The organism is Flavobacterium cupriresistens, assembly GCF_020911925.1.
Classification (GTDB): Bacteria; Bacteroidota; Bacteroidia; order Flavobacteriales; family Flavobacteriaceae; genus Flavobacterium; species Flavobacterium cupriresistens.
Genome location: NZ_CP087134.1, coordinates 5,304,618 through 5,362,288, shown reverse-complemented (window position 1 = coordinate 5,362,288; position 57,671 = coordinate 5,304,618). Strand labels below are relative to the sequence as shown.

Annotated in this window: 50 protein-coding genes and 3 pseudogenes (2 of these 53 cut by a window edge); 16 read left to right on the top strand and 37 right to left on the bottom strand. The window is 35.4% G+C overall.

The features are described 5' to 3' along the window. From LNP23_RS21320 to LNP23_RS21270, 11 genes and pseudogenes are all read right to left on the bottom strand, one after another. A protein-coding gene (locus tag LNP23_RS21320; RefSeq protein ID WP_230002797.1) for a ribonuclease E inhibitor RraB crosses the window boundary here: on the bottom strand, positions 1–171 show its 5' end (the start). Its footprint begins 174 nt before the window's first position; 171 of the gene's 345 nt are visible here — the first part of the coding sequence; its start codon is at positions 169–171; its stop codon lies off the left edge, out of view. 183 nt (positions 172–354) lie between these two features. Continuing rightward, positions 355–792, bottom strand: a complete 438-nt coding sequence (locus LNP23_RS21315) for a DUF4265 domain-containing protein (RefSeq protein WP_230002796.1) — start codon at positions 790–792, stop codon at positions 355–357. Positions 793–956: 164 nt separating this feature from the next. Next, entirely contained in the window at positions 957–1,472 is a 516-nt protein-coding gene (locus LNP23_RS21310; RefSeq protein ID WP_230002795.1) for a hypothetical protein, read from the bottom strand. 287 nt (positions 1,473–1,759) lie between these two features. Next, positions 1,760–2,143: a hypothetical protein gene (locus LNP23_RS21305; protein WP_230002794.1), complete on the bottom strand. Its 384-nt coding sequence runs from the start codon at positions 2,141–2,143 to the stop codon at positions 1,760–1,762. Between the two features lie 114 nt (positions 2,144–2,257). Further along, positions 2,258–2,857, bottom strand: a complete 600-nt coding sequence (locus LNP23_RS21300; RefSeq protein WP_230002793.1) for an imm11 family protein — start codon at positions 2,855–2,857, stop codon at positions 2,258–2,260. Further along, positions 2,857–3,552, bottom strand: a complete 696-nt coding sequence (locus tag LNP23_RS22910; protein WP_346432765.1) for an AHH domain-containing protein — start codon at positions 3,550–3,552, stop codon at positions 2,857–2,859. Before LNP23_RS22910 ends, LNP23_RS21300 begins: the two co-directional genes overlap by 1 nt. Positions 3,553–3,585: 33 nt before the next feature. Beyond that, positions 3,586–3,759: pseudogene (locus tag LNP23_RS22860) on the bottom strand (RHS repeat-associated core domain-containing protein); the annotation flags it as partial. A gap of 127 nt (positions 3,760–3,886) precedes the next feature. Beyond that, positions 3,887–4,090: a hypothetical protein gene (locus tag LNP23_RS21285; RefSeq protein ID WP_230002792.1), complete on the bottom strand. Its 204-nt coding sequence runs from the start codon at positions 4,088–4,090 to the stop codon at positions 3,887–3,889. A gap of 262 nt (positions 4,091–4,352) precedes the next feature. After that, the gene (locus LNP23_RS21280) at positions 4,353–5,213 is read right to left on the bottom strand and encodes a tyrosine-type recombinase/integrase (RefSeq protein WP_230002791.1); all 861 of its coding nucleotides are present in this window, start codon (positions 5,211–5,213) and stop codon (positions 4,353–4,355) included. After that, on the bottom strand, positions 5,210–6,040 hold the full coding sequence (locus LNP23_RS21275; protein WP_230002790.1) for a tyrosine-type recombinase/integrase: 831 nt from the start codon (positions 6,038–6,040) through the stop codon (positions 5,210–5,212). The genes LNP23_RS21280 and LNP23_RS21275 overlap by 4 nt, the downstream gene beginning before the upstream one ends. A 128-nt stretch (positions 6,041–6,168) precedes the next feature. Further along, a complete protein-coding gene (locus LNP23_RS21270; RefSeq protein WP_230002789.1) occupies positions 6,169–8,400 on the bottom strand; it encodes a CHC2 zinc finger domain-containing protein in 2,232 nt (743 codons plus the stop codon). A 138-nt stretch (positions 8,401–8,538) separates the two neighbouring features. On the opposite strand from LNP23_RS21270, the gene LNP23_RS21265 reads away from it, so the two are divergent. Further along, positions 8,539–8,907, top strand: a complete 369-nt coding sequence (locus LNP23_RS21265) for a helix-turn-helix domain-containing protein (protein ID WP_230002788.1) — start codon at positions 8,539–8,541, stop codon at positions 8,905–8,907. Positions 8,908–8,989: 82 nt separating this feature from the next. On the opposite strand, the gene LNP23_RS21260 is transcribed toward LNP23_RS21265, so the two are convergent. From LNP23_RS21260 to LNP23_RS21235, 6 genes and pseudogenes are all read right to left on the bottom strand, one after another. Next, positions 8,990–9,697 (bottom strand): DUF4262 domain-containing protein, encoded by a 708-nt coding sequence (locus LNP23_RS21260; RefSeq protein ID WP_230002787.1) that lies wholly within the window; start codon positions 9,695–9,697, stop codon positions 8,990–8,992. Between the two features lie 588 nt (positions 9,698–10,285). After that, positions 10,286–10,477, bottom strand: a pseudogene (locus LNP23_RS23030) (RHS repeat domain-containing protein); the annotation flags it as partial. A gap of 121 nt (positions 10,478–10,598) precedes the next feature. Further along, positions 10,599–10,802, bottom strand: coding sequence for a hypothetical protein (locus LNP23_RS21250; protein WP_230002792.1), 204 nt, complete (start codon positions 10,800–10,802; stop codon positions 10,599–10,601). Positions 10,803–11,064: 262 nt separating this feature from the next. Then, positions 11,065–11,925: a tyrosine-type recombinase/integrase gene (locus LNP23_RS21245; RefSeq protein ID WP_230002791.1), complete on the bottom strand. Its 861-nt coding sequence runs from the start codon at positions 11,923–11,925 to the stop codon at positions 11,065–11,067. Then, positions 11,922–12,752 carry a tyrosine-type recombinase/integrase gene (locus tag LNP23_RS21240; RefSeq protein ID WP_230002790.1) on the bottom strand — a complete coding sequence of 277 codons (831 nt, stop codon included), beginning with the start codon at positions 12,750–12,752 and terminating at the stop codon, positions 11,922–11,924. The genes LNP23_RS21245 and LNP23_RS21240 overlap by 4 nt, the downstream gene beginning before the upstream one ends. A gap of 128 nt (positions 12,753–12,880) precedes the next feature. Then, complete coding sequence (locus LNP23_RS21235; RefSeq protein WP_230002789.1) at positions 12,881–15,112, bottom strand: CHC2 zinc finger domain-containing protein; 2,232 nt, start codon at positions 15,110–15,112, stop codon at positions 12,881–12,883. A 138-nt stretch (positions 15,113–15,250) separates the two neighbouring features. Between LNP23_RS21235 and LNP23_RS21230 the strand changes: the two genes are divergently transcribed. Then, positions 15,251–15,619 carry a helix-turn-helix domain-containing protein gene (locus LNP23_RS21230; protein WP_230002788.1) on the top strand — a complete coding sequence of 123 codons (369 nt, stop codon included), beginning with the start codon at positions 15,251–15,253 and terminating at the stop codon, positions 15,617–15,619. Positions 15,620–15,701: 82 nt separating this feature from the next. On the opposite strand, the gene LNP23_RS21225 is transcribed toward LNP23_RS21230, so the two are convergent. The 3 genes and pseudogenes from LNP23_RS21225 to LNP23_RS23020 form a co-directional block, all read right to left on the bottom strand. Further along, positions 15,702–16,409 carry a DUF4262 domain-containing protein gene (locus LNP23_RS21225; RefSeq protein WP_230002787.1) on the bottom strand — a complete coding sequence of 236 codons (708 nt, stop codon included), beginning with the start codon at positions 16,407–16,409 and terminating at the stop codon, positions 15,702–15,704. A 588-nt stretch (positions 16,410–16,997) separates the two neighbouring features. Continuing rightward, positions 16,998–17,192: pseudogene (locus LNP23_RS23025) on the bottom strand (RHS repeat domain-containing protein); the annotation flags it as partial. A 196-nt stretch (positions 17,193–17,388) separates the two neighbouring features. After that, complete coding sequence (locus LNP23_RS23020) at positions 17,389–17,610, bottom strand: helix-turn-helix domain-containing protein (RefSeq protein ID WP_319624861.1); 222 nt, start codon at positions 17,608–17,610, stop codon at positions 17,389–17,391. A 192-nt stretch (positions 17,611–17,802) separates the two neighbouring features. Between LNP23_RS23020 and LNP23_RS21215 the strand changes: the two genes are divergently transcribed. After that, positions 17,803–18,087 (top strand): hypothetical protein, encoded by a 285-nt coding sequence (locus LNP23_RS21215; RefSeq protein ID WP_230002785.1) that lies wholly within the window; start codon positions 17,803–17,805, stop codon positions 18,085–18,087. A 46-nt stretch (positions 18,088–18,133) separates the two neighbouring features. Here LNP23_RS21215 and LNP23_RS21210 read toward each other — a convergent pair whose 3' ends face one another. The 10 genes from LNP23_RS21210 to LNP23_RS21165 all read right to left on the bottom strand — a co-directional run bounded on the left by LNP23_RS21210 (position 18,134) and on the right by LNP23_RS21165 (position 34,618). After that, on the bottom strand, positions 18,134–19,000 hold the full coding sequence (locus tag LNP23_RS21210) for a tyrosine-type recombinase/integrase (protein ID WP_230002784.1): 867 nt from the start codon (positions 18,998–19,000) through the stop codon (positions 18,134–18,136). An 11-nt stretch (positions 19,001–19,011) separates the two neighbouring features. Further along, entirely contained in the window at positions 19,012–19,929 is a 918-nt protein-coding gene (locus tag LNP23_RS21205) for a tyrosine-type recombinase/integrase (protein ID WP_230002783.1), read from the bottom strand. 110 nt (positions 19,930–20,039) lie between these two features. Continuing rightward, entirely contained in the window at positions 20,040–21,722 is a 1,683-nt protein-coding gene (locus LNP23_RS21200) for a hypothetical protein (RefSeq protein WP_230002782.1), read from the bottom strand. Positions 21,723–21,726: 4 nt separating this feature from the next. Continuing rightward, positions 21,727–22,293, bottom strand: coding sequence for a hypothetical protein (locus tag LNP23_RS21195; protein WP_230002781.1), 567 nt, complete (start codon positions 22,291–22,293; stop codon positions 21,727–21,729). Between the two features lie 476 nt (positions 22,294–22,769). Then, positions 22,770–23,345 carry a tyrosine-type recombinase/integrase gene (locus tag LNP23_RS21190; RefSeq protein ID WP_230002780.1) on the bottom strand — a complete coding sequence of 192 codons (576 nt, stop codon included), beginning with the start codon at positions 23,343–23,345 and terminating at the stop codon, positions 22,770–22,772. Between the two features lie 363 nt (positions 23,346–23,708). Beyond that, positions 23,709–24,353, bottom strand: a complete 645-nt coding sequence (locus tag LNP23_RS21185) for a hypothetical protein (RefSeq protein ID WP_230002779.1) — start codon at positions 24,351–24,353, stop codon at positions 23,709–23,711. A 478-nt stretch (positions 24,354–24,831) separates the two neighbouring features. Then, positions 24,832–25,467 carry a hypothetical protein gene (locus LNP23_RS21180; protein ID WP_230002778.1) on the bottom strand — a complete coding sequence of 212 codons (636 nt, stop codon included), beginning with the start codon at positions 25,465–25,467 and terminating at the stop codon, positions 24,832–24,834. 6 nt (positions 25,468–25,473) lie between these two features. Then, positions 25,474–29,661, bottom strand: coding sequence for a DUF6443 domain-containing protein (locus LNP23_RS21175; RefSeq protein WP_230002777.1), 4,188 nt, complete (start codon positions 29,659–29,661; stop codon positions 25,474–25,476). Positions 29,662–29,673: 12 nt separating this feature from the next. After that, complete coding sequence (locus LNP23_RS21170; protein WP_230002776.1) at positions 29,674–32,946, bottom strand: hypothetical protein; 3,273 nt, start codon at positions 32,944–32,946, stop codon at positions 29,674–29,676. 7 nt (positions 32,947–32,953) lie between these two features. Next, positions 32,954–34,618 (bottom strand): T9SS type A sorting domain-containing protein, encoded by a 1,665-nt coding sequence (locus LNP23_RS21165; protein WP_230002775.1) that lies wholly within the window; start codon positions 34,616–34,618, stop codon positions 32,954–32,956. A 734-nt stretch (positions 34,619–35,352) separates the two neighbouring features. On the opposite strand from LNP23_RS21165, the gene LNP23_RS21160 reads away from it, so the two are divergent. After that, the gene (locus tag LNP23_RS21160) at positions 35,353–35,586 is read left to right on the top strand and encodes a hypothetical protein (protein ID WP_230002774.1); all 234 of its coding nucleotides are present in this window, start codon (positions 35,353–35,355) and stop codon (positions 35,584–35,586) included. Between the two features lie 64 nt (positions 35,587–35,650). Here the strand turns inward: LNP23_RS21160 and LNP23_RS21155 are convergent, their stop codons facing one another. The 3 genes from LNP23_RS21155 to LNP23_RS21145 are packed head-to-tail and all read right to left on the bottom strand — an operon-like array spanning position 35,651 to position 38,838. Next, positions 35,651–36,739, bottom strand: a complete 1,089-nt coding sequence (locus tag LNP23_RS21155) for a hypothetical protein (protein ID WP_230002773.1) — start codon at positions 36,737–36,739, stop codon at positions 35,651–35,653. An 11-nt stretch (positions 36,740–36,750) separates the two neighbouring features. After that, positions 36,751–37,167: a hypothetical protein gene (locus LNP23_RS21150; protein ID WP_230002772.1), complete on the bottom strand. Its 417-nt coding sequence runs from the start codon at positions 37,165–37,167 to the stop codon at positions 36,751–36,753. A gap of 9 nt (positions 37,168–37,176) precedes the next feature. Then, positions 37,177–38,838 (bottom strand): hypothetical protein, encoded by a 1,662-nt coding sequence (locus LNP23_RS21145; RefSeq protein WP_230002771.1) that lies wholly within the window; start codon positions 38,836–38,838, stop codon positions 37,177–37,179. A 1,130-nt stretch (positions 38,839–39,968) separates the two neighbouring features. Between LNP23_RS21145 and LNP23_RS21140 the strand changes: the two genes are divergently transcribed. Next, entirely contained in the window at positions 39,969–41,867 is a 1,899-nt protein-coding gene (locus tag LNP23_RS21140; RefSeq protein ID WP_230002770.1) for an HsdM family class I SAM-dependent methyltransferase, read from the top strand. Positions 41,868–41,880: 13 nt separating this feature from the next. Continuing rightward, a complete protein-coding gene (locus LNP23_RS21135; protein ID WP_230002769.1) occupies positions 41,881–42,930 on the top strand; it encodes a restriction endonuclease subunit S in 1,050 nt (349 codons plus the stop codon). Between the two features lie 238 nt (positions 42,931–43,168). Here LNP23_RS21135 and LNP23_RS21130 read toward each other — a convergent pair whose 3' ends face one another. Next, positions 43,169–44,920: a UvrD-helicase domain-containing protein gene (locus LNP23_RS21130; RefSeq protein ID WP_230002768.1), complete on the bottom strand. Its 1,752-nt coding sequence runs from the start codon at positions 44,918–44,920 to the stop codon at positions 43,169–43,171. Positions 44,921–44,925: 5 nt separating this feature from the next. Continuing rightward, on the bottom strand, positions 44,926–47,196 hold the full coding sequence (locus LNP23_RS21125) for an ATP-dependent nuclease (RefSeq protein ID WP_230002767.1): 2,271 nt from the start codon (positions 47,194–47,196) through the stop codon (positions 44,926–44,928). A 571-nt stretch (positions 47,197–47,767) separates the two neighbouring features. On the opposite strand from LNP23_RS21125, the gene LNP23_RS21120 reads away from it, so the two are divergent. From LNP23_RS21120 to LNP23_RS21075, 10 genes are all read left to right on the top strand, one after another. Further along, the gene (locus tag LNP23_RS21120; protein WP_230002766.1) at positions 47,768–48,145 is read left to right on the top strand and encodes a single-stranded DNA-binding protein; all 378 of its coding nucleotides are present in this window, start codon (positions 47,768–47,770) and stop codon (positions 48,143–48,145) included. Between the two features lie 35 nt (positions 48,146–48,180). Beyond that, positions 48,181–49,254: a DUF932 domain-containing protein gene (locus LNP23_RS21115; RefSeq protein ID WP_230002765.1), complete on the top strand. Its 1,074-nt coding sequence runs from the start codon at positions 48,181–48,183 to the stop codon at positions 49,252–49,254. A 94-nt stretch (positions 49,255–49,348) separates the two neighbouring features. After that, positions 49,349–49,888: a PRTRC system protein E gene (locus LNP23_RS21110; RefSeq protein ID WP_230002764.1), complete on the top strand. Its 540-nt coding sequence runs from the start codon at positions 49,349–49,351 to the stop codon at positions 49,886–49,888. A 17-nt stretch (positions 49,889–49,905) separates the two neighbouring features. Continuing rightward, complete coding sequence (locus LNP23_RS21105) at positions 49,906–50,124, top strand: PRTRC system protein C (protein ID WP_230002763.1); 219 nt, start codon at positions 49,906–49,908, stop codon at positions 50,122–50,124. Between the two features lie 17 nt (positions 50,125–50,141). After that, on the top strand, positions 50,142–51,314 hold the full coding sequence (locus tag LNP23_RS21100) for a hypothetical protein (RefSeq protein WP_230002762.1): 1,173 nt from the start codon (positions 50,142–50,144) through the stop codon (positions 51,312–51,314). After that, complete coding sequence (locus tag LNP23_RS21095; protein ID WP_230002761.1) at positions 51,311–52,036, top strand: PRTRC system protein B; 726 nt, start codon at positions 51,311–51,313, stop codon at positions 52,034–52,036. The genes LNP23_RS21100 and LNP23_RS21095 overlap by 4 nt, the downstream gene beginning before the upstream one ends. Further along, positions 52,036–52,842 carry a PRTRC system ThiF family protein gene (locus LNP23_RS21090; protein ID WP_230002760.1) on the top strand — a complete coding sequence of 269 codons (807 nt, stop codon included), beginning with the start codon at positions 52,036–52,038 and terminating at the stop codon, positions 52,840–52,842. The genes LNP23_RS21095 and LNP23_RS21090 overlap by 1 nt, the downstream gene beginning before the upstream one ends. A gap of 509 nt (positions 52,843–53,351) precedes the next feature. Further along, the gene (locus LNP23_RS21085; protein WP_230002759.1) at positions 53,352–55,049 is read left to right on the top strand and encodes a hypothetical protein; all 1,698 of its coding nucleotides are present in this window, start codon (positions 53,352–53,354) and stop codon (positions 55,047–55,049) included. Between the two features lie 145 nt (positions 55,050–55,194). Continuing rightward, positions 55,195–56,187 (top strand): hypothetical protein, encoded by a 993-nt coding sequence (locus tag LNP23_RS21080; protein ID WP_230002758.1) that lies wholly within the window; start codon positions 55,195–55,197, stop codon positions 56,185–56,187. Positions 56,188–56,382: 195 nt separating this feature from the next. Beyond that, positions 56,383–56,775, top strand: a complete 393-nt coding sequence (locus LNP23_RS21075; protein WP_230002757.1) for a hypothetical protein — start codon at positions 56,383–56,385, stop codon at positions 56,773–56,775. Between the two features lie 180 nt (positions 56,776–56,955). Here LNP23_RS21075 and LNP23_RS21070 read toward each other — a convergent pair whose 3' ends face one another. Then, positions 56,956–57,417 carry a DUF3872 domain-containing protein gene (locus tag LNP23_RS21070; protein ID WP_230002756.1) on the bottom strand — a complete coding sequence of 154 codons (462 nt, stop codon included), beginning with the start codon at positions 57,415–57,417 and terminating at the stop codon, positions 56,956–56,958. A gap of 11 nt (positions 57,418–57,428) precedes the next feature. After that, a protein-coding gene (locus tag LNP23_RS21065; RefSeq protein WP_230005170.1) for a conjugal transfer protein TraO crosses the window boundary here: on the bottom strand, positions 57,429–57,671 show its 3' portion. 297 nt of this gene lie beyond the right edge of the window; only the last 243 of its 540 coding nucleotides appear in the window; the start codon falls outside the window, past its right edge; its stop codon occupies positions 57,429–57,431.

Sequence of the window (57,671 nt, the reverse complement as noted above, 5' to 3'; positions counted from 1 at the left end):
AATACTGTCAAATTTATATCCAAGTTTTTCAAGTTTAAGCGTAAAATCATCTAACTTTCTTTTGTTTTTATCCAAAAAAAAGTAAGTCCATAATAATTTTTCATTTGTATTGAAATCATTTCCCTCTTTTAAATCTTCAAAAAAATCTATAATTGTTTCCCTATTTATCATATCAATATTTTTTATGTTCCATTTGGTTTTGGTCTTACTTGACCTGCGGGGACGATTATAGCTATGATGTAGCTGGAAATATGAAGATTTACTTAAACAGTAAAATTGACGCTACATATATTGAATTAACTACCAATGCATCTATGTATATTAGTATTAGTGGCTGGAATTCTTTCTTATGCTTTAATACTCATGTTCTAAACAAGATTCTTCGTAAACCCAATTTCCCTTTTTTTCACCTTCTTCTAGAAAGTCTCTAATAACAGGATAATACACTTTTTGGGGTATATTAACAGCAACAATACTTCTCACGAGTAAAACTTCTGATTCACAATCGTTTTTGTTCAACCATTCTCTTGTTGATTCAATTTTATTATCATCATAGAGAAAGATCCTTATAGTACTATTCCCTGAAATTTTAACAAAATCATCAAAATAATACATTTTATCATCCTCATCATATTCAGCTTTAATTGTATCTCCCAATGAAATTCTTTTTGCGACAAAAGGAATATTATCAACTACAAAATTTTCCCCATTTCTTTCACACCAAATAGTTTCTGTTTCAAACTCAGCTTCATTTATTTTTTGTACGAAAGCTACTTTTATATTATTATTCATATTATTCATCCTCCTTTTTCAGATTACAATAAGAACATAAAATATATTCCTTATCTGGTGTTCACTACCGTGATCTCTTTTTCTTTTAACATGGTCAACGTTCGTTTCACTTGTAGATGAAGTTAACCCTTTTTTAGATTGTCTAGTTGCAGTTTATTTTTTCACTAACCTAATTTTATTGCGTTGTTATTTTGTGTCCATTCGACAAGTTTTTTCTTAAATAAATTATTTATATCTTCTGTAAAAAACCAATTTTCACTATATTCCGTTTTCTTCAAAAAATCTTTTTTAAAATCTTTTAAAAGATTATTAGCTTCGTTTACAAAATGATCACTTTTTAAAGTTTGTTTGCCGTCTTCATAATATTTGGGAGTATAATATAGACGGCCAGCTTCTATTTTATTACCTTCTGAAGGAGTACATACTAAAAATTCTATTGCATAAGATTTTTCAGGATTGAATAAATAATATCTTTGTTTTTCGATAAATTTATATTCAATTTGATTTGAATCATAGATAATTTCTATCTTACTTTGTTTGTTCAATTTTTCTTCCTGTTTTATTTCATCCAGATGATTTACTAAATAAGGATATAGCGCAAAACCTTTCTTTCTAAAGTAAGTAATAAATTTCTCAATATCATTATTTGAGTGAAAAAAATTAAGTTGTTTTGAAATCATAATTTAAAATTAATTATATGGAACAAATATTATTCTGTTACTATTTGTGCCCTATGCTTCCAACTTGAAAAATAGTATTTACTCATTTTTACCAACCTGTTTTTCTTAATAAATTTGGACTTTTAATTAAGGGCTGTTGAAATATTCATCAAATAACTTTAAAAATTTTGCTTTGTCATTTCCTGCTTCTAAACTTGCTTTTCGCATATTTAAAAGTACAGTTTTTATTATTTCTGCTCCTCTTTTTAATGATTAGTATTGTACAGGATTTGTTTTAGGGTGTCAGATTATTTCCAAATACATTCACCTTCGATAATTAAATAAGGAAAATATTCCTCACTCCAGTTTTCTCCATCTTTAGATATTTTGAGGCAAAGTGCATCTCTTTTTTCAGATATTCCATCTCCATTTTTAAAATTAGCTATTACATCAAAAGCAACAGCACCAGCTTCAATTAGATTTGCTTTAATCTTTTTTGAAAGTTGTTGTTGAAGTATTTCTATTGCATTATTTGAATCCACTATTTCTTCATCACTATAATATCCAAGAGGTGTTATTTCATTATTAAGAATTGTAGAACCGAAGGGAGCAAATTCTCTAAGAGTTTCTATGTATATTTTTGCTTGATTAAAAATATCCACTTTTAAGTTGTGTAATTGAATATCCGTCATGTATCAGAATTTATTGACTTATAGTTTTCTGCTGTAATAAAAAAGTTTAACTGTTTTGGACTACTCATTATTTAAAATTTAAAAGAAATTAATAAAAGAAACAAATTCGAGCATTTAAATTACTGTCACTTTTCCAAATTCAATTCCAGTTAATTTGCCCTTTTGTATATCTTTTTTTAGCTTTTCAGAAATAATTATAAAAATATTTATTTGCCATAAATTATCTGATAATTCTTCATGAAATACATTATAAAAGTTGACTTTTAATAAAGAATAACATGGTTTTAAAATTCTATTTGAATTTGGAATATACTTTGTGTTTTCGATGTCGAGAACATCTAATTTTCTATTAAATCTCAGTATGTAATAAATTTTAAATGTTGCATTCGCCCAGACTTTACAATTTATCCAATCGATATCTTCTTGCCCTGTTAAATGTAGATCGACAATTGCTTTTAATCTATCTGACATTAATGCAAAACCAATATTATTAGGAAGATAATCCTCCCATATTGTATTTAAATCGGATAAATCGTCACTTTCTTCTACACTGTCTTTTAATTGACTAACTTTTTTAATTATTAAGTCAAAAGGTAATTTATTACATCCGACTAATTCTTCTGTCAATTCAAAATTTAGTTTAGAGTTTTCTGGACCAAATGCAACTGGCCCCACTGGGTTATCAACCCAACTTATCGAAAAATATTTACTCATTACTGCCAACCGGATTTGCGTAATAAACCTGGATTTTGAAGAACAGGTTGTGTTACAGATTCATTAAATAATTTTATAAATTGTTCTTTATTATTGCCGGCCTTAGCTGATGCTTCTTGCATTGCTTTATAAACAAATTTGTGATAGTCATTTGGATGTCTCCCTAAATGAGGCATCAAAGCTTTATTCCAGGACCCATTTAAAGATAAACCATATTTTTGCGCAATTTTATTCATCAATGGAGTCCAGTTTTTATTTTTGTTTGTTGCGAAATGATGCATTTGCTTAGGCAAATTTTCAAGAAGTATTATTGCGTTTTTAGGTTTAACTTTTCCTTTTGTAATAACCGCTAAAGCTATACTTGCTTGAGGAGAATCATCCCCCATTTCAGTAAACAATTGAGTGAAAAAAGCTTCCCAAAAACCAGTTACATCATATGGACCACCTATAGCTGTCGTTGCACCATTAGCTTTATTAAAGCTATCAAAATCTGGAACATTTAGCTCTCCATTTTCATCAAATTGATATACTAAACCAGGAACATAAACCATTCCCGGTTTTTCCTTACCAACGTTTGGTAAACCTTTTTTAGAGCCTCCTTTTACCCAATCATCTCCAACCAAATAAACACTATCGTCTCCATCATCTCTATGTTCGACAACTTTTCCACCTCCGTTAACGAAAGTTGATGATATAAAGGTTGATGCATCGGGTGATAGCCCACTCGGATCAGAAAATAAGACCGGATTATTAAATGAAAAATTATAAGGAGAGTGCTCGTAAAAATTTTCTGAAAGCTCATCTATATTGCCCCAACGACCAATATCGGGCATATAATTTCGGGCTTCCATATCATAAACATTAAGCTGTAACTCGTCTTGTAGTTCTTTTCCACTAAACTTATACTTGTTATTTCCTGTGCAATATTTGCCTCACGCGAGAGACTACCTTTTTGTAAGAACGTCTTATTTTTTCAAAAATAGCGTAATTTTTTCTTTCAATTGAAAAAAAATAATCACTAAAATTTCTTTAATCCTTTATTCCCGCTTCTTTACGGATTTGTGCTATCAGTTTTTTTATTCTTTGCTTGGCTCTATAGCGTGTATTTGGGATTTTTATCTCCGCTTCTATATCTTCATAAATTTTACTACTCCAAGTACCTTGTTCCAATAATCTTTTCAGGCAGATTTTCAATAAAATATCAACTGGCTTTAATTCTGTTTTTTGTTTCATTTTTCTTATAAATTAACGATGTGCAAATATGCGCATAAATTAATAAATTTGCTAATTGAGTCCCGACTATCATTAGTCGGGATTTTAACATTTGCTTAAAATCGTGTTTTTGGGTGTTTTTTAAGGTAAAAAAGAAACGGGTAAGAGATAAAAAAAAACATCTTTCGGAGTTAAAATGGCGTACCAAAACCGTATTATTATCAAGGGGCTTTTTTGGGGTATGCCTACGGCAGTTAACGAATTAATAATTTGTAAGAATAATTTAGCGCAATGGATGATGTTTATCAATGGCGCTCTGCAGGGCTTTTATTCCTGTCTGTTTGTATTTTTCGGTAGTATCCAAGTGTTTGTGTCCTGCAAAGGTCTGAACCATCCGTAAATCGTTTCCTTTACTTAAAAGATTCGTTATTACACTTTGGCGGATTGTGGTTGAAGTTAGTTTTTTAGTGTACCTCTTTTGATAGGTACTGATTAAATAAATAATATCCTCTATTTGGATTGGTGTTCCAAGCTTTCCCAGTAACAGCATATTTTTATCTTCTCGATGTGTTTTAAGGGCGTTTCTGTCCGTATTGATGTATTTGTATAACAAAAGGATTTGTTCGGCTTTTAAAGGCAATATTCGGTTATTGGTTAAAGCAGTTGGTTTTATTTCTATGGTTGCCTTTTCTAAATCAATGGCATTTACTTCTAATTCTGTGAGTTCTCCCGATGTTGGGGCTTGATAAACAAGTAAACTTATAATTATTCTGTTTCTTAAAGTCAAAAAAGGATACCGTTCTTTTCTTGGTTCTAAAAGCTCTTGCAGTTCTTTATCAGTAAATAAATCCTGATGTTGTATTGGTGTTTCTTTAGCATCCCTAAACTTGATGCTTTGAGTAGGATTGTCTTTTCTGATACCCGTTTCAATTAAGTACTCATAGTATTTCTTTAAGGCAAAAAGGATACCTCTGAGCGTATTGGCAGGGTAGTTTTTACGTAATTCCTCTATGTACTGCATTACTTTTTTATAACTGTAATGCTCTGTATTTCGGTTTTGAAGCCTAAATTTATTGATGTGGTAATAATAACTTTTAGCCGTTGATTCCTGCAGGTGGCTTTTGAGATAGATTTCTAAATTCATTTCATTTTTAAGTTGTTTATTTTAGTATAAATTTGAGTTGTAGAGAGCCTCGAGTGTCCTAAAAAGTCCCGTACCATTTCAATACTCATATCATTTTCCAGTAAGTGTGTGGCTATACTATGGCGCAGATGATGCAGGCTTATGTCTTTTATTTTTGCCTTTTTAAGCAGCGCTTTAAAGATCAGGTGCATTGTATTTCCTGACATTCTTTTATACTGTTTATTGGTCAAAAAGGCTATTTCCTGCGTATTTATTTGATACCCTAAAAAGAGTTTAAAATCGGCTGTAAGGGTTTTATTTAGGGGGATTACCCGACGCTTTTTACCTTTTCCCTGACGAACAAAAAGCAGTTTCTTTTCGATATGGATATCTTTTTTATTGAGGTTTACCGCTTCGCTTCTCCTGAGTCCGCAACCGTAACAAAGGTGCAGGATCATTTTTTCTTCCCCAGTTTTGCAATGCTCATAAAGTATTTTTATTTGTTCTTGGGTGAGTACCTCTCTTACTTCGTTTCTAGGATTTTTAAGCTTTAAGGTAAAAGGATTTCGCTTGATTTTATGGATTCTTTCCAAATATTCAAAATACATTTTAATCCCCAATAATTGGCTGTAAATATGGCTCTCACTCAGCTTTTCACCACTGGTTTTACTTGTTTTTTGCTGTAAATACTTTTGATATGATTTGATGTGGCTGTCGTCTATTTCAGCGTCCGTTTCTTGGAAAAAAACTAAAAAATGACTGGCATATTTGGGGTAATTGCTGATTATGGTTTGGCAGTACCCTAAGGTCTGCAGTTCTTGTCTAAAGGCATAAATCTTATCTTTCATATACCTATGCTGTTTTTATGGTTGTACTTTTTAGGAACTTGGGACACTAATGCAATTATTAATTGTAAATTGTTAATTATAAATTATTTAGCTTTTATTCTAGCGTCCCAGTAGTGGTTCTTAGTGGTTCAGACAGTTTCCTTTAAGGCTTTAATTTGTAATAGGAGTTTGTCTTTTATCTTAATTCTGAGTTTGGCATAATCATCCCAGTAATCGATTTTATATTTTAATCCTTTATTGGCATACCCGCCAATTTGTTTGATGTATTCCAGTTCCAGTAAAGCTTGCAAATAGCGGTGTATTTGGCTTTTGCTCATATTAAAAGCCTGCCTTATTTCTCTTTGGGTAAAATCCTTGTCTTGGGTTTTAAGGTATTTCTTTACCCGCTCAAAAAACTGCCTTAAACTCCCATCAAGTTCATCCACTTTTAAGATGATACTTTCAAAAAGCACTTCGGTAGCCTGCTCCAAGTCTTCGATCTGAGTGATTAATTTATCGTTTTTAAGTTCTCTATGATGTTGGTTTAAAAGCGTTATCTGCCTTACGATGCTTTGGAACATTTCATTCAATCGTCTTATCTTATGTACTTCCTCAGGAAGCTCTAAGCGGGTAGCAAACGGATTGATCACTTCATAATTTGTTAAAGTCCGGATAATTTGCTGTAATTGTATTTTGGTTTTCTCCTGGTCTTTTGGTTCTATCTCTCCGGCATATTTGCGGTTTTGATAATGGATGATTCTTTGGCTTTGTTCCCCGCTTTCATCCACGGCAAGCAAAAAACTCCGGCTCATATTATCTTCGTACAGTTCGCCTTTAGTGGTGGCTGACAAACTGCTAAAAACGCCTCTTACTTCCTTTTTAGCGGATTTGATATTTCCTTTTTTATCCTTGATACTCACAGAGCTTGAGAGCCTTTGATTGCTGATTAGCTCCCGCATGGCAAACATGGCTTCTTCTTTGAGTCCGTCCAGATCTTCTATAATCAACAGCTTTCCCACTAAATCATATTCGCCCCAGTTGTACAGAGAACTCTCTGTAATTCTTGTAAACCGTAAAACATCTTCAGGAGGGATTAAATCGGCTATCTTACTGATTAAATGCGTTTTTCCGCTTCCTGAGCTTCCCTGTACTATGGCATGAAGGGGGCTTTTGGTTTTGTATGAACTTGCAATGATAAAAAGAAGTAAACGACTGTTTTCTTCTCCGATTATTCCGCTTTTCTCGATCAGTACATTTAATTCCTGCAGTAAATTATTCTGCTTTAAAAAATCAATATTTGTTTTGGGTTTGGTAGTAGTTTTTTCTTCAATTGAAAAAAAAATAAGTTCCTTTCTTTGGTTTAACAGCTCAATGATGATTTCATCTTCATGCAATTGCAGGGTTTCGTTGATGTCTTTATTGGGCAGTTCTATGGTGGATATTTTGTATTGTTTAAGTTGTGAAGCATATTTTTTTACGGCTTCTTCTCCTGCATTATCATTGTCAAAACAAAAAATAATTTCTTCAAGTTCCGTAAGCTCTGCAATGGCTTTTTCTATTTCTTGGCCGAGTCCGTTTGTGCCATAACAAGCCAACAGGCTGTAATTTTGAGCAATTTCACCGATCTGCAGTAAACTGGCACAGTCAATAATACTTTCGGTTAAAATCAGTTTTTTAGTGTTTTTATCGGGGTAATTGGGATAAAGTCCTGTTCTGTTTTTTAAATAGAAGTGTTTGGCTTCTTTTTGGTTTAATATTGATCTAAAATACAGGCTAACGATTTGATTTTCTTTGTTCTTTAATGGAAAAACAATGCATTTGCTTCCAAAAACATTATAGGCTTTTTCGCCTGTTTTACTGATGATATTTCGATCTAAAAGAAGTCCAACAGCCAAACAATTATTAATCAGGGTTTCGTCTCTTCTTGTGCCGTGGTGGAATTGCCCGCCATTAAAACCAACTTGTAGCGTTTCGATATTTAGATTTCTTTCTCTGCAGTAGTCCTTTGCAGGATTGCTGTTAAAAATACCTTTTCTAAAACTTTGGAACATTTTCTCTAAAAAAATACTTTTATTTTCTGTGATTATTTCCGTTTTTTGACTTTGAGATTTAGGCATTGGATTAATTCCTATCAGGGCTACACATTTTAAAATCGCTTCCCGTTTGGTGAGTTTTTCGTAATCCTGAACAAACTGGATAACATCCCCTTTTTTATCGCAAGCATGGCATTTGTAACGGTTTTGTATTGGATTAACTTGCAGACTCGCTGTGTTATCTTCATGGAACGGACAACAAAGCATATTGTTTTTATCAGGTTTTATACTGTAATGATTGAGGATTGTGGCAAGAGTTAAACTTTGTTTGATGTCTTGGATTTCCATACTGAATAACATTTGTGTTAATTTGATACGTAGCAAATGTAAAATATATGTATCAATAAAACAACTTAAGATTTATCAAAAAGATACATATTGCATTATTTGTGCTTTTTAGATAACTTTGACCTAAATAACAACAGTATGCAACACATTGGTAAAAACATAAAAAGAATAAGAGAAGAAAAAGGATTAACACAGCAATCTATAGCTGATCTTATTGCTATGCATCGCTCTAATTATTCAAGGGTAGAAACAGGAGACAGAGAATTATCTCTTGAAGCTGTGGGCAAAATCGCCAAATATTTTAATATGACTATTGACCAACTGGTAAATTTAGAAGGTGAGATTCCGCAGGAAATTACAATTGAAGATAAAACACTAGTAGAACAAATCAAATTAATTCAAGAACTTGAACCCGAGGAAAAAAATATAATCTTTAAAATGGTCGATACTTTTTTAACCCAAAAGAAATTTAAAGATTTCTTCGCTAAAAATGTAGCTTCTCTATAAAACATAAAAAAACCTCGCAATTCGCGAGGTTTTACTTTTATATACTTTGTCGATTCGGGCTTTTATTCTACATTAAATGTTACTATTCCCAATCATTCCATTCTGAATCTTTATTTTCCCGCCACAAACCTTTCCCAACAGCCAAATTTACAGTTGGCTGCAGTGTATCATCAATTCCTAATATTGTACCTAATGGAACTATCCTTATATCTTCTTCTTTAAAATCTGGTCCTGGTCCTGAAAACATTTCCCATACATGATCTTCCCATCTCATCAGTTCGACTATTGTTTTACCTTTTAGAGAATCAATATCGGTTATAACATAAGAATTTTTAGGAACATTCATATTCCAATCCATGTCAAGCCATTTCCAAATAGGATCATTTGCAATAATTGGCTGTGACATTAAAGGTGTATCTAATGTTCTATTCTCTGGAATAATTTGATAAGCAGTAATCTTATCAACATTATAATAATCATAAACACCAAGCATTAACTTTTCACACCATGATGAATCTACTTTATTTAAATAAAATGTATTTTCAGAGAATATAAACTTTGAATCTGCAGTTGATTCAGATTGCAATTGTTGATACACATATCTAAATATTGATTCGTTTTCCTTAATAGAAATGAATCCCCCTGCAATTACTAATTCAAAACCAAATTTTTCAGTTAATCCAATAGAATAAGAATATTCAGGATTTTGACCACCATTTACTAGTGTAAGATGGTAGTCATTATTATTAATACTCGTTTTTATAATCTCTAAAAATTCGCTATTTGTCATTATTGTTTATTTTTTTTTACTGTGTAAATATGTATGACATTCTTTGCAAACTGGAACAGTTTCTGTTCCTCCGTCTGCATGTCGAGTAGGATAATGATGTGATCTAGTATCCTCTGCTTTTGTTTCATTACCACAATTCGTACAATTGTTATCGTTTGCTTCTCTTTCCTCAGCTTTTTGTTTAGCTGTTGGAACTCTTTGTGCAGCCCTCTCAGAAGCAGGTACCGATCCTTTCCCTGTTGGGGATTTTTCAAGTTTCCCTTTCGTACCTCTTTCTGTTGTACTAGGTTCGGAAGTGGTTGATTTCTCTTTAGCATTATTATTAGTTGATTTCTCGCTACCTGAAGCCGTACCAGCAGTTGCATTAGTCGCTGAACTTGAAGAATCATTACCACCTGTCATAGCATCCCAAATCATCACTCCTCCACCAATTATAAGAGAACCAATAGCAACCACACCTGCAGCTGGCTCTAAAACAATTCCTTGCGGTCCAGCACCAGCTATTGATATTGCAGCTGCACCACCTAAACCTGCAGCAATAATTGCAGCACCACGACTTTTTGGTACTGGATCAATACTCTCAGGAGCCATTCCATCGGGATCAATAAAATATACAGGATTATTAAATGCATAATTATAAGGCGAGTGCCTTCTCATTTGTTCCGCCAATGGGTCAATGTTCATCCATCTTCCAAGAGTAGGGTCGTAATTCCTTGCCCCATAGTCATACATGTTAAGTCCCAGCTCATCTTGCAGTTCCTTTCCATTGTACTTATACTTGTTATTTCCTGTGCAATATTTGCCTCACGCGAGAGACTACCTTTTTGTAAGAACGTCTTATTTTTTCAAAAATAGCGTAATTTTTTCTTTCAATTGAAAAAAAATAATCACTAAAATTTCTTTAATCCTTTATTCCCGCTTCTTTACGGATTTGTGCTATCAGTTTTTTTATTCTTTGCTTGGCTCTATAGCGTGTATTTGGGATTTTTATCTCCGCTTCTATATCTTCATAAATTTTACTACTCCAAGTACCTTGTTCCAATAATCTTTTCAGGCAGATTTTCAATAAAATATCAACTGGCTTTAATTCTGTTTTTTGTTTCATTTTTCTTATAAATTAACGATGTGCAAATATGCGCATAAATTAATAAATTTGCTAATTGAGTCCCGACTATCATTAGTCGGGATTTTAACATTTGCTTAAAATCGTGTTTTTGGGTGTTTTTTAAGGTAAAAAAGAAACGGGTAAGAGATAAAAAAAAACATCTTTCGGAGTTAAAATGGCGTACCAAAACCGTATTATTATCAAGGGGCTTTTTTGGGGTATGCCTACGGCAGTTAACGAATTAATAATTTGTAAGAATAATTTAGCGCAATGGATGATGTTTATCAATGGCGCTCTGCAGGGCTTTTATTCCTGTCTGTTTGTATTTTTCGGTAGTATCCAAGTGTTTGTGTCCTGCAAAGGTCTGAACCATCCGTAAATCGTTTCCTTTACTTAAAAGATTCGTTATTACACTTTGGCGGATTGTGGTTGAAGTTAGTTTTTTAGTGTACCTCTTTTGATAGGTACTGATTAAATAAATAATATCCTCTATTTGGATTGGTGTTCCAAGCTTTCCCAGTAACAGCATATTTTTATCTTCTCGATGTGTTTTAAGGGCGTTTCTGTCCGTATTGATGTATTTGTATAACAAAAGGATTTGTTCGGCTTTTAAAGGCAATATTCGGTTATTGGTTAAAGCAGTTGGTTTTATTTCTATGGTTGCCTTTTCTAAATCAATGGCATTTACTTCTAATTCTGTGAGTTCTCCCGATGTTGGGGCTTGATAAACAAGTAAACTTATAATTATTCTGTTTCTTAAAGTCAAAAAAGGATACCGTTCTTTTCTTGGTTCTAAAAGCTCTTGCAGTTCTTTATCAGTAAATAAATCCTGATGTTGTATTGGTGTTTCTTTAGCATCCCTAAACTTGATGCTTTGAGTAGGATTGTCTTTTCTGATACCCGTTTCAATTAAGTACTCATAGTATTTCTTTAAGGCAAAAAGGATACCTCTGAGCGTATTGGCAGGGTAGTTTTTACGTAATTCCTCTATGTACTGCATTACTTTTTTATAACTGTAATGCTCTGTATTTCGGTTTTGAAGCCTAAATTTATTGATGTGGTAATAATAACTTTTAGCCGTTGATTCCTGCAGGTGGCTTTTGAGATAGATTTCTAAATTCATTTCATTTTTAAGTTGTTTATTTTAGTATAAATTTGAGTTGTAGAGAGCCTCGAGTGTCCTAAAAAGTCCCGTACCATTTCAATACTCATATCATTTTCCAGTAAGTGTGTGGCTATACTATGGCGCAGATGATGCAGGCTTATGTCTTTTATTTTTGCCTTTTTAAGCAGCGCTTTAAAGATCAGGTGCATTGTATTTCCTGACATTCTTTTATACTGTTTATTGGTCAAAAAGGCTATTTCCTGCGTATTTATTTGATACCCTAAAAAGAGTTTAAAATCGGCTGTAAGGGTTTTATTTAGGGGGATTACCCGACGCTTTTTACCTTTTCCCTGACGAACAAAAAGCAGTTTCTTTTCGATATGGATATCTTTTTTATTGAGGTTTACCGCTTCGCTTCTCCTGAGTCCGCAACCGTAACAAAGGTGCAGGATCATTTTTTCTTCCCCAGTTTTGCAATGCTCATAAAGTATTTTTATTTGTTCTTGGGTGAGTACCTCTCTTACTTCGTTTCTAGGATTTTTAAGCTTTAAGGTAAAAGGATTTCGCTTGATTTTATGGATTCTTTCCAAATATTCAAAATACATTTTAATCCCCAATAATTGGCTGTAAATATGGCTCTCACTCAGCTTTTCACCACTGGTTTTACTTGTTTTTTGCTGTAAATACTTTTGATATGATTTGATGTGGCTGTCGTCTATTTCAGCGTCCGTTTCTTGGAAAAAAACTAAAAAATGACTGGCATATTTGGGGTAATTGCTGATTATGGTTTGGCAGTACCCTAAGGTCTGCAGTTCTTGTCTAAAGGCATAAATCTTATCTTTCATATACCTATGCTGTTTTTATGGTTGTACTTTTTAGGAACTTGGGACACTAATGCAATTATTAATTGTAAATTGTTAATTATAAATTATTTAGCTTTTATTCTAGCGTCCCAGTAGTGGTTCTTAGTGGTTCAGACAGTTTCCTTTAAGGCTTTAATTTGTAATAGGAGTTTGTCTTTTATCTTAATTCTGAGTTTGGCATAATCATCCCAGTAATCGATTTTATATTTTAATCCTTTATTGGCATACCCGCCAATTTGTTTGATGTATTCCAGTTCCAGTAAAGCTTGCAAATAGCGGTGTATTTGGCTTTTGCTCATATTAAAAGCCTGCCTTATTTCTCTTTGGGTAAAATCCTTGTCTTGGGTTTTAAGGTATTTCTTTACCCGCTCAAAAAACTGCCTTAAACTCCCATCAAGTTCATCCACTTTTAAGATGATACTTTCAAAAAGCACTTCGGTAGCCTGCTCCAAGTCTTCGATCTGAGTGATTAATTTATCGTTTTTAAGTTCTCTATGATGTTGGTTTAAAAGCGTTATCTGCCTTACGATGCTTTGGAACATTTCATTCAATCGTCTTATCTTATGTACTTCCTCAGGAAGCTCTAAGCGGGTAGCAAACGGATTGATCACTTCATAATTTGTTAAAGTCCGGATAATTTGCTGTAATTGTATTTTGGTTTTCTCCTGGTCTTTTGGTTCTATCTCTCCGGCATATTTGCGGTTTTGATAATGGATGATTCTTTGGCTTTGTTCCCCGCTTTCATCCACGGCAAGCAAAAAACTCCGGCTCATATTATCTTCGTACAGTTCGCCTTTAGTGGTGGCTGACAAACTGCTAAAAACGCCTCTTACTTCCTTTTTAGCGGATTTGATATTTCCTTTTTTATCCTTGATACTCACAGAGCTTGAGAGCCTTTGATTGCTGATTAGCTCCCGCATGGCAAACATGGCTTCTTCTTTGAGTCCGTCCAGATCTTCTATAATCAACAGCTTTCCCACTAAATCATATTCGCCCCAGTTGTACAGAGAACTCTCTGTAATTCTTGTAAACCGTAAAACATCTTCAGGAGGGATTAAATCGGCTATCTTACTGATTAAATGCGTTTTTCCGCTTCCTGAGCTTCCCTGTACTATGGCATGAAGGGGGCTTTTGGTTTTGTATGAACTTGCAATGATAAAAAGAAGTAAACGACTGTTTTCTTCTCCGATTATTCCGCTTTTCTCGATCAGTACATTTAATTCCTGCAGTAAATTATTCTGCTTTAAAAAATCAATATTTGTTTTGGGTTTGGTAGTAGTTTTTTCTTCAATTGAAAAAAAAATAAGTTCCTTTCTTTGGTTTAACAGCTCAATGATGATTTCATCTTCATGCAATTGCAGGGTTTCGTTGATGTCTTTATTGGGCAGTTCTATGGTGGATATTTTGTATTGTTTAAGTTGTGAAGCATATTTTTTTACGGCTTCTTCTCCTGCATTATCATTGTCAAAACAAAAAATAATTTCTTCAAGTTCCGTAAGCTCTGCAATGGCTTTTTCTATTTCTTGGCCGAGTCCGTTTGTGCCATAACAAGCCAACAGGCTGTAATTTTGAGCAATTTCACCGATCTGCAGTAAACTGGCACAGTCAATAATACTTTCGGTTAAAATCAGTTTTTTAGTGTTTTTATCGGGGTAATTGGGATAAAGTCCTGTTCTGTTTTTTAAATAGAAGTGTTTGGCTTCTTTTTGGTTTAATATTGATCTAAAATACAGGCTAACGATTTGATTTTCTTTGTTCTTTAATGGAAAAACAATGCATTTGCTTCCAAAAACATTATAGGCTTTTTCGCCTGTTTTACTGATGATATTTCGATCTAAAAGAAGTCCAACAGCCAAACAATTATTAATCAGGGTTTCGTCTCTTCTTGTGCCGTGGTGGAATTGCCCGCCATTAAAACCAACTTGTAGCGTTTCGATATTTAGATTTCTTTCTCTGCAGTAGTCCTTTGCAGGATTGCTGTTAAAAATACCTTTTCTAAAACTTTGGAACATTTTCTCTAAAAAAATACTTTTATTTTCTGTGATTATTTCCGTTTTTTGACTTTGAGATTTAGGCATTGGATTAATTCCTATCAGGGCTACACATTTTAAAATCGCTTCCCGTTTGGTGAGTTTTTCGTAATCCTGAACAAACTGGATAACATCCCCTTTTTTATCGCAAGCATGGCATTTGTAACGGTTTTGTATTGGATTAACTTGCAGACTCGCTGTGTTATCTTCATGGAACGGACAACAAAGCATATTGTTTTTATCAGGTTTTATACTGTAATGATTGAGGATTGTGGCAAGAGTTAAACTTTGTTTGATGTCTTGGATTTCCATACTGAATAACATTTGTGTTAATTTGATACGTAGCAAATGTAAAATATATGTATCAATAAAACAACTTAAGATTTATCAAAAAGATACATATTGCATTATTTGTGCTTTTTAGATAACTTTGACCTAAATAACAACAGTATGCAACACATTGGTAAAAACATAAAAAGAATAAGAGAAGAAAAAGGATTAACACAGCAATCTATAGCTGATCTTATTGCTATGCATCGCTCTAATTATTCAAGGGTAGAAACAGGAGACAGAGAATTATCTCTTGAAGCTGTGGGCAAAATCGCCAAATATTTTAATATGACTATTGACCAACTGGTAAATTTAGAAGGTGAGATTCCGCAGGAAATTACAATTGAAGATAAAACACTAGTAGAACAAATCAAATTAATTCAAGAACTTGAACCCGAGGAAAAAAATATAATCTTTAAAATGGTCGATACTTTTTTAACCCAAAAGAAATTTAAAGATTTCTTCGCTAAAAATGTAGCTTCTCTATAAAACATAAAAAAACCTCGCAATTCGCGAGGTTTTACTTTTATATACTTTGTCGATTCGGGCTTTTATTCTACATTAAATGTTACTATTCCCAATCATTCCATTCTGAATCTTTATTTTCCCGCCACAAACCTTTCCCAACAGCCAAATTTACAGTTGGCTGCAGTGTATCATCAATTCCTAATATTGTACCTAATGGAACTATCCTTATATCTTCTTCTTTAAAATCTGGTCCTGGTCCTGAAAACATTTCCCATACATGATCTTCCCATCTCATCAGTTCGACTATTGTTTTACCTTTTAGAGAATCAATATCGGTTATAACATAAGAATTTTTAGGAACATTCATATTCCAATCCATGTCAAGCCATTTCCAAATAGGATCATTTGCAATAATTGGCTGTGACATTAAAGGTGTATCTAATGTTCTATTCTCTGGAATAATTTGATAAGCAGTAATCTTATCAACATTATAATAATCATAAACACCAAGCATTAACTTTTCACACCATGATGAATCTACTTTATTTAAATAAAATGTATTTTCAGAGAATATAAACTTTGAATCTGCAGTTGATTCAGATTGCAATTGTTGATACACATATCTAAATATTGATTCGTTTTCCTTAATAGAAATGAATCCCCCTGCAATTACTAATTCAAAACCAAATTTTTCAGTTAATCCAATAGAATAAGAATATTCAGGATTTTGACCACCATTTACTAGTGTAAGATGGTAGTCATTATTATTAATACTCGTTTTTATAATCTCTAAAAATTCGCTATTTGTCATTATTGTTTATTTTTTTTTACTGTGTAAATATGTATGACATTCTTTGCAAACTGGAACAGTTTCTGTTCCTCCGTCTGCATGTCGAGTAGGATAATGATGTGATCTAGTATCCTCTGCTTTTGTTTCATTACCACAATTCGTACAATTGTTATCGTTTGCTTCTCTTTCCTCAGCTTTTTGTTTAGCTGTTGGAACTCTTTGTGCAGCCCTCTCAGAAGCAGGTACCGATCCTTTCCCTGTTGGGGATTTTTCAAGTTTCCCTTTCGTACCTCTTTCTGTTGTACTAGGTTCGGAAGTGGTTGATTTCTCTTTAGCATTATTATTAGTTGATTTCTCGCTACCTGAAGCCGTACCAGCAGTTGCATTAGTCGCTGAACTTGAAGAATCATTACCACCTGTCATAGCATCCCAAATCATCACTCCTCCACCAATTATAAGAGAACCAATAGCAACCACACCTGCAGCTGGCTCTAAAACAATTCCTTGCGGTCCAGCACCAGCTATTGATATTGCAGCTGCACCACCTAAACCTGCAGCAATAATTGCAGCACCACGACTTTTTGGTACTGGATCAATACTCTCAGGAGCCATTCCATCGGGATCAATAAAATATACAGGATTATTAAATGCATAATTATAAGGCGAGTGCCTTCTCATTTGTTCCGCCAATGGGTCAATGTTCATCCATCTTCCAAGAGTAGGGTCGTAATTCCTTGCCCCATAGTCATACATGTTAAGTCCCAGCTCATCTTGCAGTTCCTTTCCATTGTACTTATACTTATAAGGATTTACAAACCTGCTATTGTCTGATAAGAACGTTCATTTCTCTATATCCTAGCGGTTCAAATGTAATCTTTTTCATTTAAAAAAAGACGTTATATTTTATTTCGATACTTCTAAAACTGAAAAAACACTAACTCAAATACTTATGAATTAGTGTTTTGTTATTGAGAATTAATATTGAAAATAAATGTAAGTCCTACAGGTTTTGTTCTGAAAGAAGTTCAGACATTTTAATGTCAAGAGCGGTGCAGATTCTTAAAAAGATTTTAATCGAAAAGTTCTGTTTTCCTTTCAATATGCGTCTGATGCTTGCTTCATCAATTTCACACGCAGATGCAAACTCCAAATTAGTTTTGAACTTAGCTTTGGCTCTGGCATTTATGTTATCGCCTAACTTTATTAAAAATTCTTCTGACATTATCCAAAAGTCGAATAATGCCGTTTTAAATCATCGGCATATTTGCCGAATTAGATTTTTAATGCTAAGTTTGCCTGAATTTTAACACATCTTAAAAACCAAAAAATGAACAATCCATTAAAAATTATCGTGAGGGGTGCCGTTCTTGTATTTGCACTTATTTGCTTTGGGGGCTACATGTTCAGTCTTCGTATGAACAATGAATACAGACAAGAGCATCCAAAAACAAAAAACTTAGAGGAACTTAAAGCATGGGCACAGACACAAATCATTCAAGACTATTGCGGAAGATACGCTTATGTAAAAACCATTAACAACGAAACTAGCCAGCAACGAGAACTAAGCCGTGTCAATAACAGCAGATATTTGTATGTTCCGCAAATGGTTCGAAATGTCATTGAGGATAATGACTTGCCTGACAGTTACGCTGACGAATTATTTCACTACGTCAACAACGAAATAGATAAATGCCAATAATCTAGTCATTAAAATAAAGGAGTCTTACTATAGGCTCCTTTATTTTTTAAAGAGGAAAAAACCTATTAATCAGTTCCCGCTGTTGCAGGCTGTCCGCTTTAAAATACTTCTCTGTAGTACCAGGCCACTTATGACCCGCAAGCTCCTGAACATGTTCCAGAGCTAGTTTCTCTTCATTCAGCCAATTGCAGATAACGCTCATGCGGATGGTCTTCGGGTTGAGATTCTTGTCTGGAAACAACGGTTTTAACGGCTCAATCATGGCGTGGATGCTGTTCACTGCGATGGATTTTCCAAGCTTTGTAATAATCAGCTTATCGGTTGCGCTTCTGAGCATTCTGGGTCTGACTTCATTGATGTACTTGGAGAACAGCAGTATCTGCTTTGCCAGCAGTTGCAGTCTTCTGTTGTTGAGGTTGCTGGATGCTTTGATGTAGATAGTTCCTGCATCCAAATCAATATCCTGAACATTGAGCCGTATAATCTCATCGCTGGTTAAACCTTGATAAATCAGCAGATTCAAAAGAACGCTGTTTCGTGTATCCAGATTCTCATATCTGTTCTCACGGGTCATTAGCAGTTGAAGTTCTTCTGAGCTGAACAAATCCTGAACCTGCACAGCCTGATTGCTGTTGACCTTGATATTGAGCTTCCTGCAGGGATGGTCTTCTCTGTAACCGCTCATAATCAGAAAATCGTAGTATTTCTTGATAGCTGAAAGGATAACGACCCGATATTTGGCATTTGTCTGTTGCTTTCCGATTTCTTCCATGTATTCAACGATATTCCTGTATTTGTATCGTTTGGCTTTGGGGTTCATCACTAAAAAGTGATTAATGGCAAACATGTAGCTCTTTACGGTCTGCTCGCTGTAGTTCTGGAGCAGGAAATCTTCAATTTTGAGTTTAGTCATAGGCTTGTTGGTTAAAAGGTTGTAACTGGTTTTCTTCTTTTGTTTTTAACGGCATAGATGTATGTAGTGTTGATTTGTGAGTGACCTAAAAAAACACGTATAAAATCAATACCTGCGTTCTTTTCCATCAAATGGCTGGCAATGCTGTGTCTGAGGCAGTGAAGCGTGATGTCTTTCTGGATTAGCTCATAACTGCTGGTCTGCTCCGTCATTTTCTTTAAGGTGTCGTTGAGATATTCGCCATTCATTCTTTTACCGCTGTCATGGATAAAAAATGCATCTTCAATCTGGTTACTGCCTTTCAGCTTCTCATAACGTTCCTCAGCTATGTATCTTTTGATGTGACCTGCAACCATATCACTCATGGGAACTTCACGTCTTTTGCTTCCTTTACCGTCTCGGACAATGAGCATACCTTTTGAGAGCTGAACATCCCGTGTGTTCAAAGCCACCAATTCCGACCTTCGAAGTCCGCAACCGTATGCCACTGATAATAAAGCCCGTTGTAAATCATTTTCGCAATGCTGGTAGAGCAGTTTTATTTCTTCAACGCTCAGGGCGTTTCTGGAACTTCCGCTGTCTCCTGAATAGCTTGGAATGTAGAAAGCTTTTTCAATCTGCTTATTCTCCAAAAGGTTGAACACAAAGAGTCCTAACGCAAACAGATGGAATTTGATAGTTTTTCCTGAGAGCGTTCCGCTTCCTCTGTGTTTGGGTCTGCTGGTTAAATGCTCGTAATAGCTTACCGATTCTTTGCCTGTAACGCTTTTTATCATAGTGATTCCAGATTCTTCCAGCCAGATAAGAAACTCCAATACAGCATTCTGGTACATTGTGCCTTTTCCCTGCTTGTAGTTCTTCACTTTTACATAGCTGTCAAAATCACTCAGAAGATTCTGAAATGCTGTATTTTTTATCGTTTTTGTCATTGGTTTGTTGTTTTTTTTATCATCATTTGAAAACTTTCCTTATGCGCATTTTCGAGTTTTAGGAACACCAGCGTTATATTCCCAGTAATTACAAGTACTGGCGTGTTCTTTTAGGTGGTTTTCAGCTGGTCTAACTGTCTGCTCATATCTTCCTTAATTTTAGCTTTCAGCTTTTCCAGATTGTCCCAATAGCTGATTACATACTTGAATCCTTTGTTGGGCGAGCCTTCAACTGCCTGAATGTACTCGAGTTCCTGCAATGTCTGCATGTACTTAAAGGCTGAGGTCTTGCTGATATTGAGTTCCTGCCTGATTTCTCTGGTCGTGAATCGGTGCGTTGTTCCGTTGGTCTGATTTTTCAAATATCCTTTCAATTTTTCAAAGAACTGTCTGGTGCTCTTGTCTAGTTCGTCTACTTTGATAATGATGGAGCTGAAAAAAATCTCAACAGCTTTTCTCACATCTTCTTCGGTGGCTATCAGTCTTCCTTTATCATCGAATTTTCTCTGATATTGATTCAGGATTGTAATCTGGGAGACAAAGCTCTGAAAATGTGCGTTGAGCCTTCTGAGCATCTTGGCTTCCAGCGGGAGCATTAGCTTATCGGCAAACGGATTCACTACTTCATAGCACTTTAGAACACGCATACAGTTTCTCAGGAGCTGTCTGGCTTCATGTTCACGCTCTGCATTGCTGATGCCAGCATTTTTCTGATTCTGCACTTTTATGATTCTCAGGGTCTGTTCCAGACTTTCATCCACTCCCAAGACTACTGAACGGCTCATATTGTCATAGTAGACCTCTGCTTTGGTCGTGGCGGTCAGGCTTGCAAAATGGGCTTCAACCTTTTTCATCTTTGCTCTGTTATTTCCCAGCGGGTCTTTCACTACCGTTGAACTGTTCAGAAATCCAGCAGACTGCATTTCCCTGAACGCAAACTGTGCATCTTCATCCAGTCCGTCAAAATCCTGTATAAGTATCAGCTTGTTGATGAGCTCTTTCTCTCTGTAGTGGTACAGGGATTTGCTGGTAATTCTAGTCATGTTAAGAACGTCTTCCTGAGGCATGCACTGCGCAATTCCGTTGATGAGGTGTGATTTGCCTTCTCCAGAACTTCCCTGTATGAGCCCGTGCAGGGTATTTGGCATTTTGTAGCTTGAAGCGAGCGTGAACAGCAGAATCCTGTTTTCTTCTTCTCCTACGATTCCGCTCTGTCCGAGCAGTTTGTCGATATTCTCAAAAAGCTTCGGTTTGGAGAGGAACTGCACTGCTTTTTCACTGGCTTGGGGTGTGAGTTCCTTTTCGAAATACTGGTCGGTTACAGGATTCATTTCAGCGTTGAAGAGGTTTTCTCTGTAGTCTTCCAAAAGGTCAGTGAACTGCAGAAGGTCAGCTTCCAAAAGTGTGCTGTCAAATCCGTGCTTCTCGCTCAGTTCTCTGCACTGGCTCTCAACGCTGGTAAAGTCAAACAAATCAATCTTCACACGCAGTCTTTTCTGGCTGTCGGTTGGAATTATCTGAATTGTCAGTCTTAGATTTCCTAAATCCATCGGCAGGCTTCCAATCACATAGAAAGTTCCCGTTTTTCCTTTGAAGCTGATTTTGTAGTCGCTTAAAATCTCCAGTGCTGTGATTCTCTTTTCTTTTACTGGATTCTGCAATAGGTCAGCAATTCCGTTTGTTCCGTAATTCAGCCACATATCGTTCATGCTGTGTCCGTCTGGGAGCTGAATCATGTTTACTGGCAGTTCTGGTCTGATGTTCTGTATCTGGGTTTGTATGTTGTTTTGCATTTTCTTAGTTTTTTATGATTATGATTTCTTCAAGTTCGTACAGTGATTTTAAGGCTTCCATGTGCTGTGTTAGAAGCTCTCCGTTGTGCATCGCCATGACAGCATCCCGATTCTCCAGTGCTTTGGACTGCAAAAGGCTGGCGCAGTCAATAACTGTTGGAGCGAGATAGAGACGTTTGGTGTTTGCACTCGGATAAGCTGGATAAATGCCTTCATTGTTGAGATATTCTTCCTTTGGCGTTTCGAGGTTGAAGCGTACGGCAAAGTAGTTTACGATTGTGTTTTCCTTGTCCAATAGCGGAAAAATCAGTCCGTATCTTCCAAATGCTGTGTAAGCTGTCAGGTCTTCTTTTCGCACGCCTGCATCGCTCTTTTTAAGCATTCCTAACGCTTCAAATTCATCTTTGGACTCTTGGCTTTCTCTATGGTGGAATTGCCCTGAATTGAAGCCGATTCTAAGCTCTGCATAATCAAGTCCTATATTTTTTAGATAGTCTTTCGGTTTTATCGCTTTCGAACTTCTGATGCCAGTTTCAAATGACTGGAAAAGTGTTTCTAATGTATTTTTCATAAGTTTAGTTTTTTTTAGGTTTTGGCAGGTAACGTATAGACATAGGTATCCTGCTTCGATTATTAGGTCGAATATTCAATTGAAACATGTTTGTGATTTTTAGAGCTTGCTGTTCAGCTTTACAGCTTGCTCTTATTCCATTCTTTAGCTGTCAGAATGGCGAAAAGACTCTTGCAATAATCTTTTCCTTTTGTTTGACAAAGGTAAGTGATATTTTTGAGATTTTTTTCTTACCTAACTCAATTACGTTATGTAAACGGCTTAACGTGAATAACTTAAGTCTTTCAAATAAAATAAAGCATTGATTTTAAAGAAATTGATTTTTTATCATTTTTTTATTTGTTAAAACAACTTAAAAAATTTTAACATATTTTAACAAATAATTAACTTAATTAAATCTTATAACTTTCAATTTAATTACGTATATACATAACTCAATTTAGTTATGTAGAATTAAAGAAATCCATTTCTTACATTTAAACACTCAAATACAAGTTACTGATTTCCTGTTCTCTAATTCCAAGATAGATTTTAGTGGTCGAAACATTCGAATGGTTGAATAATTGAGATAGCAACAGCAAAGCTTGGTCACTATACTTATTAACCTCCCAGACTCTTCTGCCTAAGGTTTTTCTCATAAAATGGCTTGAATACTGACCACGCACTTTGTATTTGGCAAAAATATCTTTCAGCTTGCTGTTCACATACTGGATGCTGAACGCCTTGTCTCCAGAGCGGTTTGCGAACATCAAATCGCTTTCGCTTGCTTTGAGCTGAACAAACAGACGGCTCAGGATGCTCTGCAGTTCTGGGTTGATGGTCACTTTTCTGGTCTTTTGGGTCTTCTTCTCCGTTATGGTGAAGTAATCCTGATTCAAAACCTGATTCCATCTTAGTTGAAGCAGGTCAGAAATTCTAAGACCAATATAAGAACCCGTTGCAATGAGTAGCGCAAATTTCAGGTCATTGTCCCGCTCCAGTTTCAAAACGATGGTCTGCATCTTCTCCCACTCTAAAAAATCACTTGTTGTCTTTTGTCCTTTTAATGCCATAATTCTTGATTTTAGTTTCACTTTTCTACCTTAATATATGTATCTGAAAGCGGTCGATTCCTCATGCTCTGTAAACCATTGATTTCATTGGATTTACGTAGTTGCTTTCACTTCTTCTGAAAAGTGAAACAAATGTCCAGGTCTATTTTGGATTAAGCAAGAAAAATCCTGGATTTCCTGGGCTCACGGATTTTTGGGTCATTCCAGAGCACAAAAAAACGAGGTGGTTAACCTCGTTCTTTGGATTGTATAAATCGTGTAAATTCTGAAAACTCTTTATCGGAAAAATTTTCTCTTTTAAAACTAATAGGCAGTTTGAGCGGTTGTGACTGCAATACCTGTTTGAGCTGAGAAAATTTAAGCTTAATTCTCATCGTCTGTAGTGTTTGTGGTGTTACTGATAAAATCCCAATCTTCTCCGCTCAGACCGTCTTTGGACATGTAGAACAATCCAGCTTTGTATCGGTCATAAATGCTTACATCGGTTCTGTCGTAGTTGAAGTAGTCCTGAATATCCGTTACAATCTGCTCATGAAGTTTCTTATCAGAAGTGTAGACCACAAAATGATTGTGACAGCCTTTTCGGTTTGGGAACGGCTCGGTAGTAAAAAACAGTCGGATTTCTGTTGATGCTCCGTATTTTTGGTTCAGATAATCATAGAGTCCGTGCATCTGCTTAAAACAGCTGGTCTTGTTGCGGTCTGCTTTGTAGGCTACGGTAAAAAAGAAACTCCAGTCCATCTGCCAGAAAGTATGTTGTAGGCTCTCTTTATCAGCCAGACAGTCTATGAGGTTTCTCATAGATTGGTTTTCCTGTCTCAGGGCTTTGTTCTCATCGAACATGATTTCGCTATCAAAGTATCTTGCATGGTCAACAGGGAAAAGTCTTTCTCTGTTTGGTTTTTTAGTTTCTAAAAATAAGTCTTCATTCTTTTTGTAAAATCGGTAGATGGTGCTTTTACTTGATTTTGTGCTTTTTATAAATTTCTTTAAATCTTCATATTTCATTTCTTAGTTGGTTAGTATCTCGTTATTGGTTAGATGCAGGAAGTCCATACAAGGAGGTTAGTCAAGCATCTTTACAATAAATACTAACGAATCTCGAAAAGTGTAGCTTTTTGGCACTTTTTTTTCAAAAATATTTTTTTGGATGGGAAAATATGTGTTCCAAAATGAGACACTGGTCAGGGAAGTTTCAAAAATTAGAAAATTTTCGCTTAGAGCATCGATGGTATCGATTGGAACAGGTACACAATTTTACAGTATGGGGAGGTAACTTGGCACTAAAATATCAGCTTTTGGTATCGAAACCGCCGATACAGGGAGGGAGGATGCTCTGAGTGCTATTTTTCAAATTTATTGAGATTGTCTAGCAATTGCAGGCTAACATGAATTCTATTTTAACAGTTTGGTACGCTTTAAAGTGCTATAAAATCAAAAGCCACTCCGCTAGGAATGGCTTTTGATTTTATTTACATACAAAATTTTATTGAAGGACTAGAGTATCTAATACCTTAATGATGTTTAAATATTCTTCCAAATAAAATCCGTCATAATCTTCTGTGTAATATTTCAAATATTTTGCTTTGAAAAATTCATAATCAGGATTATTAACAAGCTTAGCTAGTATTATTCCAAGGTTACCTTCATATTTTATCCCAGAAAAAATACTGTTTCCTTCTTTTACATTTATTGCTTTCTCAATTTCATTTATACTTTTATATTTTTCAAAAAAAGGTACTGCGATTTCTTTAAAAAGCTTAAGTATACCGTTGAAACAAGTCTCTACATCTTGAGATTTTATTAAATCAAAACGATATTCATTTCCATCATGAATGTAATTTTCAACCGTGATTCCAATTGTAGGTGTAGTTTTATGATATTTAGGTTCAAAATACGAGGCTTTATGATAAATATTTTCAATATTATCAATTCTAATAAGCATTCCTAAATTTATTTCCCAATCATCATCTCTCTCTAAAAAAATAAGTTGAAACTTAAACCATCCGTCTTTATTTTTATGGATAAACTCATCGGCACTTTTCTTGAGTTTGTAATTGTATTGCGATAATTCACCTTCTAATTTAGAAAGTAATTTTTCTTTTATTTCGTAATTTCTCATATCTCTTTACTTAGGTCTTATAATATCTACTTTTGTTGGTGGTATTTTAGTACCTGCTGGGTAACCGTGAGCGGCTCCTTTATTTCCGACTACAGTACCGCCATGTGCTTCAATTGCAGGATAACCGACCTTTTGATTTTTTGTATTACCCGCAGTTTTTGATGATTTCGCATCTGTAAGCTTAATTTTACCGTCTTTTTTACTCATGTTATCCAATCGGACATTTGGTGTTGTTCCACCTTTTCCATCGTTCGGACTTACGGTAATTTGCTCTCCAACATTTTCATGACCTTCTTCTTTCAGTTGTTTTGTCACTTCTTTTTCCCATTTTTTACCTTTCTCTGCGTTTTCTTTTATCGTTGATTTACCTTTTGTAGCATTAGAAAGTCTATTAAGTGCAGAAGCACCTCTAGCTATCGGAATCGTTGATAATATCATTGCTCCTTTTGCTTCTTTTGCTTCAGACATCTTTCTTGAATCTCCTGCATGGTCTTTAGTAGGAGCCATAGCAGGCTCGGAAGCAAAGAGTAACATGGCAAGTGGAATAAATGGACAAATAGGGCATCTCCCATCTGGGTCAGCAAAACTTACTGGATTATCATAACCATATCCATAAGGATTTAGATTATCTGGATTGTAAATTCCTCCTCCAGTATCTATTTTTGTCACTATTGCTTCTAAAACTTCATCGTCGTCGTCTTCGTCAACTTGGCTGTCATCAAAATTAAACTTCAAATCGTTTAATAGTGGGTCAGGATTAATCCATCTACCAATTGCTGGGTCGTAATTTCTCCAACCATAATCATAAAGTCCAAGTCCCAACTCGTCTTGGAACTCTTTCGAATTATACTTATACTTATTTGACGAAACAACTGTATTATTGTATCCCTTGTGTTTTAATCCAAACGGATAATAATTATCCTCCTCAATAATCTCAAGAACGTTTGTAATTGGGTTTTTAGCATAACTTACCCTTGTATTGTCTAAATGATCTTTGTACTGAAATACATACGAAAGTGCACCATTGGTAGTCTTTACATACCCTTCTGCCATTGGAAAAAACTCCAGTATATTATCTTTATACTGAAAACTTTCCAGATAATTTGTAGTTATAGCAGGTTTCCCTGTTTCATTTACAATTTTCTCTAGTTTTTGTCCTGTAGCGTTGTAAATATACTCAATACTGCCTGTTGTACCAAAAGTAATTTTCTTAGGTAAATTAAGATGGTTGTAAGTGATGGCTGTAATATTTTTGTTCTTGTCGGTAATCAGATTACCATTGACATCGTAGGTATAGTCATCCCCCGTCTTATTAAAATCATTAAAACCACTGGTATTGTTGCTATTGTCCACAACCTTAACAAGCTGATTGGAATTTGGCAGATAGGTGTAGGCTAAATTATCAGTTTGTATAGGCCCCAGTTGGGGATCAATATCTCCGTTACGGGCTAAGGATAAAATATTTCCGTTTTTATCGTACGTTAAACTCTCATTGTAGGCATCGGTAGTCAATTGGTTCTTTTCGTAAATCGCATTTTTTAAGCGGTTTAGTTTATCGTATTGATACCCATAGGCACGTTCGATATTATCGGAACCCGTTCTCCAGAATGTTTCGGCTATATTACCATTGTACAAAGGGATTACATTTGCAATACCGGTACCAACGGTATTGTAATTGAGTTTAAACGTAAACAAATCCTTCGGATCTGTATCTTGTTGCAGATTATCGGTCTTGTTAATTTCTGTAAGCCAACCTCGTATATTATAGCTATAATCTACTTTTTGTAAAGGAACACTTGCTGTATTTCCTACCTTTTTACTTTGCAGTTGCCCCAAGGCATCATACTTATTTTCAGCCATGAGCTGAACTGCGCCTCCATTAATCTGATGCGTATGGGTTAGCAAACGATCCTCAGATGAGTAGGTAAAATCCTCTCTTATTGTCATTACCGTAATGCCGGAAGTACGTTTGTGTTTTGTAATTGTATAAAAAGGCTTCCCGGAATAATCAATTTTACTGTCGGTTACTGTACTACCTCCCAAATGATTTAAAGTATAAGAACTTATAGGACGTGCTTTTTCATCATAAAAAGTAGTATTGAGTTCTCCCAAAATGGCCAGAGCAGTAGTTGGAACCCTAATCCAGCTTCCTGTAGGCAGTGTCTTTACATTTTTAAGAACCGTCTGACTTTCTATAGTAGTAGGTATTACCGGAACATTAGGATAAACATAATTATCGTAATAATTGACAGTCAAGAGTTTAAATGTTTTTGGCTCTATTAGATTGCTGTAGTTTACACTAACACCATCTATAGTCCCTGAAGTCTGTTTGGTCTCAAACAAAACCGTAGCGGCATTTTGTGCATCCTGAAGTGCTTTTCGGGCGGCAGAAGTAGTACTGACATTGTTCCATCCGGTATAAATGGGACGCCCCAACGCATCGTATTTGGTAATCAACCAGCCGATAGAAGTATCGTCTTTAAAAGGGGACAGGGCAGGGCCAGTGGCAACGGGTCTGTCTAATTTGTCGTAAACAATAAACTCCCATTCTTTGCCCGGCAGTTTCTTTTCTACCAGTCGGTTTCTGTAGTCGTATTTGTATTGGTAACATAAACCCTTTAGAACAGCGTCGTCTACAACAGCATCCGCTTTGGGAGGAATAACATAGGTTAGATTTCCATACAAATCGTATACGTAATAGGTATCGTATTTAGTACCCGATTCATAGGTTCTCTTTAGAACCACTTTACCTTCCTTGTCTTTAAATTCTACGGTAGAACCGGCAGTCTCTGTTGGAGCAGCCGTGGTGTTTTCATCGTAAGTTATCGTTTTTACTAACTCGTTGGCAGGATAATTTCCGGGCTGCGAAAAAGCAGTTTTAAAGAGTCCAAGAGCGACATCCCAAGTAGCTGTTGCCTTATACAATTTTACTTCTGTAGCGGTATTGGTCTGATATTCGAGTTTTATTTCATGACCACTATTCATAGCCCAGGAAGCCCCGGGAGCTGCTTGTTTTAAAACCCGGTTTAAAGGGGATGACTCAAGTTGCTTTTCTGAAAAAGGGTTTGTTGTATTCGCATACTCAGAAGAACTGTAAAAAGAAACGGCATTTGATGCTGCCTGATCGGCAAAAGCTAAATTGACAGAACTGGCCTCATAAGGCAGATATTCACGAAGCTGTCGCCCAAATGCATCATAAACAATAGGAGTGATAATATCTTTTCCGTTTGCCGATTGTTTGTTGGCTATTTGTTGCATTGGTCGCCCAAGTCCGTCAAAATAGGTTATATTGGTTTGAACCTGACTGACAGAAGGGGATTTTATAACAGAAGAAGTTCGTTCTTTATAGGTTTTGGTAATAACATAATTTTCAGTGGATGGAGAAAGTATAGTGGAACAATCCGGGCTTGTACCATCTAATAAAGGACAATAATCAGTATTGTTTCGTACATAATTCCCTGCCGGAGCGGTACACTGGGTTACAAAAACAGCAGGATCACCTAATCCATCGAGTTCTGCATCTGCGTACCATTTGGTATTAGGGTTTATTGTAATATCAGAATCGTTACAATCTGTTTTATTAGTAACATACCCATCGGGTTTTACACTGTATAAAACACTTATAGCGGGATTACCAAAGGTATCCTTATCTGCATCCCTGTAAAAAGTTTGCGGGGCAATGTTGGTTATATTGCCGGTGCTATCATTGTAATCAGAAGAATTAGAAACATAACCAACGGGTTGCGTACATTGTGTCAATGTTGGAGTGGTTGCGCCAAATCCGTCGCCATCACCATCTTTGTACCAAACGGTAGTGGGTTTTATTGAAAAATTGTTATCATTACAATCGGTATTGTTGTTGATGTAACCAACAGGCTTGACACAGCCTTGTATAGTAACCGTACCCGCACCAAATCCGTCTCCATCAACATCTTTGTACCATAATGTATTGGGGTGTATCAGTATTTGATTGTCATTGCAATCGTTATCATTGGAAACATAGCCAGTAGGCTTAGTAGCTCTTATGATGCTATTATTGGGATCACCAAAACCATCTCCATCCTCATCGTAATACCAGGTATAGAGTCTGTCATCTCCGCCACCGCCCGGTGGAGCAGCCATTGGAGTTGCTATTTGAGCATGTCCTACTGCAACGAGTAGAATCAATACAAAACTAAATATATATTTCTTCATCTTTTTCTTCGTTTAGTTTTTGTATTTGTATAGATTCTCCGTCACGACATTGCCAAGATTGTCTTTAACTACTTTGAGTCTAAAAAAGTCGTCGTACTCGTAAGTAGTGGTAAAGCCCTTAGGATCTGTAACAGTACTTATTCCGACAAGCGGTTTGTAAGTAAAAGTGGTAATTAGCGCATTGGGCAAACTGGTTCTAAAAGTAATATCGTTGGCATTGTATGCCGCAAATACCTGATCATATGAGGTTATATTCTCTACTTTGGCAATAGGTTTGGTTTTGTCATAGCCCCAGATAATAGCCACTGAAATGCCACTCTCGGGAGTATACTGAAGAATATTTCCTTTGTCATCGTACTTATCAAATGTGATTTTTTTCTCTAAAGAATTCGTAAGACTATTGGGGAATTTGGCTGCGTAGATAAATTTCGGCAGTAACAAATTACCCGTAGTTGCATCTTTACCATACACTGTTTTTTGTTCGGACATCTTTGTTCCGGCCTTATACATCTCTGTTTTTAATTTGATATCAATCATATTCCTAAAAATCATATCTGTTACCAAAGGTTCTGACGGCAGATCCTGAGGATAGTAAAATTTGGTTTCTAAGGTTTCGGCTACAGAAGATTTAGTGCTTTGCGAGCTCAAATTGAGATGGTTGAGATTATTATAAACATAATCCGTACGGGTTTGTATCGGGCTTAACCCCTTTAAATCATAGTTTTTAGATATCGAGGACTCCAGGTAAAACCAATATGATTTTGTTTTGTATTCGACTATACTAACATTTTCTACAACACTCGGATTTAAACAAATTTCATTGTAGTTTTTTCTTACGGAATACCCTTTTACTTCCTTGGAGTAGGAAGGATCCAGTTTATACTTATTTTCAGTTTCTGAAACAACAACAAAAGGCTTATTTGGTTCTTTTTTTTGAAATATCTGCGATTTTATCTCCAGACCATTATCCCATCCAAAATTGGTAAAAGGGGCACTTTTAATATCTAGAGAACCTAAAATTCTGCTGGTATAATTAATTTCGTGATCCACTTTTACAGGATTCCCGGCATCATCAAAATCATCTACCCAATTATCCCTGTGGACAATGTACTCTTTCATTTCTCCTCCATTTTCGAAGTTGTCCCCGCCTTCACTAATGGTCACATAATTATAATAACAATTACTACTACCGGTATCAAACAAAGACATCATACTACTGGAGCTTACCACTAGATCATATAAATCTGCATAACTGCAAAGTGTAGGACAGGATCTTCTCTGCATAGAAAGATCCATATAATGAGGTTTTCTGCCGTTATTACCAGATGAATGATTGACGTCTTCTTTACTACCATAATAATATCGTTTGTAAAGTGGAACAGCACCTACAGCTGTAAAATCTTTGGTAGACCTGATCCTTATGCCACCTGTTACGATATTGGTAGCAGTGGTTATTGGAGCTGTGGGATAATAAGAAACAAATAGTCTTGCAGAGGTATGCATTCCTCCTTTAGAGAAGTGCAGCTTGTAAGTTTTACCAGCCTTAACATCCAGATAAGCAGTATTTGTTTGTCCAGATATAAATCTGAAATCGTCATGTCTAACCGGTGCGCCAAAATGAGTATAAGTGTATAGTCCCGGACAATTTGGACCCGATTCATTCTGACAAAATACTTGTAAAGAGGCCGTTTCTTTACCGGTATCATAAGGGTCTTCAATTCCTTCTTTTGGTGCAGGGCCATTTACGTAATTAACGTAACCTGTGAATTCGACTCTCTGATCAATAGGAGATGTCAGTGTATAAATGTGTTCTATATCAGCACGATCATCCTCTTTTCTTTCATACTTATCTGTTTTTTTTGCAGGATAAGTTGTTTTCTCCCCCCAATACGTATTGCCTTCATAATCAAATTCCGTATGTCCTTTTGTTGGATAAGTAATACGCTTTAATAATCCGATTTTAGCAAAACTTTCATTGGGTTCTTTGTCAGCGCCATTAAAATCAAAATCATAAAACCCACTTCCATACTGAGAGATGTTTTTGTCAACTAAATTTACATTTGATTTTCCATTGTAATATCCCCAATGATCCTGACTATTTGAAAGTCTTACAGGAAATTGGGACTGGTCTAAATATTCAAAAGCATATTTTTTTGTGGGGTCAATAAAGGTAATGCCCTGCAAGAAAACTCTTTGGTTTGTGGTCTTTAAATAATCAAATTTTATGCTCTCAATAGTATCGTTTTCAACATTAATAAGTGTAATGTTTTCGATCTTACTATTACCATCTACTTCTTCGTTAACTCCGGCTTTAGAATAAGTGAATGTCACGTACCCATCATGGGTATTGTTGCTATATATCTTATTTATTTTTTTACCTATCACTGACATATCCAGAGAAACGATTCCGCTAAGGGTTGGAGATTTAACATAGGTTACACCCGAACAATCCAATTGTGTAAAATAGGACATTGCCAGCGTCTGAGATTTAGAGGCAACGTATTCCATCATGTACTCATCATAGGTGAAATTAATTTCTGATCCGTTAGGATGTACTATTTTACTTAAATACCATGCCGTGACAGCTCCTGTAGGTATAGAATGTCCTGCCCCTGAGGTTCTAAAGATTGTAGACTCTTTATCTGAAAAAAAGTATTGAATACCGTTGGTGGTGGTTAACAAAAAATTGTCTTTATTTTTCGGATCTCTTTCAATTTTAATTTTTTGGTTATTAACTAAAACAGGCTGTTTGTTTTTGTCATAAACAAATTTTCCTGAGTTTCCATTGAAGTTAAAAGAATATATATCACTTTCCGTATCGGCATTATCCTGACTGGCTGCTTTGTAAAACTGTAATTTTTCATCATAGGTTGCCGTTTTTAAGTTATCTGGAGCATATATACTAGTTTGTGTTTCATCATTTTTGTCCCTTACGGTACGGGTGATAACCCCTCCAAAGTTAAGATTCCATCCCAGTCCTACATTAGAAGCCACTTCATCAACCTTTATTCCGTTGGAGCCGTAAAAAAGGGATAATGGAGATTCTAAATCTTTGGTTTTGAAACTAAGTAAAGGAATAGAAAGATTAGGAGCCCCTGTAAAAAGGCCAACCGGGACGTTTCCAAATTTTCCTAATTCTCCGGCTGTAGGAGACGGGGGAACTATATTGGGTAAAAACGAAACGCTGTCAAACTTGCCAGGCTGAGCAACTGTTGGTAAAGAAACGAAAAGTAACAGCAGGAAAAGCAGGCCGCTTATCCGGTTGTGGGTTTGTAATAGAGTCATGCTGTTTTTAGTTAATGGATTTGATTACTTTAACGGATTCGGTTTTTACATCCGTCTTAATATTGATGATGTAGATTCCTTCGGAATATTTACTTAGATCTACCGGTACGGTACGGTTTGAAATGCTGAAATTTTGCAGTGTACGCCCCGAAATATCTACCAGAGTAGCCGTTCCTTTTTTAAAATCATGTCCTATAATGACATTGGTGTAAGTTGTTGCGGGGTTAGGCATGGCTTCGATGCTGGCTTTTACTTTTTCTGCTTTGGTTTTGTCTTTTAACTTGACCACCCAGAAATCATTGGCTCCAATATTTGAGTTTTTATCTTTTGAGGAAGTAGAATTAGATGTACCGGCCATTAAGTAGCCGCCATCACGGGTTTCGATAAGTTTTCTGAGAATATCTTCACCGCCGCTTCCAATGATTTTGTTCCAGAGTTCTTCGCCTTTGTCATCGATCTTCAGGGCTATGTAATCATTAATCCCCTCTTTTTCTTTGTTTATACCTACCTTGCTTGCCACTGTTGTCAGTAAAGATGCTTTGCTTTCGGTTTTGGCATGACCGCCTATTAAGTAGCTTTTGTCGTCATTTATGACCAGGGAAGTTAAAAAATCTGTTTTTCCAAAATCGTAGGTTTTACTCCAAAGGACTTCACCGTGTTTGTCTAATTTCAACACCCAGTAATCAGTCCCATTACTTACAATTCCTCCTAAGGGTGTTAACGGATTTCGACTGTTGGAATTACCACCGACAATATAACCTTCATCAGCGGTCTGATGAATCACAGAAGGCTGATCATCTCCATCCGCTCCGTAGGTATTTTGCCACTGAATTTCTCCGGTATCATTTATTTTTATTAGCCAGTAATCTCCCTGACCTTTCTCATTTACGGTTTTATCTCCTGAAATAGGTGAATTGGAATATCCGGCCAGTATATAACCATTATCGGTGGTCTGCTCGATTCCTTTTAACAAATCAGCGTATTGCCCGCCATAGGTTTTCTGCCATTGAATATCTCCTTTTTTGTCCAGTTTTACCACCCAATAATCCATATTGCCACGGCTTTTTTCAGATTTCGAATACAAATCTGATTTGGTGGTGGCTAGCCCTTTTTCCATTGGTGCAGTTCCTGTAGTGGAAACCAAAGGAAGGTCGGAAGCTGAAGAGCCCCCCACAATATAACCTCCGTCTTTGGTTTGAAAGGCGCACAATACTTCATCCTGAGCATTGCCGCCAAGGGTTCTTTGCCACTGCTGGGTACCGGCAGCGGTTAGTTTGATAACCCAAAAATCAGTAAGGCCTTTGCAAGCTTCGCCTTTCTCAAATCCATTTTCCGAGGAGGAAGTACCTGCGAGTATAAACCCTCCGTCACGGGTTGACTTTACACTCTGTAATAAATCAAATCCGGTTCCTCCGAAGCTTTTCTGCCACTCGAAATCCCCTTTTTCATCCATTTTCCAGAGCCAGTAATCCACATCACCGTGATTGTCGTCGGTTTTGTTTCCGGTTTTATCAGAAAGAGAACTCCCTGCGAGAATAAAACCGTAATCGGCTGTGGGCTGGGCATCAAAAAGATAGTCGGCATGTTTTCCACCATATGACTTTTCCCAAAATACGTCCTGCGAGTAAATAACAAAGGGCAAAAAAAGCAGTGGAATGTAAAGTTTTTTCATAAATGTTTTTTTGGCTTGTAGATTATTTTGGGGGCGCAAACATAAACGAGTCCGTTCTATAAAATTTACGGATAATCCGTACTTTATTTATTTTTCTTATTTAGATGTGGAAAAAGTGAAAGAAGATCTCAACATTTATAAAACCTCAAAAAACTAAACTTTGCTACTATGACTCCTGGCGTTTTTTTAGTTATGATTTTTTATTAGACTTTAAAGTATTATTTGTTTTGTTTGAACTGAAAGTACACTTTCTCAGAGTAGTTGTAGTAGTAGAAATTTTACATCATGAAATATAAAAAGTCAGTAATCTCCTTGAAGGAAGATTAATTATTTGATTCGTGATGATCGGGAAGATTGTTCGGTTGTTTTGTAATCTTCGATTATTATGGTATTCTTCCATCAGCACTGTTGTCTGTGATCATTATGGTAGTAAGATTATTTAACTATTCCTTAAATTGTTGATATATTCACTGTTTCTAAATATGATCACACAAGGAGTAGTCAAATAGGTCTCGTTTGTAATGACTTACTTAGTAGTCCTTTTTATTCTTATCAATTTAATTTTAGTGAATGAATATACTCTTACTAATATAAATATACAATGATTGTTATTGAGTGCCAATTTTATACAATTATCATGTTTAGTCTAATAAGTCTTACACACATTTTTCTCCGATCTACAGAAGGAAATTGTTCAGTGTTGAAGATCTGAAGTGTAATTCATTTTAGTGTTTTTGGCATTACCACTTTATATTTTACATATTAGCATGTGGGCTGAACAAAATCACGAAAGGAATGTCGTGATCCAAGAGATTCTACTAGATAAGGAAAAAGACAATACCAAAGGTATATTGCTGCTTGGAATAAATACGGATAAGAATCATTATCCATATTTAATTTTAGCGTCAAATTTAGCTTCACAATTATTTGATGCTAAATTCTTAGAAATGGTAAATATTCCTGACTAAACAATCCCTTTTTTAACTCTTTTATTAATCTAATTTCAGTCAGTTGATGTACTTACAGGTAGGGTTAATTATTTAAAATAAAACTCCGCTGAATCTCTTGGTCATTGTCATTCCTTGCTGATACTCTAATTATTATAGGCTCTGTAAAGTTTATATCCCCAGTGTCAGGTACAAATTTCACAGAAGAAATTAGACTACTGTCATTTGTAAAGGCCTCTGCAAGACCTGTAAATCTGCCAACCTCCACTTCATTATTGTTATTATCTAACTGAAACGCTTTATATTGAGCTGTGCTTCCAATGCTGACATACCCAATATTCCTTGTAAGATAAGTGTTTATTATTACTAAGTCATCTGATGAGTCAATGGATAATCTACTAGGTTCGAGAATGATATTATCAGCAAATGCTCTTGTCAATGGCAAAGTACCGTTTTTAAATATATTAGAATTGGTTAATGCTTCAGCCCGAAGATAGACTCCACCTACAGTTTTTGGCACCTTCAACTGAATAGTTGCAACATTGCCATTTATAGCTACCGTACTATTAGCGTTATTAATCCCTAAAAAATTACCTGCTGATGTTATAAATTTAATAGACCCTATAGCATTAGAATTAAAATTCACAGTTGCTTTTACAGTAAGGATTGTATTTCCATCGGCCCTAATTTCACTGCTTATAGGATTCCCATTATTATCTAAAATGTCTAAATTGATAATTTCACCAACATTAAGGAGTGTTATATGTTGCTCAGAAATATATTTATTAGCGTCTGCACCAATTTCTGCAGAAAGAAACAATGGGTCATGATTAAGAGGAACTTTCAAGAAAACCTCGGCTATTCCGTTAGCATCAACAGTTTTCTCATACATTGTATTTGTAGTTGATGATAAGAATTGTCCATTTGATGTCCTAAAAGTAACTTTTCTATATTTAGCATCAGCATTTACTGGTATTTTTGCCTGCAATTTTAATAATGTTTCCCCATCACCTGGTACTTCTATTACTGGGGAATCATTCTCATCCATAACAGTAAGATATATTATTGCATCATTAGAAACCCTGTCATCGTCTTTACTATCACAGGAGAAACATAAAAATACTGCCAAGAAAAGGGCAATATAGATGGACTGATTTTTTTTATACATAATCATTCTTATTTGATTTAGATAATAGCCCAATTGACAGATTCACTCTTCCTTAGATTATTAGACTTGCAATTATAAACTGTTATTATTATGATTATAGGTGATGCAAAGGCCTTAATATCTTCGATAGATTTATCAGATTTTAAGCGGAATTTAAAGGTGTCCGTTTTACCACTCTTTACTTTACCATAATATCGATATATCTCATATTTGTTCGAATTTACTGTATTGGGATCAATAGTAAAATAGCTGTGAAGAGTTTTATCGATAGAGACCCGCACTGCACAATCCATTTCCTCTCCATTTGCAAATGTTATTTCGATAGTTAATTGACATTCTTCACTAACCAATTTACTTCCATCTGCCTCAAATCTGAGTTGGGCAACTGGTGACTGGTTTGTAATTTTCGGTCTGCTTAGTATAATTCCTGCCATGGTAAATGATTATTTATTGACCCCTTTAAAGATACCACCAACAAGTCCTAATGCTGATGACAGAGCCGAATTAATGGTAATAGTAAATGAAAAGGAACCTTTTGTTATTTTATCAGTTATTATAGGATTATTATTTTCTTCTCGGTAAACAATCATTCCTGTGCTGACTCTTAGAATTCTATTGACCCTGAATCCCAAGCCCACATATGGAGTACCGAGGTCACCTGTCAAAAAAGTATGATATGATTCGTCAGTAGGTCCTAACCGTTGGGCCAATCCTACCTGCAAACAAGCTTGTTTAAAAAATTTATCCCATCCTTTTAATTCCGAAAATAGTGCATTTCTGTTAACTGGCAATAAATGAAAGTTTACAGTTTGTAAGGCAAATACGTCTTTTAATTCACTGGCGTATAGCACTCCTAAATCCAAGTTTATGTAGGGTGTAGCAGCACTTTCAACTTCGGTAATGGCTTTATAATCATTCCTGAATGCCGTCTGTGAAAACTTATTCAATAATATGTTGGGCGTATCGGCATTCAGTTCCGAAATTTTAGTTCGGTTATCATTAATTATTTTCTCTTCTGTTATTATGTTGTCTAATAATGTGTTAACACTAGAATCAATAGCTCTACGAAAATAATGAGAATTACCACTTTTCAATTTAAGTTTGTTCATCAATATAATTGACGACTTTAATAGCTCTAGCGATTCAATGTTTTTATACCTCTGCTCTTTTGGAAGTACTTGTAGTTCCAGCTTATTATTATATTTAGCTCTTCCATTGATTATTGATGATGAATATGTAAAGTCTCTGTTACAATTAAGTTTATAAAAATTAATCATTTCTTTAAGGGTTACATTACTATATCCTTCTATTAATAGGCTCATAGGTTCATCAAGTAGATCCGGGTTAACTAAGTTTTTGGAATCTAGGTTTTCAATCAAGTTACAGAAATTAGCACCAAAATCTGAAGGTTCAATTTGCAATGCATCGCTATCATTATTCTTTATTGCCTGTTCAATTTTTGTCTTGGCAATCGTAAGATCACTTTTATAATTCTGTAAGTCTGATGAAAATATATTTTGAACCGTTAAAGCATTACCTTCCTCATCATATAAATTAGTAACATATTTTTGAAGTACCGAATTAAATTGACCTGTAATAGTTCCTGGATCAGGTAATACATCAGTATTCAAATAAAGTTTATTAATGAACTTTTCCACATCCGCTTTCAGGGAATTTGCTGTATTGTCGGTAGCATTAATCTTTTCATAAATATAAAATTCGAAGATGTAAGGAGTATTTGGGTGCAACGGACCGATGCCTCCTATGGAGAAAGATTGAAAGGATACATTTCTTAAATCGGAAGTCAGATATCCGTTTACAACATCAGCATCTTTTTGGAAATAATATTTCTTTTTAAACTGATCATCTATGAGACCTTTCTGGTCGATCTTATATTTGACTTGTATTAACGATATAGGTTTTGTGGATTTGAACTTGATTTTAAAACTTTCATCAAATGGTAAGATGCCCTCAAAGTCACGTTTGTCAATATCATAAGTGACTATTGTTTCCTTTGATTGCGAATAGACAAGATTTGAACTTAGAAATAATAATACAGTGATTATTAAAACCCCAATCTCCTTTTTGTTTGACTTTTTAAACATTAGCAAATGAATAAGTTAATAAAACTACCTAAGCAAGATGTTTTAAGTTTTGATGTTGATATGAAAACTTATTCACATACTTATATGTGTTTGTAAGTGTAAATGTATAGTTTTGATATTTTATTAACATACGTATAATTACGTGTTTTTTGATTTCGTAAAAACTTCTCGTTTTAGTATGTAATCAATAATCTTATTTTTTCCATTACATACCTACATATAAAACACAAGAATCAGACTATCCAACCAGAACATTTTCCGATGCGAAACGGATAAAAAGGTAGCTAAAGAAATGGAACTAGAATTTTATAAAATAAAAAGTGTGGTATAGGTCTTGGAAAATTTGCCCGACTTTTTGTTGCAAGTCCATTATTGTTAAGGGTTTTTGGTGATCTTTAGGTAGATGATTAAAGAGATAGCTTTCAAAGTCTAATAGAAATCTATAAGTAAGATCTGAAAGAATCATCTGTTGATAAATACTGATAATATTGGTATTGAACTGATTAAGTAACATATTAAGTTCAGTAGTCTCCTTACGACTTCTCCTCGCCATGCCTTTTTCGATGTCCCACTCGGAGGTATTAATGGCAGATGCCATTTTCTTTGATAAAACTTGAATATTTTGGAGTGGAATAAATAAAAAGACCTGTAAATCGTTTGACTTACAGGCTTTTTTGCGAATTAACAACTAAGTTGTCGGGGTGGCAGGATTACATGCCTATTCCTTAATTCGTTGATTTTATTGGTATTCTCAAGTACTCTTCCAAAAAGGGTAGCCGAATAGGTCTCATTTATAATGACTTACCTTGTAGTCCTTTGTTTCCTTGATCAATTTAATTGCAGTCAGTCAATGTACTTCTATATGTGTAAATGTATTAAAAATGCTAATACAATACAACATTATGATCACTGTGTTATTAATAAAATATGTGATGTAAGTTTCAAAGTGGTAACCATGAATGCTAAGAAATATTTCAATTGTAATTAAAGCCTCGACAAACGGATTTGTATATGCATTCTAATCAAAATCAATCCGAGTACGAGTAACAATTTGCATGCATTTTACATGTATAACAGTAAAAAAAAATTAACTTTACCAACAATTAGATATGATTTATAATCGAGTATAAATGGCAAAAAAAGAAATATTAACAGATTTGTGGGTTTATGAGATGCTTAAAGAAGCAAATGTTGATTTACACCCACAAGGCAGTAACATTAAAGAAATCGATAATGCTTTAAAATCAGCATCAAAAGCGGGTACAGGTAAAGTTGGTTTTCCAGAATATTGCGGAGTTGTAAAAGATTTTGTTTTACTTATTGAAAATAAATCAGATGTATCATTACATTTTAAGAGAAACGAAAAAGACTTAATTTGTAACGAGATACCTAGTGTGAAGAATTACGCTGTAAATGGTGCTTTGTTTTATGGAAAACATTTGGCTCAAAAGACTAATTACAAAAAATTCATAGTCTTTGGAGTTTCAGGAAACGAAAAAAGACACAAAATAACGCCTATATTTATTGATGAAAGAGGTGGGTACAAAGAACTTGACGACGTAGAAACGTTTACACTTTTCAATGAAAAAAATATTGATGAATACTACACAAAAAACATACTTAAAGAACAGACACCAGAGGATAAAACAACAGAAGAAATTCTAAAGGATGCCAAAAATTTACATGAAGATTTAAGAAATTATGGCAGTATTCAAGACAAAGATAAACCACTTATAGTTTCGGGTATACTTTTGGCATTGAGGGAAATGGAACATAAAGGTTTCAGTATTGAAAGTCTTACTGGTGACCAATCTACAACTGATGGCGAAAAAATATACGAGGCCATTGAAAAAAACTTAAAAAGAGCTAATGTTTCTCCTCAAGTAAAAAAGGATAAATTACTTAGCCAATTTTTGGTGATAAAAGACACCAAAGCTATCAATGAAGAAAATGAATATTTAAAGAAAACGCCCTTAAAGCACTTTACAGATTTTTTATACGAGAACATTTATAAAAATATTAAATACATACAGTCTGCTGAAGATTATTTGGGAAGATTTTATGGGGAATTTATGTCGTACTCTGGTGGAGATGGCCAATCTTTAGGCATTGTACTAACACCAAAGCACGTTACGGAGTTGTTTTGTGACTTGGTAGAATTAAAACCTTCGGACTCGATTTTAGACCCTTGCTGTGGAACAGCAGGTTTTTTAATCGCATCTATGCATAATATGTTACAAAAAACGGATAGTCCAGAAGAGCAAAAAAATATTAGGAAAAACCAGCTGCATGGTTTAGAACTCCAACCTTATATGTTTACTATTGCTACCACAAATATGATTTTGCGTGGTGATGGAAAAAGTAATCTTGAACAAGAAGATTTTTTGAAATTTAACTCGTCCTTATTACAGGAAAAAGGTTGTACAATTGGAATGATGAATCCACCTTACTCAATGGGGAGTAAAAACAATACGAATTTATACGAGATTAATTTTACTGAACATTTACTAAATTCTATCGTACAAGATGGTAAAGTAATTGTAATTGTACCTCAATCTTCTATGACAGGTAAAACTAAGGAAGAGCAGGCAATAAAAGAAAATATTTTAAAACATCACACTCTGGAAGGGGTGATTACACTAAATAAAAATACGTTCTATGGAGTAGGAACAAATCCCTGTATTGCAGTTTTTACTGCAGGTGTTCCACATTACAAAGACAAGAAAGTAAAGTTTATTAACTTTGAAAACGATGGATTTGAAGTTCAAAAACATAGAGGTCTTGTTGAGACCATCCACGCTAAAGACAAAAAACAGCATTTATTAGATGTATGGTTTAACCGCATTGAAGCCGAAACAAAATTTTGCGTAAAAACTACTATTGAGCCTGAAGATGAATGGTTACATTCGTTTTACTATTTCAATGATGAAATTCCTAATGCAGATGACTTTGAAAAGACCATTGCAAACTATCTAACATTTGAATTAAATATGGTTTTGCAAGGCAAACAATATTTGTTTGATAATTAATAATCTTATTAGAATGGACTTAAAAGATATTAAGTGGAGTGAATTCAATTTAAACGAAATTTTTCCAAGTATTCAAAGAGGAAAACGATTAAAAAAAGATGATCACAAAGCAGGTATTCAACCTTACATTTCATCAACAGCATTAAATAATGGTGTTGATGGCTTTATAGGAAATACAGAAAATGTTAGAAAATTTGAAAAGTGTTTAACAATTGCTAATAGTGGTAGTGTAGGTGCAACTTTTTTTCAGCCATTTTCATTTGTAGCAAGTGATCACGTTACCAAACTTGAGAATAAAAATTTTAGTAAAAACGTTTACTTATTTATATCAAGTATTGCAAAAAGACTAAATGAGAAGTATGGTTTTAATAGGGAAATAAACGACAAAAGAATTCAAAGAGAAAAAATCCTATTGCCTGTAAATTCCAAAGGCAAACCTGATTATGCTTTTATGGAAAAGTATATAGAGGATAAAATGCATGAAAAAAATAGACAAATTGAAAATTACATAACTAAAAAATTAGAACAAGTAAAAGATTTCAAGGAGGTTGAAACACTTAATAAAAAAGAGTGGGGAGAATTTTTTATTGAAGATGTTTTTAACATAAAGGCCGGTAAAAGACTCACAAAAGCGGATATGTTTAAGGGTGAAACCCCATTTATTGGTGCATCTGATTCAAATAATGGGATTACAAATTTTGTTTCAAATGTCAATTCTTCTTTAGATTCGAATGTTTTAGGAGTAAACTACAACGGAAGTGTTGTAGAAAATTTTTATCATCCTTACAAAGCTATATTTTCAGATGATGTAAAAAGATTAAGCCTAAAAGAAGTAGAAGGAAATGAATTTTTATATCTGTTCATAAAAACAAGTATTTTAAACCAAAAGTCCAAGTTCCAATATGCATATAAGTTTAATGAAACCCGAATGTTAAGACAAAAATTATTATTTCCGATAAATAAAAAGGGACACATCGACTATGATTATATGGAAAACTACATAAAGAAAATAGAATTCGAGAAACTCACAAATTATCTTGAGGTAAAAAATACTGAGGAATAATAACATTTTTAAAAACACTATATAACAATAAAAAGAATTTCTTTTTTACCTGTGATCGAATCTATGTTTGGTTGCTCATTTAGCTTTTTTGTAATCAATATTTATACATTACATTTTTTTGTTTTTTTGGTCTTCAGTTCGTTTTTCAATTATTTACCATTTAAAAATGCGTTCCTTCGCAAATAGATTTAAAAGGTTTACTTTTTAGTGGCTTATCTACCTTTATCGTAAATAGGTCTTAAATGGGTTGTACTATTTTACCAAACCAACGCTGTAATCCTTGAATTGCATTAGCTGATAGTTCTTGTGTGAACAAAAGGCTTAGACGATGCTTAGGTCTCGAACACGCAACGTAAAAAAGATTTCTGTTTCTTTCAAAGGCATCACGATTGGCTTCAGGTATATTTCCAGAGTGGACATGCTCAAGCATCTGATTCCAATTATAATGATTCCAACCCCTTCCAAACACAACAATTACGTTTTCAAATTGAGCACCTTTGACTCCGTGCTTTGTGGAATATATGGTTTTGTCATCTATGTATTTCGATAAATTTCCGATTTCAGGATAAGGAATTGTTCGTATACCGTCATATTTTGCTATAAATTTTTTATCCTCCTCACTACGCTCTGCTTCGGGCTGAAGTCGAACCACCGCTAAGCGGTTTTCACGATCATCGATTTTCTTTGGTAGCCTTGGTTTTGAAGTCAATTTAAGCAGATCTATAACGCTGCCAATTGTACCATTGGTACGTTCGTCATTTAGTTGAATCATAGCGTCATGCCAGACCTGCTTATCGTTATGTCTTCTAATTCGATTGGTATTTATTCTAAATGCTTCTATCATTAAGCCATAACGCTTTTCTATAAACGCCTCAGCACCTATCTCTACCGTGTCGGTCAAAAAGGAAATGTATTCATTGTTCTTTTTCAGGTAATCATCTGAATCAGAAAATGCAGAACTAACAGTTTGATATCCTTGTTCAGAAGCAAGGACATTGTTTGTCAACATTAATATTTTTGTAGTTTCAGGAGCTATATTCCATCCCGAAACCCTCAGGAGTTCTTTCAGTGTTTCCAACCTTTCATGCGCTACATCTTCGGGTAAATCACCATTCCAGTGGGCTCCGGTGCGTCGCACTCCTGTAAAGTTATTTGTATGATAAACACTGATTTCACCAGCAGAATTTGGGTCATGTTCGTGCTGAGGTAATTCGGGCCGCATATTATTCAACACATCAACAATGCTTTTGTCCGATCTGAAATTAGCCTGTTTTCCAATTGAAAGTAATTTACCATCTGAAGCTTGTATCAGACCGCAAGAGCTTGAACCATAAATTTTTTGCCAGTGGTCTCCAAAAAAACCAATCAAGGGTCCTTGCTCGGTTTCAATAAAATGCTCGACCAAAGTATTTGCTAATGACAAGTTAGTATCTTGATATTCGTCGATCAACAGCACTGGATATTTGTTCGCGAATATCTTTCTAAATTTTACGTCGCCTAATAGTGATGTAAAGAGTTTAATCACATCGTCATGATGCAAGAAAATCTCGGTTTCAGTAATTTTGGGATATCCCAAATTATAAATGACTTTCTGGTCAGTAATACCACCGGCCTCTTCAATTCTTGCAACCCATTTGTCCCCTAGAGCAGATATTCTGTCCCGTAATGGTTTTTGAAAAACCTGCATAACTTGCCAAGCAAAAGCATGAATTGTATCGGCAATTATAACTGGATGATTATCAGTACGAGATTTAATTTCATCTTTTGCAACATTAGTATAAGTGATACAAGCTATTTTCTTATTTGCTCTTTCAAACTCTACTGAATATTTTGCTATTAAATGTTTTAGTGCTTTAATGAGCGTATAAGTCTTTCCTGCACCAGCACCAGCTTCAACAAGAAAATTTTGATGCTCATCAATCGCCTTGAGCACTTGCTTTAAACATTCTTGCGATGCTTTTTCTGCCGGACTGGTTTGTTCTTCTTTCATCTTTTTTATTGTACAAGTTCAACAATTGCTTCCTCAACATCTTCTGCTGGCTTGTTGGGCTTGAGTGCAAGCCACTGTAGGCCTTCGACAATATACTTTGGAGCTTTCCAATCCGTTTTTTCTAATCCGTACTCTAGAGCAAATGCTGACTTATTCTTGTTGTCCGGCGCATTATCGTCAGCAAATTTTTCAATCTCAGCGACTGAGTAGCCTGTTACAGCAAATAGCTCCCGATTAGCTAAGATTAAAGCTTCTTCAAAACTCCGTCCGCATCCATCAAGTCCATCCTCTGGGATTTGATAAGCGATCCGTCGAGATCCTGAAACTTTTTCATTAGGTGTTTTAGCTATGCAATTTGCCATTGTGTAATGGCCAGCTGTACCTGGAGCGAACCAATTTTTTATTCCTGCATTTGAACTATGCGATCCTTCACATACAAGTGATCCTGGATATGTAGTTTTCCTGTCCTTTACTGTGGAAACAACGGCATCAATATCTGTGATGACAAGGCACCTGAGTTCTAAAAAGTCTAAAAATTTATAAAAATGGTGTGCATAGGCACCGCCAACTTCGATTACGCTGATGTACTGTGTACTTAATGTAGGAAAGTCTTCTGTATGGACAGTGCTTTCAGGGATTGCAACGTCACCGCTTGGTTCTACAGTAGAAATAGGAACCATCTGCGTTGAGCTTGAGATGGGAGTGTCTATATTATTTGCAGTTTCTTCCTGTGTATCTGGAAGAGAAGATTGGTCTTCTGTTGGAATCGCGGCTTCAGGATCACTTTCGACAGCAACAACGGCAGTTACAGGATTTACAGCCAATTTGGCTTGCATCGTTAAAGCGTCACTTTTGCTAATTAACAACGGCATCATTAGCCTCTCTGCTATACCTTCAATCAAAATGGCCTTATCTGCAAAGTAAAGATCACATTTTGTAAGAGTTAAATATTTATGCAAAAATTCTTTGTCGGCTTGCAGTTCGTCAGCGCGAAATTCTTTTCGCAGGTCTTTTATTGTTGTTTCTCTTTGTTCATTATTAGATGTTAGAAAATATCTTATAGCTTCAAATTCCGCTTCGTTGGCAATATGAGTTGAGTGTGTAGTTACAACAAATTGGACGGGCCAAGGTTTTCCTTCATTTAAAACATTTGAAAATTCTTCCGCAATTTCATAAAGCTTCTTAATAAATATCTGCTGCATCTGTGGATGTAAATGTGCTTCAGGCTCTTCAATAAAGATTATGTCTAGACTATTGCTAACCGGTCTACTTTGGTATTGACGAAAAAATTCAAATAGCTGAAACAAAATATAGATAAGGTTTCTAGAACCAAGACCGTTATATGTCTCTGGCAAGAATAGGTTGTCGCCCTGATTGTATCTTATTTTGGTGTGACTATCTAAGATGTTTGACACATCGAGACGAGTTTCTGTGCTTAAGTTTGGGTCGGCCAAACCTGGATAGCCAAATAGAGCTAACGCAGGAAGCAACTTGTCAAGTTTTCCATTAAAATCTGTATCAACTTTTTCTTGAATTTCATCTATAATAACTTGCAGTGCCTCTGACTTTTCTTTCATGTCTTCAGGTGCTGAATCCGATTTTGATGTTTTAAAAAGTTGCGACAAGACTTTGCCCAGCACATCCTTTTCTGAATGTGTCACATCATCAAGGCCACGCTGTGCATTGATGAAACCTGCTCCAATTACGGATTTAAATTTGGTATGATCCATTGTTGCAACGTTAGTTTCATCATTTGGATCTTGTGCAAATATTTTAGCTTCAAAAAGATTCGGAATTTTTTCTCGTAATGACTTAATAAATGCCGCAATACTTTCAGCACTATCGTCAGTAGTTCCTTCAAATAAATTATCTAATTTGCCATCTTTCAAAGTGTATTGAACCAAAATAACGGCAGTATTACTTGCAACGTTGAGGTCGATAATAAAATCACTTAGTGTGCCCAAGTCTTCAGCGTCAATAGGATATTCAATTGTGATCTTAATTTCAATTGAGGGAATCTCAGCTCGAATTTCTTGATCATTTGCGCCGCTTAGCTTTTTCTGCAATGCAGATTTAAAGCCTTCGATGGAAGAAATACTGAAATCAAAAAGCGAAAAAGTTGGGTTTTTATCCCCTATCAGCCTTCGGAAAATCTCGGTTAATGAGGTTTTTCCAGAATTGTTTCTACCTACCACGACGGTAGTGTAATCTTCTAAGCTAAGAACAACCTTCTTTAATAGCCTAAAATTTCTTATTTCTATTGTTTTAATCTTCATTACGGAAACTTTCTTAAATCAGGTTACTATCTAGTCAAAGATACCTAAAATTTTAACAAATGCTGTGCTAAAATAATCTTACAAGATCTCGATAGACATTAAGTAGGGTTACACTAATTCAAGGATTAGTGGTTATTAAAATTGACTGTTTCGTATTTACTACTACATCTTGCATCTATTTACATGTATTGATCTACAAACTTTATTCCCTCCTGTAGTTCATTCTTCCATCTCATTTTTAAATCCAATAACCAGTATGCTTTTGTCTCATTTCAGCAGCAAAGGTAACTCCGTGTCCTTAACGCAATAGCAAGGCCAGGTCCTTCAGGTTTGACAAAAAATCTCCACCCATCCGGGTTGTATTTTTTGTCAAAACCTTGCTATTGCTAAACACTAACCTTTTTATGCTCCCGAAACGAAACATAGCATACTCCGGCTCTTTAGACGAATAAAAAAAATGTCAGCAATGAAAAGTAAAATATTAAAAATGGATTTGATGAAACAAAACAGCACCTCCTCTCATTGCCGAATAAAATTTCAAAAAAAATAATCACTAAAAATCTTAGAAATTATGAACATCACAGGAAGAGTGACAGCGGATGCGCAGGTACGCAACGTGTCGAACAGCAAAACAGTAGTAAACTTTTCGGTAGCCATCAACGACAGCTACAGAAACAAGGCGGGCGAACGCATAGAGCAGACAACGTACTTCGACTGCGCCTATTGGCTTAGTCCAAAAGTAGCGCAGATACTCACAAAAGGTACGGTGGTAGAACTGACAGGTAAAGTGAGCGCAAGAGCGTGGAAAGGCAGTGACGGACAACCCCACGCAGGACTGAACTTCAACACCTCGCAAATCAAACTGCACGGGGGCGGTAAAAAAGCCGAAGCGTTACAGGCTTCTACAGGAAACAATAATGACGAAACAAAGGACGACCTACCATTTTAACAACGAGCACCTAAATAATTTAAAATTTTAAAATCATGGCACATAATATCAATTTTAACAGCGAAACAGGAGGTTATTCATTCTTTAGCGTAAAGGAAAAAGCGTGGCACGGACTAGGGCAAATTGTAGAGCAATACCCAACAAGCGAGGAAGCTATAAAATTTGCAGGGTTAGATTATGAAGTCGTTAAAAGTCCGCTATTTACCAAAGGTTCGGGTATTATTCAAACGGCTGACAGTATCGAGATAGGTAGTAACGAATTGGAAGTCCCTAACTATTTTGCCAATATACGCACAGATAACAATGCAGTATTGGGAGTGGTAGGCAAAGACTATCATATCGTGCAGAACCGTGAAGCATTTAACTTCTTTGATGCCATTGTAGGCGGTGGAGAGGGAATACTATATGAAACCGCAGGAGCGCTGGGTAATGGGGAACGCATATTTATCACAGCCAAACTACCCGACTATATCCGAGTTGGAAATGGCAATGATGTAACCGAAAAATACATTTTCCTGACCACTTCGCACGATGGAAGTGGAAGTATCACCGCCGCTTTTACGCCTATCCGTATCGTATGCCAAAACACCCTTAATGCTTCCTTACGAAGTATGACTAATGTAGTGCGTATCAAACACACTTCGGGAGCAAAACAGCGTATTGAGAACGCTCACAAGATTATGGGATTGGCGAACACATTGAGCAGTCAGTTAGAGGGCATATTCAATGAATGGGCAAAAGTAAAGGTAACAGACAAAGAGGTAAGAAAGCTAATCCAATTGGCGCTATGTCCAAACAAGGAAACTTTTGATTTACTCAAAAAAGGTGCAGATGATGAAGTTTCCACTCTCTTCAAAAACACGGTGGAAGATGCGTTTGCTTACGCTATGGTAAGTGATACTCAGCAGATGGACACTACAAAAGGCACATTGTTTGGGGCATACAATGCTGTGACAGGCTACTATCAGAATGTACGCAGTTACAAAGATAATGAAGCCAAGCTACAGAGTATTGTAATGGGCGGTACGGCACAGCTAAAGTCCCAAAAGGCTTTTGAACTATGTACCTCTTTTGCAACAGACGGAGCAGAAATCTTAAACCTTAATTAAATAACCATAGGCTACCGTCTTAAATGGTGGTAGCCTTTAAAAACTTTCGGATGTGAAGGCATTAGATAAAATGGACAATTAAATTTTTAGCACGATGGACACAAATTTTTTCAATCAGATAGCACAGATGGATATACAAGGAGATTTACACCTGACCATAGCAAAGGGAGCAGAAAACACCCTTATTGTATCGGTTATGCTCCAAAACGAACAATGCGGAGATAACGCAAAGAATATCATACCGCCCCTTAATCTTCGGGGAACAGCAGAAGAACTGGACAACGGTTTTTTTGGGAAGATAACAACGCCTATACTGACCGCTTCGGGCTTAATGGTGGATATGGAGGGATTTATGAAGCAATTGGAGGAAGCTAAAAAGCAATCCGCAATGGAGAAAGAAAAAGCCGACGGTAAGAAGAAAGAACAGGAAGCCAAAGACAAGAAGTTTAAAGACGGCATGGCAAAGGCGGAAGAATTGGAGAAAGAAGGCAAATTCCGTGATGCATGGATGAAAGTACCCGAAATAACAGAGTTTCCCGAAAAGGCTGACGAGATACGCAGACGCAAAACGGAACTATCCGACAAGTTTTCCGCCCCAAGCCTTTTTGGAACGGAACAGCAACAGAATGTATAACCGTTAAATTAGAAATCATGTTATTAGCAACACAATTGGAACGAGTGTTTGTACTCAAAGACAAGGGGCAGGACATTAGACTGACCGACCCCGAACCACGTTGGAGCGTGGAAGCGGTATTGAATTTTTATGCCAATACATACCCCATTTTGACTACCGCCAAAATATCTGCACCCGCCATCAGGGACGATGCGGTCGAATACCGATTTGAGAGCGTAATGGGTACTAAAGGTTAAACCAAAATATTAAAGCGATGAATTATGCACAAACACATTATATCGGGAACAATCAGCCCGCCCGAACAAAAAGGACAAAGACAGTTGTACCAACAGCTCAGCGAGTTCGTCCATTGGATGCAAAGACCCAAAGATGCAAACGAGATACAGAAAGACAAACGCAAATCAGTGCCAACAGCAATGCTTCCGATGGTTTTCTAAAGACTTCTTTCCTGCCTAAACTCAAAGAAAGTAAAACGGTACAGGCTTGTGAGAAAATAGCAAAAACGGAAAAGGATTTTTATAACTCCCTATTCCAACTTGCCGAGCATTACAAGATTGAACCAATGAAGACAAATCAATTTGACTATCCCTACAATATGGCACTAGCTATATGGGATATGGAGGAAAAGCTAAAACAGCGTGTTTTAAACTGGCAGGAAATACGTTTGTTACAGGACAGTAAGAAAACCTATTTTATCAGTGAGGAAAAATACAATACAGGTACGACCCTGTATTATATTCCGATTGAACCGTTGTATCAGATGTTACACGACCCCAAGCGGAAAAAAAATGCCCAACTGCTCATTTCCGTTTGCTCTTACTTGTACCACATTGCGGACATCCCTTATTTCAGACAAGAAGACAGTTATCTGTATTGGATGTACGAAATGCACAAGGACTGGGTGGAACAGGATGATGAAACAGACGAAGCAGAAACGTATCAACTTGAATTTAGTAAAGCGGAATTGATTGGGGATTGCATAGAACAGAAGATTTTTAACCGTATCAATTTACAGGTTTTTGAACAACGTTTAAATGCTTTTAAAAGTCGTGATACATTCGACCACGATTGCCAGCAGTTAACTTCCAAAGCCTTTGCGTTATATACACAATACCCAAACGCAAGCATTTTCCGAAACGCACAAATAAAGGATGACCCCGACAATGAAGAGGACGAAAACGAAACTATCGGTATGGAAAAGTACATTTCCTTTATATCGCACACCAAAGGATGGTTGTACGAGAGTATTTCCGACACCATAAACAACGAGTTTAACGAGTACGGAGCAATGCAGGAACCTACCATTTGCAAATGCTTTGACGGCAAAGACGTAACAAATACCAGTCTTGATTTTGAGAACAGATTATTTGCCCTATTGGACGATATGTGCAGTCTATTGTATAACTATGAAACAACAAGAAAATGAAAAACACAAACGATATAACCGCAAGTTTTGGGACTTTGTACCACCCAAAATCCGCTTTGGTTTTCTATGAAGCCAAAGGAACGGATAACGATGTATATGTGGAGCATTTTGATATGGACAAAAACGGCAGTCCTATTAATGCTCATCCATTAACAGAACGGGAAGCCAATGCATTGGCAAAGTCACTGCAGACCGAAAAGAACAAGGATAAAGCCTTTTTAAAATCCAATGGGATTTTGCCAACCAACATTCTGCATATTAATCCCAATATTGATAAAGGTGCGGTATTATGGTACACCAAAGCACAGAGGCGACAGCTGTATTTTGTGAACGGTCTGGACATTCCGAGTGGTATAGCGTATGTACCTCCTATGGTTTGGTATGCCAACAAAAACAGTCTTTGGCTATTTGCACTCACAAGTGATAGAAGACCGACAGAGAAAACGCCATTGTATTTCGCACCTTTTTTCAACATCTATGAGGACGGCAAAGTATGCATGGGTTCTGTCAATATCAACATCAAAAACTCCGCTTCGGTAGAGGAATTTACACAAGCTTGGGAAAACTATTTTTTCAACAGTTATTTCAGTCATTTATTGGGGCAGAACAGTCCAATAAAAGGTAATTGCGTAAATCTTTGGAAAGACCTTATTGGGACAGGAAAAACCTTTCCCAAAGAAGTATTGAAGAAAAATAACAAAACACTTAAAAATCTATTGTGATGAATACCGAGAAAACAAAAATACATTTTACGGATATTTACCTGATAAATTCGACAAACCCTATTACCGTAAACATAATCGGTGCAGGTGGTACAGGCTCAAAAGTTCTGACCGCTTTAATGGAAATGAACCACAGTCTAGTTGAACTCGGACACGCAGGGGTATCCGTTCGCCTTTGGGATGATGATATTGTAACGAGTGCCAATTTGGGCAGACAGCGTTTTGCAGAATGTGAGGTCGCATTGTACAAATCCGTTGCACTCATAAACCGTGCAAATCGTTTTATGGGTACGAATTGGAAAGCGGAAACAGTTAAATTTGAAAAAGATGATTTGGGAAGATTGCCCAAAAGTGCAGAAGCAACTCTTTACATTTCCTGTGTAGACAGTGTAAAGTCCCGCTTTGCTATTGCGGATATTTTGAACCTGCAAAACAACCGAAAACACCATAGGGACGCACCAAAATATTGGCTGGACTTTGGGAACAGCCAGCATACAGGACAGGTTATCCTATCCACTATCGGGGAAATAAAGCAACCCCATTCTGAGAAGTATGAAACGGTGGCAAGCCTGCCATTTGTTACCGAAGAATTTGGAGAACTGTTAAAACAGTCCGAACAAGAGGACGACACGCCAAGCTGTTCCCTTGCTGAAGCATTGGAAAAACAGGAATTGTTTATTAATTCAGCACTCGCTCAAATGGGATGCTCCCTTCTATGGAGCTTGTTCCGTTATGGCATGACGGAGAACAGGGGATTTTTTCTCAATCTGAAAGATTTCCGTTCACAGCCCATTCCAGTTGCCTGACCCTAAAAATCGGGCGGCAAAAAGACAAACCCTTCCGATGGTCGGGACAGTCTTTTTGCATTTAAGTGGTGCAACCACTTTGCCAAAAATATATGCCGATTCATAAACTCGTCTCTTATATTTTACCAAAGAAGTTGTCGTCCTTCACAGGGATACATATCCCTAATAAATAAATTCTGCGACTTCTTTTCTTTCTTATGTCAGGCGACCAAAGAAAAGAAGCAAAAGAAGGTCGCTTTGGAGGTATCCTTTTTATTGTTCTTTTAAGTCAATTTTTGTTTTACTTCATTCATAGGATAAATTTAACTTTCCTTCAAGTTGATTCCCAGCAATAGCGATTTTATTATTTTGTTATAAGTCCAAAAAACTGGTTTATAATTTATTATATTTGAAAGATATACGATGATAAAAACAGGATTTATCATCACAATCTACCTAATAGCAGGTGTATTATGATGAGCTAGTCATCACTATAAACAAGTTAGAGGCAACCTTTATCAACCTTAATCATGAAGATACACAAACTGAAAGGACAATACCTCATTTGTAAAGGAGAGAAGTACGTTGAAAAGAAGTTTAGAACAGCGTTATCTGTTTTAATCATAGGAAAATTTGGAAAAGGGCCATTCGATGAAAGTCAGATTCGCGAGATTCTGACAATGAGTATAGATTATTACATCAAAGAATTCAATTCAATATGTCATAAAGAAACTTCTGTTAGATTTTATCAAGACATCTTTACTTTCCATGAAGATGTGACCGAGTTTGTATATAAACACAATGATGAAAAATTATCAGGAGAAATAGATTGGACATATATAGCAGGATATCGAAGAATTTTAAAGTTCATTCTTGAAACTGGTTGTGATGTAAAAATGATAAATGGTGAAACAAAAAACAACGACTATCTTAAAAGAGTTACACCCAAAATAGATGAATTGCTTTTTCTTGGAGAAATGATTTTAACATGTGTGGGTTTATATGCTGAACAATCAATGATTGAAGATTTAGCAGAAATTAAGTTTGATGAAAATGATGAATATACTTTTAGCCGTAGACATCATTATGAGTTTATTTTTAAAGATATAGCTCAAGAATTAAATGGACAATTTACTAAAACAGTGGTTGACGATAGTGACTTGGCAGGATTTGAAGACTTAAAAAAAGCAATTGAAGAATGTTTCAATATTAAATATGATGAAGTGAGAACATTAGTTGCAACAATACACGAGCAACTAAAACCTCAAGGCGGTCAGATTGTTGGAGTTGGTCTGCCAACACTTCCATTTAATTTAAACCATTTTTGTAAAGTTCCAATTGAAACAGCGGAACAGTTTTTTCGAGGCTTGACACTTGATAAAAATAATAAAATGACTTTATTGAATTTAGCTTGTAAACCATATAACCTTAATCGATATATCTACAAACCAATAATTGTTTGGAATATTGATGGACAGGATTATGCTCATTTTGGCAAGAATGCTTGGTCAGAGACATTTATACAACTCTCTTCAAATGCAATTCCTTGGGGTAAAGCACCTATAGAATGGTTAGAAAATAAATGCTTTAAAAAATATGTACATAGTAAAGAAGATGCACACGATAAATGGTTAGATGATGAAGTAGAAAAACGTCTAAATAATAGTAAATTATTTTACGATAGAAACGTAAAAAAAATTAATCATGATAATACTTTTTTTAACATAGATGTTCAAGGTTTGGGCGAAATAGATTTCATCATAATTTCTCCAAAAACCAAAACAGTTTTCATTGCTGATTGCAAACATTTGGTTGCACGCTATGATACAGTTAATCAAAAAAATGATTTTAACGTTTTCTCTAAAGGTTCAAAAAGCACTAAATCATACAATGAAACAATCAGCGGAAAAGTAAAATGGTTTGAAGAGAACAAAGAGAAACTGAATAAACATTTTAATAAAAAGTATCCATCTTCGAATATTGACATTAGTGATTACAAAATTGAAGGGATTTTTATCGTTAATACACCAACATTATATATGTATAATTCAAAATATAGGATTTACACTGTTGAACAAATTGAAGATGTATTAAACGGAAAGTTCATTGATAAAACATTTATGATTCTTGAAGATACTGGTGAACATGAGAAAATCATAAATATTAAATATCCATATTTTAAAAAACCAAAATATGTGGAATATGATCCATTCGAAGATGACGAATAGTTAAGGCAGCCGCTAACAGGCAGTTTCGCAAGATTTGGGTTTTAGACTTAATTTAAAGTTGGTCTTGTATTTCGAAAATTTGTGTTTAACCGAAAAATAAATCTTAATTTAGTCCCAAACCTCGCGAAGCGGGACGTTATATGATATGCCAGAAAACTACGACCTAGAAATAGAAAACTCAACGAAAAACAACATTCTAAAAAATGCTGATATCTTTGATTTTAGAGGATTACCTATCGAAGAGCATTTTGAAGGGTTATATAAATTTTGTAGAGAAAATTTAGACATTAACTCTGAAAAAGAAAATATTTCTCCGAACATTTTCTTATACACAAATTCTTTTGAAATAAACGCGAAGGCAGGTTTTGTAAATGGGCAAAATGTTATTTTAATTAATTTAGGTTTAATGAAAAATTGTCTTTCAAATTATTCAGAAAACAAAAAACTAAATGAATTTGTAGAAAATAAGTTCCCTGATTTAATTAAAAAGCTTGACAATCCTATGAGTTATTTAGCTTTTCAACTAACTACACAATTTACATATTATCATGAATTAGCGCATTTGTTTCAGTTTTGTAAAAAGAAAAACGAGATTGAATTACAAGAAAGAAAAACTGATGATAAATATGATTTGGTCAAGCATAAATTAGAAATAAATGCTGACACTTATGCCTCTATTGCAATTGCAACACATTTACAACAATACATTGATAAAATTTTCGGCAACGAGATAGATCAAAAAACTGCCACTGCCACGATTAAAATACTTGGAGCTTGCTTACTTAATTATGTAATTAATTTTTCAGATAAAGCTGAAATTTATATAAATAATTATTCTCATCCTCATCCATTTTTGAGATTGTTAAACATAATTTTAAATATTTCTAACCATATCGAAAGTATGCCAAACCTTAGAGAAAAGAACATTACTTTAAATGGAAGTGAAATTTTCAAAAGTATTCTTGAATTCTATCAAGAGTTGGAAGATAATGGAATATTTCCAACCAAATTTTCTGATTTAGTATATAAAACTGAAGCTTTCTATAATGAGATTTTAAAGTATATGAACGAGATTTTAAACTTTGATAGTACAGATTATGAAGACGCTATGGAAGTTTGGAATAAACACATCATATAACAAAGTTTTGCGCAATGGCTGGTTTTATTTTCCTTAGCCGGAAAATACTCAGTCGGAAATTTACATATCTTTACAACAAAGCGGTAAATTACCGCCACTACACCAAGCGGCGGAACATTATGCGTTAGTGAGTAGAAAACTGAGTCCAATTAGGGAAGCGAATATTGACCATTTAAAAAGACATAAATAAACAATATGAAAAGAATAGTATTTTTTATAATTATTTGTTTAGCATCAATTACGGCTTTTGCTCAGAATACTGATGGAGCGCCTACGCAAAATATTTCTACAGACAGTAATGTTGTGTACCGCCTTTTTTCTACACGGAATATGTATACATTTATCAAATTGGATACAAGAAATGGACAAATGTGGCAAGTTCAATGGAATACAGAAAGCAAATCTAGGTTTGTGACTACACTATCAGATATTTCCTTAGTATATAAAGATGAAGAGAAGAATGGTAGATTCTTTCTTTATCCAACAACAAACATATATAATTTCATTCTGCTCGACCAAATAGACGGTAGAACATGGCAGGTACAATGGGGAAAAGAAGGGGATAGAGCGGTAATCCGAATATATTAAAGAAACGTTGTTAGTATGGTGTTGAAGGATTTTTCATAGCTGATAAAACCTTTAACACCATTGGGATTATGCCTGTTAAACTGTCTTTTACCGATCTAGTATCCCTAAAAAACAAATCGTAAAAAATTGACCTGCTGTATTGTAGCAGGTCAATTTACTTTATAGCAATCGTTACTAATTTTATCTGTTTACACTGTTTAACTCAAAACTCAACTGTTTCTCATTACCAAAGGTATCCGAAATCCAGACAGTGAAAGACTGTGTCACAAAGGACTGCGAAGTATAATACAGCCGGAATTTCTCCGCTGGTACCAGATATAAATTATTAGGAACAAAAGCATGCTGTTGGTCGTATCGCAGCAGGCCCAGACCATCATATTGAAAATAGCGGATAAAATACTGGGTACCGCTATATTTATCAGTTCTTTGAATCGCAAGCCTTATTTCAATGGTATTACCGTTGGCAATTGCCTGTGGGATCGGCATTACACTGACTTCAAATGGAAAATCTTTTTTGATTTCCAAATCCTCCTTACCACATGATGAAAGAAGGCTTGTGCTTAGCATGACGGCAAAAAATAGCCATAGAGATTTAAAATGTACTGTAAAACCGATGTTTTTGTAATTGAATACTGATTTCATAATTATTGTTTTTAAAAGTTATATCGTAAACCCACACCTGCTGATGGTCGAAGCTGTTCCAGTGATGTTCCCCAGAATACTTTTGCCCTTGCCTGAACCAGCAATACAAAATGATCTGATAAATAGGTTTCCAAAGACAGTTTTCCTCCCGCACCATAGATAAAGTTCTCTTCATTGAGAATCTTTGCGCCATCATATAGGATGTCATTTCCACGATTGATGGTTTCATAACCTATAAGCCCAGTAATGCCTGC

What these genes read in the sequence shown, in the direction of transcription:
- LNP23_RS21285 (WP_230002792.1), bottom strand. Translation starts at nt 4,090, where the DNA reads ATGAAACAAAAAACAGAATTAAAGCCAGTTGATATTTTATTGAAAATC.
- LNP23_RS21225 (WP_230002787.1), bottom strand. Translation starts at nt 16,409, where the DNA reads ATGACAAATAGCGAATTTTTAGAGATTATAAAAACGAGTATTAATAAT.
- LNP23_RS21085 (WP_230002759.1), top strand. Translation starts at nt 53,352, where the DNA reads ATGAAGATACACAAACTGAAAGGACAATACCTCATTTGTAAAGGAGAG.
- LNP23_RS21170 (WP_230002776.1), bottom strand. Translation starts at nt 32,946, where the DNA reads ATGACTCTATTACAAACCCACAACCGGATAAGCGGCCTGCTTTTCCTG.
- LNP23_RS21305 (WP_230002794.1), bottom strand. Translation starts at nt 2,143, where the DNA reads ATGACGGATATTCAATTACACAACTTAAAAGTGGATATTTTTAATCAA.
- LNP23_RS21105 (WP_230002763.1), top strand. Translation starts at nt 49,906, where the DNA reads ATGTTATTAGCAACACAATTGGAACGAGTGTTTGTACTCAAAGACAAG.
- LNP23_RS21210 (WP_230002784.1), bottom strand. Translation starts at nt 19,000, where the DNA reads ATGACTAAACTCAAAATTGAAGATTTCCTGCTCCAGAACTACAGCGAG.
- LNP23_RS21125 (WP_230002767.1), bottom strand. Translation starts at nt 47,196, where the DNA reads ATGAAGATTAAAACAATAGAAATAAGAAATTTTAGGCTATTAAAGAAG.
- LNP23_RS21260 (WP_230002787.1), bottom strand. Translation starts at nt 9,697, where the DNA reads ATGACAAATAGCGAATTTTTAGAGATTATAAAAACGAGTATTAATAAT.
- LNP23_RS21185 (WP_230002779.1), bottom strand. Translation starts at nt 24,353, where the DNA reads ATGAAATATGAAGATTTAAAGAAATTTATAAAAAGCACAAAATCAAGT.
- LNP23_RS21300 (WP_230002793.1), bottom strand. Translation starts at nt 2,857, where the DNA reads ATGAGTAAATATTTTTCGATAAGTTGGGTTGATAACCCAGTGGGGCCA.
- LNP23_RS21070 (WP_230002756.1), bottom strand. Translation starts at nt 57,417, where the DNA reads ATGAAATCAGTATTCAATTACAAAAACATCGGTTTTACAGTACATTTT.
- LNP23_RS21275 (WP_230002790.1), bottom strand. Translation starts at nt 6,040, where the DNA reads ATGAAAGATAAGATTTATGCCTTTAGACAAGAACTGCAGACCTTAGGG.
- LNP23_RS21180 (WP_230002778.1), bottom strand. Translation starts at nt 25,467, where the DNA reads ATGAGAAATTACGAAATAAAAGAAAAATTACTTTCTAAATTAGAAGGT.
- LNP23_RS21190 (WP_230002780.1), bottom strand. Translation starts at nt 23,345, where the DNA reads ATGGCATTAAAAGGACAAAAGACAACAAGTGATTTTTTAGAGTGGGAG.
- LNP23_RS21270 (WP_230002789.1), bottom strand. Translation starts at nt 8,400, where the DNA reads ATGGAAATCCAAGACATCAAACAAAGTTTAACTCTTGCCACAATCCTC.
- LNP23_RS21175 (WP_230002777.1), bottom strand. Translation starts at nt 29,661, where the DNA reads ATGAAGAAATATATATTTAGTTTTGTATTGATTCTACTCGTTGCAGTA.
- LNP23_RS21245 (WP_230002791.1), bottom strand. Translation starts at nt 11,925, where the DNA reads ATGAATTTAGAAATCTATCTCAAAAGCCACCTGCAGGAATCAACGGCT.
- LNP23_RS21110 (WP_230002764.1), top strand. Translation starts at nt 49,349, where the DNA reads ATGGACACAAATTTTTTCAATCAGATAGCACAGATGGATATACAAGGA.
- LNP23_RS21150 (WP_230002772.1), bottom strand. Translation starts at nt 37,167, where the DNA reads ATGGCAGGAATTATACTAAGCAGACCGAAAATTACAAACCAGTCACCA.
- LNP23_RS21140 (WP_230002770.1), top strand. Translation starts at nt 39,969, where the DNA reads ATGGCAAAAAAAGAAATATTAACAGATTTGTGGGTTTATGAGATGCTT.
- LNP23_RS21205 (WP_230002783.1), bottom strand. Translation starts at nt 19,929, where the DNA reads ATGACAAAAACGATAAAAAATACAGCATTTCAGAATCTTCTGAGTGAT.
- LNP23_RS21240 (WP_230002790.1), bottom strand. Translation starts at nt 12,752, where the DNA reads ATGAAAGATAAGATTTATGCCTTTAGACAAGAACTGCAGACCTTAGGG.
- LNP23_RS21265 (WP_230002788.1), top strand. Translation starts at nt 8,539, where the DNA reads ATGCAACACATTGGTAAAAACATAAAAAGAATAAGAGAAGAAAAAGGA.
- LNP23_RS21200 (WP_230002782.1), bottom strand. Translation starts at nt 21,722, where the DNA reads ATGCAAAACAACATACAAACCCAGATACAGAACATCAGACCAGAACTG.
- LNP23_RS21315 (WP_230002796.1), bottom strand. Translation starts at nt 792, where the DNA reads ATGAATAATAATATAAAAGTAGCTTTCGTACAAAAAATAAATGAAGCT.
- LNP23_RS21095 (WP_230002761.1), top strand. Translation starts at nt 51,311, where the DNA reads ATGAAAAACACAAACGATATAACCGCAAGTTTTGGGACTTTGTACCAC.
- LNP23_RS21195 (WP_230002781.1), bottom strand. Translation starts at nt 22,293, where the DNA reads ATGAAAAATACATTAGAAACACTTTTCCAGTCATTTGAAACTGGCATC.
- LNP23_RS21165 (WP_230002775.1), bottom strand. Translation starts at nt 34,618, where the DNA reads ATGAAAAAACTTTACATTCCACTGCTTTTTTTGCCCTTTGTTATTTAC.
- LNP23_RS23020 (WP_319624861.1), bottom strand. Translation starts at nt 17,610, where the DNA reads ATGTCAGAAGAATTTTTAATAAAGTTAGGCGATAACATAAATGCCAGA.
- LNP23_RS21075 (WP_230002757.1), top strand. Translation starts at nt 56,383, where the DNA reads ATGAAAAGAATAGTATTTTTTATAATTATTTGTTTAGCATCAATTACG.
- LNP23_RS21130 (WP_230002768.1), bottom strand. Translation starts at nt 44,920, where the DNA reads ATGAAAGAAGAACAAACCAGTCCGGCAGAAAAAGCATCGCAAGAATGT.
- LNP23_RS21280 (WP_230002791.1), bottom strand. Translation starts at nt 5,213, where the DNA reads ATGAATTTAGAAATCTATCTCAAAAGCCACCTGCAGGAATCAACGGCT.
- LNP23_RS21090 (WP_230002760.1), top strand. Translation starts at nt 52,036, where the DNA reads ATGAATACCGAGAAAACAAAAATACATTTTACGGATATTTACCTGATA.
- LNP23_RS21215 (WP_230002785.1), top strand. Translation starts at nt 17,803, where the DNA reads ATGAACAATGAATACAGACAAGAGCATCCAAAAACAAAAAACTTAGAG.
- LNP23_RS21155 (WP_230002773.1), bottom strand. Translation starts at nt 36,739, where the DNA reads ATGATTATGTATAAAAAAAATCAGTCCATCTATATTGCCCTTTTCTTG.
- LNP23_RS21250 (WP_230002792.1), bottom strand. Translation starts at nt 10,802, where the DNA reads ATGAAACAAAAAACAGAATTAAAGCCAGTTGATATTTTATTGAAAATC.
- LNP23_RS21135 (WP_230002769.1), top strand. Translation starts at nt 41,881, where the DNA reads ATGGACTTAAAAGATATTAAGTGGAGTGAATTCAATTTAAACGAAATT.
- LNP23_RS21080 (WP_230002758.1), top strand. Translation starts at nt 55,195, where the DNA reads ATGCCAGAAAACTACGACCTAGAAATAGAAAACTCAACGAAAAACAAC.
- LNP23_RS21310 (WP_230002795.1), bottom strand. Translation starts at nt 1,472, where the DNA reads ATGATTTCAAAACAACTTAATTTTTTTCACTCAAATAATGATATTGAG.
- LNP23_RS21120 (WP_230002766.1), top strand. Translation starts at nt 47,768, where the DNA reads ATGAACATCACAGGAAGAGTGACAGCGGATGCGCAGGTACGCAACGTG.
- LNP23_RS21115 (WP_230002765.1), top strand. Translation starts at nt 48,181, where the DNA reads ATGGCACATAATATCAATTTTAACAGCGAAACAGGAGGTTATTCATTC.
- LNP23_RS21145 (WP_230002771.1), bottom strand. Translation starts at nt 38,838, where the DNA reads ATGTTTAAAAAGTCAAACAAAAAGGAGATTGGGGTTTTAATAATCACT.
- LNP23_RS21235 (WP_230002789.1), bottom strand. Translation starts at nt 15,112, where the DNA reads ATGGAAATCCAAGACATCAAACAAAGTTTAACTCTTGCCACAATCCTC.
- LNP23_RS21100 (WP_230002762.1), top strand. Translation starts at nt 50,142, where the DNA reads ATGAATTATGCACAAACACATTATATCGGGAACAATCAGCCCGCCCGA.
- LNP23_RS21230 (WP_230002788.1), top strand. Translation starts at nt 15,251, where the DNA reads ATGCAACACATTGGTAAAAACATAAAAAGAATAAGAGAAGAAAAAGGA.